Genomic DNA, 57,671 nt, shown 5'->3' with positions numbered 1-57,671 from the left:
ACGACGGCGACGAGGGCGACCGCCTTGGCGACCTGGGTCACCGGCTTCGGCTTCTCCAGCCAGCCCGGTCGAGTCTGGGCGCTCACTTGTAGACCCCCTGTTCGCCGAGGCGGTGGGCGACCTTGTTGGCGGCGTACACGAGCAGCGCGCCGATGACGCCCTTGAACAGGCCCGCGGCGGCGGCGAACCCGTAGTCGCCGCCGACGATGCCCTGGTAGTAGACGAAGGTGTCGATGATCTCGGCGGCCTCCGGGCCGACCGCGTCGCGCTGGAGCAGCATCTGCTCGAAGCCGACGGAGAGAATGTCGCCGAGCCGCATGATGAGCAGCAGCACGATCACTGGGCGGATGGCGGGCAGCGTGACGTGCCAGAACCGCCGCCAGGGGCCGGCCCCGTCGATCGCGGCGGCCTCGTACTGCTGCTCGTCGACCTGGGCGAGGGCGGCGAGGAAGATGATCGTGCCCCAGCCGGCGTCTTTCCAGATGACCTGGGCGACGGTGAGCGGCCGGAAGGCGTCCGGGTTGCCGATGATGTCGACGGTGCTCAACCCCATGCCGTCGAGGGAGGAGTTGAGCAGTCCGGTGTCGCCGAGCACCTGTTGGAACAGGGCGACGACGATCACCCAGGAGATGAAGTGCGGCAGGTACGCCACCGACTGCACGAAGCGGCGGACGCTGCTGAAGGTGAGGCTGTGCAGCAGCAGGGCGAGGCCGAGCGGCACCGGGAAGTAGAAGACGAGCTGGAGGACGGCGATCCAGAGGGTGTTGAGGACGGCCGCCCAGAACGCCCCGTCCTCGAACATGCGCTGGAAGTTGCCCGCGCCGACCCAGGGGCTGGCCCAGATGCCGTCGAACGGCACGTACTCCTTGAACGCGATGAGGTTGCCGGCCAGCGCGCCGTAGTGGAACAGGAGGAAGTAGGCGAGGCCGGGGAGCATGAGCAGGACCAGTGCACGCGATTGGAAGCGTTTTCGGCTTGGTCGCACATCGTCCGCTCGATGAATGGTCGCGCTGTCCTCCTCTGCACCTGCACGTTCCCGTAGTAACGCGCCCACGGGTCCCCCTCACATCTCGACGTCGGAGTGATGGGAAGTTAAAACGTTTTCAGTGGACGGTCAACAGCCCTGACACAAAAGGCCCGTTGACCCGATGACCGGATCCGGCCGCCCCGCCTCCATGGCTTCACACCGCCTCACCGATCCGTACAGGGCTTCTCCGCACTGTTCGCAGTCCGGAACTCGCCCCTTCATTTGACATGTCATTGACACGGCTTTGGGGGGCCTTGGTAGACAGTTGCGCCCGGCGATTCCTGTGCGACCCCTGTGCTCACGGGGAACAAGGAGCCCTTCATGGCAGCCTTAGACCACACCCGCGTCCGTATCCGCCTCCGCCGCGTCCGTCTGCGCCGTTTCCGCCTCCGCGCCGCCCTGGTCGGCACCGTGGCCACGGCCCTGATCATCGGCAGCGCCCCGGCCACGCCCGCCGGAACCGGCGAGGCGAGACCCGCCGCCGCAGCCGAACCCGACACCAGCGACCCCCGCGAGGGCTGGAGACCCGCCGGCGAACTCGCCGCGGACGAGGACGACCCGTACCTGCTCGATCGCCTCTTCGGCGACGACGAGGACGGCGAGGAGATCGACCGGGGCGACGACCGGAAGCCGCCCCGTATCGGCCTGGACCGCTCCCGGGGCTCGTCCTCCCTGACCCACCGTGGCGTCACGGGCGAGGCCGGCAGCGTCCGTATCGCCGCGCCCCGGACCACGCACGCCACCGGCGCCGACCTCTCCTGGAGCCCGTACCGGGGCAAGGACCTGCGGGAGTACGAGGTCCACCGCGCCTCGAAGAAGGACTTCACCCCGACCGACGAGACCCTCCTCGCCCCCGTCGACCGCGACACCCGCACCTTCGCCGACCGCACCGCGCCCCCGGCGCTCGACGGCGCAGGCAAGAGCGAGGGCAAGGGCAAGACCTACCACTACCGCGTAGTCGTCCGCACCCAGCAGGGCACGCTGCTGGCGGGCCCGGCGCGGGCGGTGGAGCTGCCCGCCGTCGGCCAGGTGGTCAAGGGCGACAAGCTGCTCGCCGCCCCCGAGGGCGAGACCTACTTCCTGCCGTACACGCCGGCGCGGATGATCCCCGGCGAGAAGGCCACCGTCGAGGCGACCCTCACCAACACCACGGACACGGTGTGGAAGAAGGGCGAGCGCGTCCTGTCGTACCGCTGGTACCTGGACGGCAAGGACGTCACCCACCTCCTCAACAAGGACGCCACCCCGCTGCCGAAGGACGTCGCGCCCGGCGAGACCGTCACCTTCGACGCCGAGCTCAAGGCCCCCGTCCTCGTCGACCCGCTCGACAAGCGGCTCACCTTCGGCCTGGAGTGGGACCTGCGGGAGAAGGCCACCGGCGACTGGCTGTCCGAGACCGACGGGGTGCCGCCCTCGAAGCACCAGGTGACCGCCGAGTACCCGACCTCCGACCAGCTCGGCCTGGAGGACTTCCACTCCTACGCCGGCAAGAACACCGGCGCGGGCTCGGCGCTGATGAGCAACCTTCACGCGGGCAACGCGGTGTGGTCCTACAACGCCTTCTCGAATCCGTCGCTCGGCTTCTCGACCTTCCTGCGGCTGGCCTACAACTCGCAGGACGCGTCCAGCACTCCGGCCGGTTTCGGCTGGTCGCTGCAGGCCTCCTCGCCGGTCCGGCTGGGCACGCCGCTGGACTTCCACCCGACCGCGCTGCTGCCCAAGCAGATCACGCTGACCGACGGCGACGGCACCAGCCATGTCTTCAGCAAGAACAAGAAGGGCGAGTGGGACTCCCCCGCCGGCGTCCACTTCCGGGTCAAACAGCTGGAGAAGGACTGTCTGCTCCACCCCCACCAGCGCGAGGCCTGGGAGTTCCTGCGCCCGGACCGGACCCGGTTCCTCTTCGACTGCCAGGGCTATCCGAGCGCCCAGGTGGACAAGAACGGCAACCGGATGGAGTTCACCTACGAGGAGCGGCTGCTCGGGCACCCGTCCAAGCTGCTGAAGTACGTCACCGACGCCGAGGGCCGGCGCACGCTCACCGTCGACTACTGGGAGAAGGGCGAGGCGTACTCGTACGTCGACAAGGACGGTGAGGTCAAGGAAGGCAAGCACCTCCTCAACCCGTTCATCATCGACAAGGTTCGGTCGGTCACCGACATCTCCGGGCGTCGGGTCGACTTCACCTTCACGGAGAAGGGGCTGCTGGCACGGCTGACGGACGGCGCGAACGCGGCCGAGGAGAAGCGCAAGGTCTTCACGTTCCAGTACGGCAAGGAGTTCGACCACCCCGGCGTGAAGCTGGTCCAGGTCACCGACCCGCGCGGCAACTTCTCGAAGGTGGACTACGTCGGCCCGCACGACGACAAGGACCAGCTGCACTACCTCGGGTACACCAAGGCGGTCACGGACCGGCTCGGCGGTGTGACCGCGTACCGCTACGAGGACCCCGACGGCCATGACGGCAAGGGGACCGAGACGGTCGTCACCGACGCCGAGGGCAACCCCAGCACCCAGCGGATGGACGGCTACGGCCGTCCCGTCAAGCTCACCGACGCCAAGAAGCGCACCACCAAGCTGGGTTGGGACGCCGACAACAACGTCACGCGCCTGGAGGAGAACAACGGCGCCGCCCGCACCTGGACGTACGACCCGAAGACGGGCTATCCGCTTCAGAGCCGGGACGCGGAGTCGGTGAAGAACGACCGGCCCACCGCCACGCTCACCTACGCGACCGGTGAGAACGGCTACATCGCCGACCTGGTGCGCCGGGTCTCCCCGGAGGGCCGTACCTGGCGGTTCGGCTACGACGCGCGCGGCAACATGACCTCGGTCACCGACCCGAAGGGCGTGGCGAGCGAACCCGCGGACGACTACACCTCCACCAACGCCTACGACGCCCGGGGACGGCTCGTCTCCGCGACCGACGCGAACGAGCACACCACGAAGTTCGAGGACTACGACCCGTCCGGCTATCCGCGGGTGATCGTCGACGCCCTCGGCAACCGCACGCGGACGACGTACGACGTGCGCGGCAACGTCACCGAGGTCGAGGAGGCCGACGGGGCGACGACCACGCAGACGTACGACGTGTTCGCACGTCCGCTGGAGAACCGCAGGCCGAAGGACCAGCAGGCGGGCGAGTTCATCGTCACGCCCGCGCCGAAGTACGACGTGAACGACAACACGCTCGTCTTCACCGCCCCCAACGGGGTGTCGAGCAGCAGCCAGTTCGACGCCGCCGACCAGCTGCTGAAGTCCAGCCAGCCCGGCGACGAGGAGGGCGCGCCCCCACGGGTGTCGACCTTCACCTACGACAAGGTCGGCAACCAGCTCACCTCCACGGAACCGAAGGGCAACCTGACCGAGGAGCCCGGGGACTTCACCTCGACGACGCGGTACGACGAGGTCTACCAGCCGATCGAGGCGGTCAACGCGGCGGGCAGGCGCGCCTCGGCCGTCTACAACGACGTCGGTGACCTGGTGAAGGTCGTCGACGCCCGCAAGAACGAGACCGACGACCCCGACGACTACACCACCAAGTTCCGCTACGACCTCGACCACCGGCTCCTGGAGACGACCGACGCCATCGGCAAGTCGACGACGAGCGCGTACGACTGGGACGGTCTGACCACCGCCACCACCGACGCGGACGGCAACCGCACCGAGCTGGTCCTCGACGCCCGCGGCGCCCTCGCCGAGGCGCGGGTCCCGCACGACGACGGCGTGGTGCGCAAGACCCGCTTCGAGTACGACGAGGTCGGCAACCAGACCCGGGTCGTCACCCCGCGCGGCATGGAGACCGAGGACCCGAAGGACTTCGCCTCCGAGACCGTCTACGACGAGCTGAACCGCGTCAAGGAGACCCTGAGCCCCTTCGACCCCGACGACGACCGCTACAACACCCCCGACCGCACGACGTACGAGTACGACGCGCTGAGCCGGGTGAAGAAGGTCAGCGCCCCGCCGTCCGAGGGACAGAGCGTCCGCAACGAGACGGAGTACACCTACTTCGACACCGGCCTGGTCAGGACGTCGGTCGACGCCTTCGACATCAGGAACTCCTACCGGTACAACGACCTCGGCCAGCAGATCCAGAACACCCTGAGCAGCGCGGGCGACGCGGTCTCCCGCACCCTCGACTCCTCCTTCTACCCGAGCGGCGCCCTCAAGTCCCGCTCGGACGACGGGGTCCCGGTGGGTCTCCAGGTCGCCCTGGTCGACAACAGCGACATCAACAACACGGCGCAGCAGGGCACGTGGGCCGCGGTCGACGCCGAGGGCTCGTACGGCTACAACGCGCAGACACACGCGCCCGGTGAGGGCGAGAACCGCTTCGTCTGGCAGCTGACGATCCCGCAGGCCGGCGACTACACGGTCTACGTCCGCCACCCGAAGGTCGACGGGGCGGCGAAGGACGCCGCGTACGAGATCAAGCACAAGGACGGCACCGAGACCAAGACCCTCGACCAGAGCGAACTCCCCGGTGAATGGCGCTCCCTGGGCAAGTACGCCTTCGCCGAGGACACCGGTCAGGCCATCACCCTCACCGACAAGGCGACCGGCACGGTGGTCGCGGACGCGGTGCGGCTGGTCCGCGACTACGAGGGTGACACCGACAACGAGAAGAAGGACTTCTCCTACCGCTACGACGCCAACGGCAACCAGATCGAGATCGTCGACAACAGCCCCGGCGTAGAGACCGACCGCTACACCCTGGCCTACGACGAGCTCAACCAGCTCACCGAGGTGGTGGAGCACGACGGCGACAGCGTCCGCGACAAGACGGCCCTGACCTATGACGCCAACGGCAACACGCTGACGACGACCCACGACCTGACCTGGAGCAAGCTGGAGTACGACGAGCTGGACCGGGTCGAGCGCATCACCAACGCGGCGTCGCCGACGGCGGACGACCGCCAGGTCACCTCGGTGGAGTACACGGCCAGGGGCGAGCTGGCGAAGCAGACGAAGCCGAACGGCAACGTCCTGACCGTCGACTACTACCTCGACGGCGCGACGAGGAAGACCACGGAACGGCAGTCCGACGACACCCTCGTCGCCGAACACGCCCTGAAGTACAACGCCAACGGCCACAAGGTCGAGGACGTCCTGAAGCTGATGGACGCGGACGACCACGGCTCCACGATCGACAACACGTACGCGTACACGTACGACCCGCAGGACCGCATCGCCAAGGTCGTGAAGACCGGCGACGACGAGAAGACGGAGGAGTACCGGCACGACGCGGCCGGAAACGTGGTCCGGCAGACGGTCGACGACACGACCACCACCCACCGCTACGACCGCAACCGCCTCCTGACCTCCACGGCGGACGGCGCGTCCTCGACGTACAACTACGACCCGCTGGGCCGCCTCGACACCGTCTCCTTCGGCGGCGAGACGATCCAGAAGTACCGCTACGACGGCTTCGACCGTCCGGAGTCGATCACGTCGGGCACCGGTGACGCGGCCCGGACGACCCGTATGACGTACGACGCGTTCGACCGCACGGTGAAGGAGTCGGTCGGCAGCGGCGACGACGCGAAGACCACGCTCTTCACCTACCTGGGCATCACCTCGAACTCCCTGAGGGAGGAGGTGACGGACGAGGGCGTCACGTCCTTCCAGTACGCGTCCTGGGGCCAGAAGCTGACGCAGATCAAGGACGAGGAGGACAAGGACCCGGAGACCACGCAGTACCTCTACCACCCGCACGGTGACGTGGAGGCGCTGACCGACAAGGACGGCGACACCAAGACCACGTACGGCTACACGGCGTACGGCAAGAACGACACGGCCCAGTTCACGGGCGCGGACAAGCCGGGGGCGGGGGGCGAGGCCGCGGAGCCGTACAACTCGTACCGCTTCAACTCGAAGCGCTACGACACGGCATCGGGCACGTACGACATGGGGTTCCGCACCTACGACCCGGGCCTGAACCGCTTCCTCACCCGTGACATGTACGGCGGGGCCCTGGCGGACATGGGCCTGACGATGGACCCGTACACCGGCAACCGCTACGCGTTCGCCGGCGGCAACCCGATCTCCTTCATCGAGATCGACGGCCATCTGTTCGGCCTCTCCTGGTCCGACATCGGTCACGCCGCCCTGGACGTGGTCGGCCTCATCCCGGTCGTCGGCGAGGCGGCGGACCTGGCCAACTGCGGCTGGTACGCGGCCGAGGGCGAATACGTCGACGCGGCCCTCTCCTGCGCCTCGGCGATCCCGTTCGCGGGGTACGGGGCGACGGCGGCGAAGGCGGCGCGGTACGGGGACAAGGCCCTGGACGCGATCGACACGGCGAGTGACACGGCCCGGGCGGCGGACAACGTGGCGGACGCGGGACGGGCGGCGGACACCCCGCCGACCGGCGGCACCCCGGATGCCCCCACCACCCCGAAGGACCCGGCCCCGGCCGACCCCGCCCCTGCACCGGCCAACCCGGCACCCGCTCCGGCACCGGCCCCGCCGAAGGCCCCGGAACCGCCGCCGGCCAGCGGCGCTGCCTGCCAGCTGGCGAACAGTTTCGTCCCGGGCACCCAGGTACTGATGGCCGACGGCACCACGAAGGCCATCGAGGACATCGAGACCGGTGACAGGGTCGCCGCCTCCGACGTGGAGACGGACGATGCTCAGAGCCGCACCGTCACCCGTACGATCGAGGGTGACGGCACCAAGCAGCTGGTCACGATCACCGTCGACACCGACGGTCGCGCGGGTGACGGCACCTCCACGATCACGGCCACCGACGGTCACCCGTTCTGGCGGCCCGACCTGGGTCTGTGGGTCGACGCCGGCGAGCTGCGGCCGGGCCAGTGGCTGAGCACGGGCAGCGGCAGCTGGATCCGCGTCACAGCCGTCGAGGAGCGGTCGGCACGGGCGACGGTGCACAACTTCACCGTCGACGGTCTGCACACCTACTTCGTGCTGGCGGGCGCGACACCGGTCCTCGTCCACAACGTCGGCCGGCAGGAGTGCATGGCCGAGGTCTCCTCCATGAACAAGGTGACCTCGGGCATCCTGGACATCCAGGTCGACGAGGTGCCCTTCGCCAGTGGTCCGAACTCCGGCGGGTTCATCGACGACATCGCCCGGGTGCCGGGCATGACCGCCGAGAACTTCCATCACGTCGAGATGCAGGCCGCCGCGTACATGCGGTTGAACGAGATCGGACAGGGAGTCCTCTACATCAATCATCCGCGCGGTGTCTGCGGATTCTGCAACGGGCGGGCCTACGGGGGTGGCGTCAACATCGAGGACGCGCTGCCGCCCGGTGCGCAGCTGTGGGTGGTGGCGGCGGGGCTGCCGACGAGGAGGTTCACCGGAAACGCCAGGTGAGTCGGGCCCCGCGTCAGAACGGGAGGTCGTCGGCGCTGACGTCGGCCGACGGCCTCCGGTCCGCACCGGCGGGGACATAGCTCTCCAGGCCCGAGCGGTATCGCCGGACATCCGCGCCGGCAGCCACGGCGACGGTCAGCATCCAGCTCGGCTCGCCGCCGTCGGGCACATATCCGGCGGGCGGTGGAGCGACCCTGGCCAGGGCGTCCTCTCCGCAGTACAACCGGGCCGAGGGGCTCTCGTTCGCGAACGGAGGGAACGGCAGGGCGGTGAAAGTGGTCAGCGCGTCCCGGAGGACCGGTTCCGGCACCACCGCGGAGAACTTGGAGTCCGCGCCGAGCATCGCCTCGCGCACGGTGGAGTGCAGCAGGAACCCCTCCAGCGGCTCTCCGGAGTCCCGCCAGAGATCCGAGCCCAGCTCCCTGACATGGACCGGGTGTCCTTCCTGGGCCGGATCGACCGCCCAGTGGTAGCCCCCCTGGTTCTCGACCCAGAAGACGATCATCCCGTCGTCGGATCTCTCCAACTCGGCCAACGGAACCGGGTATTCCTGGAAGACGACGTCCACACCGGTCGCCGCCGCCGCCTCGTGCCAGTCGATCAGCTCCAGCGGAATGCCCGGAACCGACGGACCGGCGGGAAGAGCCCCCCGCGCCCCCTCGCCACCGCGTCCGTACCAGCGGGCCAGGAACGATCTGACGCTGTCACGCCGGGGATCCGTCAGCTCTTCCATGCCGGAATCCTAGGACACCTCACCCGACGACCCGACCGTTCAGCACCACCCTCGACGGCGCCCCCAGCACCCGTACGTCCGCGCGGGGGTCCTCGCCGTAGACGACCAGGTCCGCCGGGGCGCCCTCGGTCAGGCCGGGGCGGCCCAGCCATTCGCGGGCGTGCCAGGTGGTCGCCGCGAGGGCCTCGACGGGCGGGATGCCGGCCTTGACCAGTTCCGCCACCTCCTCCGCCACCAGGCCGTGGGCCAGGGAGCCGCCCGCGTCCGTGCCGACGTAGACCGGGATCCCGGCGTCGTAGGCGTTGCGGACGGTGTCGTAGCGGCGTTCGTGGAGGCGGCGCATGTGCGCGGCCCAGTTCGGGAACTTGGCCTCGCCGCCGTCCGCCATGGACGGGAAGGTGGCGATGTTGACCAGGGTCGGGACGATCGCGACGCCTCGGGAGGCGAAGAGGGGGATCAGGTCGTCCGTCAGGCCCGTCGCGTGTTCGACGCAGTCGATGCCCGCCTCGACGAGGTCGCGGAGGGACGACTCGGCGAAGCAGTGGGCCGTCACGCGGGCGCCCAGGAGGTGCGCCTCCGTGATCGCCGCCTCGACCGCCTCACGCGGCCAGCACGGCGACAGGTCGCCCAGCCCCCGGTCGATCCAGTCCCCCACCAGCTTCACCCAGCCGTCCCCGCGCCGGGCCTCCTGGGCGACGTACGCGACGAGTTCCTCCGGCTCGATCTCGTGGGCGAAGTTGCGGATGTAGCGGCGGGTGCGGGCGATGTGGCGGCCCGCGCGGATGATGTTCGGCAGGTCGTCGCGGTCGTCGATCCAGCGGGTGTCGGAGGGGGAACCCGCGTCGCGGATCAGCAGGGTGCCCGCGTCGCGGTCGGTGAGGGCCTGCTTCTCCGCGACGTCCTTTGGGACCGGGCCGTGGGGGCCGAGGCCGACGTGGCAGTGCGCGTCGACCAGGCCGGGGAGGGCCCAGCCGTCGACGGTACGGATGTCGCCGGTGGCGGCTGGGCGGTCGTAGGAGATCCGGCCGTCGATGACCCAGAGTTCGTCCCGGACGTCCTCTGGGCCTACGAGGATCCGGCCTTTTACATGCAGCACCGGCAGATCGTTCATGCCACGCACGATAGTTCTTCAGGCGCGGGTTCGTTGTGGCTGATCGCGCAGTTCCCCGCGCCCCTTACGGGGCGCTGTCGTTCTCCTCCACATTCGCCATCGCCGGGTCCAGCAGGCGGGAGAGGAAGTGGCGGGTTCGCTCGTGGCTCGGGTTGCCGATGACCTGGGCCGGGGTGCCGTCCTCGACGATCACGCCGTCGTCCATGAAGACCACGCGGTCGGCGACCTCCTTCGCGAAGGTCATCTCGTGGGTCACCACCATCATCGTCATGCCGTCCTGGGCGAGCATGCGCATGACCGCCAGGACGTCGCCCACCAGCTCCGGGTCGAGCGCCGAGGTCGGCTCGTCGAAGAGCATCACCTCGGGGCCCATCGACAGCGCGCGGGCGATCGCCACGCGTTGCTGCTGGCCGCCGGAGAGGGAGGCGGGGTAGGCGTCCGCCTTCTCCGACAGGCCCACCCGGGACAGGTTCTCCGCCGCCACCTCCGCCGCCGTCGCCTTGTCCCGCTTCAGGACCCGGCGCTGCGGCAGCGTGAGGTTCTCGGTCACCGTGAGGTGCGGGAAGAGGTTGAACTGCTGGAAGACCATGCCGATGCGGCGGCGTACGGCGTCGATGTCGACGTCGGGGTCCGTCAGTTCCGTACCGCCGACGAAGACCTGGCCCTTCGTCGGCTCCTCCAGGAGGTTCACACAGCGCAGCAGGGTCGACTTGCCGGAGCCCGACGGGCCGATGACGCACACCACCTCGCCCCGCCCGATCTCCAGGTCGATGCCCTTCAGCACCTCGTTGGCGCCGAAGGACTTGTGCAGGCCTCGGACCTCGATCTCCGCCCTGGTACTCATTTCACGGCCTCCTGGGCCTTCGCCTCCATACGGCGTACGACGAAACCGAGCGGGATGGTCACCAGCAGGTAGCACAGGCCGGCGACCAGGATCGGTGTGGAGTTGGCGGTGGTGCTGGCCAGATCACGGCCGTACTTGGACAGTTCGCGTTCCTCCAGCGTGACACCGAGGAACAGGACCAGCGAGGAGTCCTTGAACAGCAGGACCAGTTCGTTGGTGAGCGGCGGCAGGATGATCCGGAACGCCTGCGGAATGATGATCGAGACCATCGCGCGGGCGGGCGAGAAGCCCAGCGAACGGGCCGCCTCCAGCTGGCCCTTGGGGACCGCCTGGATGCCGGCGCGGATCGTCTCCGCCATGTACGCGGCGGCCACCAGGCCGAGCGCGAGCGCCACCTTGCCGTAGGTGCCGCCGGGGATCTCGGTGCCGGGGAAGGCCAGCGGCACGGCGACGCCGATGAAGATGAAGATCAGCAGGGCGGGCAGGCCCCGGAAGATCTCGATGTAGACCCCGGCGAACCAGCGGTACGGGCCCACCGACGACAGCCGCATCAGCGCGATGACCATGCCGAGGACGAGCCCGAACACGAAGCCGGACAGCGTGTAGAGGACGGTGTTCTTCAGCGCCAGTGTGATGACGTCGGGGAACATCTGCTCCGCGATATCCCACTGGGCGAACTGGTTCTTCAGCCGGGCCCAGTCCGCCGACACCGCGAAGGCGACGACGGCGGCGACGAACAGCGCGTACTGCGCACCCCGGGAGAGGGTGCGCTTCTGGCTCCGGCTCAGGCCCTTCCTCTTCGGCTGGAGCGGTGTGTCCGTGCCGGTCCCGCTCATGAGGCCGACGGGGAGGCCGAGGCGGCGCTCTCGTCGTACGGGCCGATCCACTGCTCGTACAGCTTCTTGTACGTGCCGTCGGACTTGGCCTCCGACAGCGCCTTGTTGATGGCGGTGACGAGCTTGGTGTTGCCCTTCTTGACCGTGAAGCCGTACTCCTCGCCGGTGTTGACCTGCTCGGCGACCTCGAAGGCGTCGGCGTTCGCCTTGTCCTTCAGCCAGCCCTGGACGACCGGGTAGTCGATGATCACGGCGTCGACCTGCTTGGTGCGCAGACCGTTGAGGACGGCGTCGGAGGACTCGAAGGAGACGGAGTCGATGCCCTTGCTCTTGGCGTAGTCCTCGCCGGTGGTCTGTGCCTGGGTGCCGACCTTCTTGCCCTTGAGGTCGGCGAAGGAGGCGATACCGGCGCTCTTGTCGGCGAGGACGGCCTGCGTCGCCTCGAAGTACGGGTCGGAGAAGTCGACGTTCTTCTTGCGCTCGTCGGTGATCGTCATACCGGCGGCGGCGAGGTCGCACTCACCGGAGTTCAGGAAGGCGCCCGTCTTGAAGTTCTCGAAGGGGGTGTCGAGGATCTCCTGCTTCACCCCCAGGTCCTCGGCGACGAGGTCGATCAGGGCCACGTCGAAGCCCTGCACCTTGCCGTCGATCTCAGACTGGAACGGCGGGTACGGGAGGTGGGTGCAGGTCGTGAGCTGACCGGCCTTCACCAGCTCGACCCCGCCGGCCGCGGTCTTGGTGCCACCGCTGCCGCCGTCGCCGTCCGACGAACAGCCGGCCACGAGCAGCAGTCCGGCCGCGGCGGTGGTGGCGGCCAGGATGCGGGTCCGGCGTCCGGGGACCGAGTTCACGGGGAGACCTCCTGTGAGGGAACTGAGAGACGATCGATTATAAGGAAATGTTTGACTTGCTCAAATCATTCCCATGGCTACCGAGACGTTCGACCTCGGAAGTCACCGGTGAGGGGCGCACGGGTGCCGTCGGTACCCTCGACACCATCTACCCCGTCCGCGAAGAGAGCACCCCGTGACACACCCGTTTCTGGATCTGGCCCCGCTGAGCGCCTCGCACTTCGCCTCGATCGAGGACCGGGTCGCCCGGCTGCTCTCCACCGAGCAGGACGTCGTGATCACCCAGGGCGAGGCGCTGCTGCCGCTGGAGGGCGCGATCCGCGGGGCCGCCGGGCCCGGCACGACCGCGCTGAACGTGATCACCGGGCCGTACGGGCAGACCTTCGGGAACTGGCTGCGGGACTGCGGGGCGACGGTCGTCGACCTGGCGGTGCCCTTCCACACGGCGGTGACGGCCGGGCAGATCCTCGACGCCTTCGCCGAGCACCCGGCGATCGACTTCGTGTCGCTCGTGCACGCGGAGGCGGCCACCGGCAACACCAACCCCGTGGCGGAGATCGGCGAGGTGGTCCGCGCGCACGGCGCCCTGTTCTACCTGGACGCGGTGGCCTCCGTCGGGGCCGAGCCGGTGCTGCCGGACGCGTGGGGCGTCGACCTGTGCGTGATCGGGGCGCAGAAGGCGATGGGCGGGCCGGCCGGGGTGTCGGCGATCTCCGTGAGCGAGCGGGCGTGGGCGCGGATGGCGGCCAACCCGCGGGCGCCGCGCCGCTCGTACCTCTCCCTCCTGGACTGGAAGGAGCGCTGGATCGACGGCGGCCGCCGGGCCCTGCTGCACGCGCCCGCCCAGTTGGAGATGCTCGCTCTGGAGGCCTGTCTGGAGCGCATCGAGGCGGAGGGGCTCGACACGGTGATGTCCCGGCACGCGTCCGCCGCCGCGGCGACCCGGGCGGGGGCGCTCGCGCTGGGCGGGGGCCTTGAGCCGTACGTGCGCGAGGCGGCCGACGCCGCGCCGGTCGCCACGACCCTCCGGGCACCCGCCGGGGTCGACGCCTCGGAGCTGGTGGCCAAGGCGCTGGCCATGGATCCGGCGCTCCCACTGGCCGCCGGCGGCGGCTCCCTCGCCTCGGAGATGATCCGCGTGAACCACTACGGCCCCGACGCCACCCCGGGTGCCGTGCACTCCGCTCTCGCGGGGCTGGGCGCGGCCCTGGCGGAGTTCGGCGCGACCGTCGACCTGGAGGGGGCGCGGCGGGCGGCGGCAGCGGCCCTGGCGTAGAAAGTCCGTTTCGCCGGGGGAATTGCGGCGGCTTTTAGCGGCGATATTGCAGCGGCAGCAATGCAGTGGAATTCAGAGAATAGGATCCCGTATTCTTCTGCCCGCTCTTCCTCCGCCTAAACGCAAAGGTTTCGCGAACACCGGCGGGGCTGATTCGAGCAGATCTCGTGAGGGTTACGTACGTGTGACCGACTCCACAACGTGCCCGTTTTGCACGGTAATTTACGGGCGAAAGCTCCCATACCGACCACGTGCCCCCAGGCCCCTCACGCCCGCGTGATAACACGTGCGCGGCTCATACGTAACCCCGCGCGGCGATGCAATTCCAAATTCCCATGGGTAAATTCAAGCCCCATGACTGCCGCACAAGCAGAACCACTGACGGAAATCGCGGAAGGGATTCGGATCGACCGCCCGGACGTGTCGGACGGCGCGTCGATGTGGCGCATCGCCGGTGACTCCGGAGCCCTGGACCTGAACTCCTCGTACAGCTATCTGCTGTGGTGCCGGGACTTCGCGGACACCTCGGCGGTGGCGCGGGACGAGTCCGGGGAACCGGTCGGGTTCGTGACCGGGTACGTGCGGCCGGAGCGGCCGGACACCCTGCTGGTGTGGCAGGTGGCCGTCGACGAGGCGCACCGGGGGCTCGGGCTCGCGGGCGCCCTGCTGGACGGGCTCACCGCCCGGGTCGCGCGACGGCACCCCCTGACCACCGTCGAGACCACCATCACACCGGGCAACACCGCCTCCGAGCGCCTGTTCGCCGCGTACGCCGAACGGCACGGCGCGAGCGTCGAGCGCACGGTCCTGTTCGAGGCCGGGGACTTCCCGGACGGCCCGCACCAGCCCGAGGTGCTCCACCGCATCGGCCCGCTCTCCCCCTGAGCCCCGCCGTCACCCCCGCACTCCCCCCCTCCCCTCCCTCACCCCCACGCACCGAGGAGCGATTCGACGTGACCATCACCCAGCCCGACCTGAGCGTCTTCGAGACCCTGGAGTCCGAGGTGCGCAGCTACTGCCGCGGCTGGCCCACCGTCTTCGACCGCGCGCAGGGCAGCCGGATGTTCGACGAGGACGGCCACACGTACCTGGACTTCTTCGCCGGCGCCGGGTCACTCAACTACGGCCACAACAACCCCGTACTCAAACGCGCCCTCATCGACTATCTGGAACGGGACGGCGTCACCCACGGGCTCGACATGTCGACGACCGCCAAGCGGGCGTTCCTGGAGTCCTTCCAGAACCTGGTGCTGCGGCCGCGCGATCTGCCGTACAAGGTCATGTTCCCGGGGCCGACCGGCACCAACGCGGTGGAGTCGGCGCTGAAGCTGGCGCGGAAGGTGAAGGGCCGCGAGTCGGTCGTCTCCTTCACCAACGCCTTCCACGGCATGTCGCTCGGTTCGCTCGCCGTCACCGGCAACGCCTTCAAGCGGGCCGGCGCGGGGATCCCGCTGGTGCACGGCACCCCGATGCCGTTCGACAACTACTTCGACGGCACGGTCGAGGACTTCCTGTGGTTCGAGCGGCTCCTGGAGGACCAGGGCTCCGGGCTGAACAAGCCCGCCGCGGTGATCGTGGAGACCGTGCAGGGCGAGGGCGGCATCAACGTCGCCCGCCCCGAGTGGCTGCGCGCCCTCGCCGAGCTGTGCGAGCGGCAGGACATGCTGCTCATCGTCGACGACATCCAGATGGGCTGCGGTCGTACGGGCGCCTTCTTCTCGTTCGAGGAGGCCGGCATCACGCCCGACATCGTGACCGTCTCCAAGTCCATCAGCGGCTACGGGCTGCCGATGTCGCTCTGCCTGTTCAAGCCGGAGCTGGACATCTGGGAGCCGGGCGAGCACAACGGCACCTTCCGTGGCAACAACCCCGCGTTCGTGACGGCGACGGCCGCCCTGGAGGCGTACTGGGCCGACGGTTCCGTCATGGAGAAGCAGACCCGCAAGCGCGGTGAGCAGGTCGAGCAGGCGTTCATCTCCATCACGGAGGAGAACCTCGCCGACGTGAAGGAGTACCGGGGCCGCGGCCTGGTGTGGGGCATGGAGTTCCACGACAAGGAGCGCGCGGGCCGGGTTGCCAAGCGGGCGTTCGAACTCGGGCTGCTGATCGAGACGTCCGGCCCGGAGAGCGAGGTCGTCAAACTGCTGCCGGCCCTCACCATCACCCCCGACGAGCTGGACGAGGGCCTGCGCGTCCTCGCCCGCGCCGTCCGGGAAACCGTCTGACGCCGTACGGGAATTCATCTAACTAGGAGGCATCGCAACACCGTGATCGTCCGTTCGTTCAAGGACATCGAAGGAACCGACCGGCATGTGAAGGCGGCGTCCGGCACCTGGGAGAGCAAGCGGATCGTGCTCGCCCGGGAACGCGTCGGGTTCTCCCTGCACGAGACCGTCCTGTACGCGGGTACGGAGACGTCGATGTGGTACGCGAACCACGTCGAGGCCGTCGTGTGCGTCGAGGGCGAGGCCGAGCTCACCGACCAGGAGACCGGGCGGAGTTACACGATCACGCCCGGAACCATGTATCTCCTCGACGGCCACGAGCGGCACACACTGCGGGTGAAGGAGGACTTCCGCTGCCTGTGCGTCTTCAACCCGCCCGTGACCGGCCGGGAGGACCACGACGAGAACGGCGTCTACCCGCTGCTCACCGAGCCCGAGGAGGTGTGACATCACCATGACCACCGTCACTGTCACCGATCTGTACCCCAGCCGCGGCGCCACCGAGGTGTCGGTCCCGCGTCAGGACCCGGTCGTCTGGGGCTCCCCCGGCACGCCCGGCCCCGTCTCCCTCGCCGAACTCCAGGCGTACGAGCGCGACGGCTTCCTCCCCGTCGAGCAGCTGATCGAGCCGGACGAGGTCGCCGTGTACCGGCAGGAGCTGGAGCGGCTGGTCGCCGATCCGGCGATCCGTGCCGACGAGCGCTCGATCGTCGAGCCGAAGTCGCAGGAGATCCGGTCGGTCTTCGAGGTGCACCGGATCAGCGAGCTGTTCGCGCGGCTGGTGCGGGACGAGCGGGTCGTCGGGCGGGCCCGGCAGATCCTCGGCTCGGACGTCTACGTCCACCAGTCGCGGATCAACGTGAAGCCGGGCTTCGGCGCGTCCGGGTTCTACTGGCACTCCGACTTCGAGACCTGGCACGCCGAGGACGGGCTGCCGAACATGCGGACGGTGTCCGTCTCGATCGCCCTGACCGAGAACTACGACACCAACGGCGGTCTGATGATCATGCCGGGGTCGCACCGGACGTTCCTCGGCTGTGCGGGCGCCACCCCGAAGGACAACTACAAGAAGTCGCTGCAGATGCAGGACGCCGGCACCCCGTCCGACGAGGCGCTGACGGCCATGGCGTCCGAGTACGGCATCAAGCTGTTCACGGGCAAGGCCGGTTCGGCGACCTGGTTCGACTGCAACTGCATGCACGGGTCCGGCGACAACATCACGCCGTTCCCGCGCAGCAACGTCTTCATCGTCTTCAACAGCGTGGAGAACGCGGCCGTGGAGCCGTTCGCGGCGCCGATACGGCGGCCGGAGTTCATCGGCGCACGGGACTTCACCCCGGTGAAGTGATCCCGCCGTCCCCCTGACGGGGCCGGGCGGTCGCCACCCCTGAGCGGCCGCCCGGCCCCTTTCGCGCGCCTACAGCCAGGCCAGCGAGGCCGCCCGTTCCAGTACGTTCCGTGCCGCGTTCTCGTCGCCCGTGATGCCCCTCGGTACCTCCTCCGGGGCGTAACGGCCGCCGACCAGGAGGCAGAAGTCGACGGGATCCAGGCTGAGTTCCGCGTGCACGGGGTCACTGTCGTCGCCGAGGATCCAGCTGGTGCCGGTGGGCCCGGTGACCTCGAAGAGGACGGGGGGCGCGTCGTGGAGGGCCAGGCCGAGGATGCGGACGGCCAGCCTGACCAGGGACCACAGGTGTTCGTCGGGGGGCGGCGGCACGGGCAGGCCGAGGGCCCGGCCGATGTCGTCCGTGTGGATCCAGGCCTCGAAGGCGCGGATCACGAAGTGGTCGGCGACCGGCAGTCTGAGGCCCATCACCGTGACGGGGCGGGCGGCGAGTTCGGGGTCGGCGGCCTCGGGGGTGGCGAGCAGCGCGGCGGCCTGCGCGGCCCAGGTGGCGACCGTCTGCGCCGGCGGGCGCCCGTGCTCGTGGGCGATGACGTCGGCGGTGCGCCGGGCCCAGGCTTCTCCGGCCGGGATCCCCTCCGGGAGGGGCGAGACGGGCAGCGGTGTGTCGACGCCCAGGCGTACGGCGAGGTGTTCGTCGGCGGCGACGAGGTGGGCGACGGTGGCGTGCGCGTCCCAGTCGTGCACGACCGGGGTGCCCCAGCGGCCCTCCACCTCGGGTACCAGCGCCTGCAGTCCGGCCACGGCCGCGGCGTAGGGCGCCGCGTGATGGGCGATCTCGGCGGCGCGGGGGCGGCGGGACCGGAGGGCGAGCGAGAGGACACCGTCGGCACCCCCGTCCACGGCACCGCCCGGGTGCCCGTCCAGCACACTGCCCGGGTGCCCGTCCACCGATCCGTCCAGCAGGCGGACCGTGTCGCGCAGGCCTTCCGCCTCGGCCGCGCACGACGGGCAGATGGCCAGGTGCGGGGTGACTCTCCGCCGGTCGCCGGGTGGGAGCGCGCCGACGGCCCAGGCTGCCAGCAGCTCCCGTACGCCGTCGTGGTCGTTGGTCATCGCGCGTCGCCCTTTCGCCCTGCCGCGTCCACGATACGCAGGTGCCCCGCGCTCCGGACGGTCCCGTGCGCCCCCATTACGCGCCCCTCGCCGCTGCCGGGTCCGGTGGGTCCGCGAGGGACTCCGCCAGTTTGCGCAGCGCCGAGCGGAGGCGGGTCTTCGCGGTGCCCTCGGGTATGCCGAGTTCGACGGCGGCCTGGCGGTAGGTGCGGCCCGCGAAGTAGGCGAGGTGGACCACCTCCCGCTGGGGGCGCGGGAGTTCGGCGAGGGCGGTGTGCAGCAGGAGAGAGCGCTCGCGGTCGACGAGCGCCTCGGCGGGGTCGGGGCCCGCGTCGGGGATGGCGTGCAGCGCCGAGTCGTCCGCGCGGACGTCCTTGCGGTGCCGGGCCTCGCCGCGCACCCAGTCCACGGCCCGCCGGTGGGCCACCATGGACAGCCAGGTGCGCAGCGAGCCCCGGCGCGCGTCGAAGCCGTACGGCCTGCTCCACAGCTGGGCGAAGACCTCCTGCGCCACGTCCTCGGCGGCCGCCGGGCTGCGGGTGACCCGGACGGCCACCCGCCGGACGAGCCCTCCGTACGCCGCGTACGCCTCACGCAGCGCGGACTCGTCCCCGTACACCAGCCGCCGATGCAACTCCACATCGATGGGCGGCTGTTCGAGCGTCGGCTCCACCGGCACCACCACCTCGTGATGCCTTCCTAGCGTCCTGGCGCGGTCCGCGCCAGTGGGTCGGGAAAGTCAGCCGGACAGGACGTCCAGAAGCCGGTCGACGTCCGCCGGTGTGTTGTACAGGTGGAAGGCGGCCCGCAGATGACCCGCGCGATCGGAGACCTCGACCCCCGCGCGGCTCAATTCCGCCTGCCGCCGCCCGAGTCCGGGCACCGACACGATCGCCGACCCGGGCGCCGGCACCGGCTCGTGGCCGAGCGCGGCGAGACCCGCGCGGAACCGGTCGGCCAGGGCGAGGTCGTGGTCCCGTACGCGCGCCACACCCAACTCCTCGATCAGCGCGAGGGAGTGGCGGGCGCCGGCGTACGAGAACAGGCTGGGGCTCTCGTCGAACCGGCGTGCGGAGCGGGCGAGTTCCTCGACCGGGCCGTAGCAGCTGTCCCACGGCTCCTCCCCCGCGACCCAGCCGGCGAAGACGGGGGTGAGCCCGCCGAGGTCCTCGGGGACGACGAGGAAGGTGACTCCGCGCGGGCACAGCAGCCATTTGAAGGCGACGGCGACGACGTAGTCGTACGCGTCCGCCTCGATCGGCAGCCAGCCGGCGGACTGCGACGCGTCGACGAACGTACGCGCTCCCCGCTCCCGGGCCGCCTCGCGGACCGCGTCCAGGTCGGCGACCCGGCCGTCGGCGGACTGCGCGGCGCTCACCGCGACGAGTGCCGTGCCGGGTCGCACCGACTCGGCGACGCGCTCCAACGGCACCTGGCGCACCTTGAGGTCGCCGCGCACGTGGAAGGGGTTCACGAGGGAGGCGAACTCGCCCTCGGCGGTCAGCACCTCGGCTCCCTCGGGGAGCGCGGCGGCGATCAGCCCGCTGTAGACGGCGACCGAGGCCCCGGCCGCCACACGGCGGTCGGGCACCCCGGTGATCCGGCCGAACGCGGCGCGCGCGGCCTCCACGTCGGCGAACATGTCCTGCGGCCGCCCGGCCGCCACGGATTCCACGGCGGCCTTCATCGCGTCGACCGCTCGGGCGGGCAGCAGGCCGGTGCTGGCGGTGTTCAGATAGGTGTTCTTCGGGACGAACTCGGCACGAACGAGGCTCTCGAAGGTTTCCATAGGTCCACTGTGTCAGCAGACACGGGCTGCAGCGCGCCCCTTGAGGGGCGCGGGGAACTGCGCGAGCAACCACATCGGACCCGCAGCCCGCGAACCACCGCACCCCCTACTGGGGCACGGCACAGCCGTCCGGGCCGCAGGCCTCCGCGCCGTCCGCCGCCACGACCTTCAACGGCGCCGGCCGCTCCCCCCAGGCCTGCGCGAGCGCCTTCTCGAACACCTCCGCGGGCTGCGCCCCGGACACCCCGTACTTCCGGTCCAGTACGAAGAACGGCACCCCGTTCGCGCCGAGCGCAGCGGCCTCCCGCTCGTCCGCGCGGACGGCGTCCGCGTACGCGTCCGGGTCGGCCAGCACCTTGCGCGCGGCCTCCGCGTCGAGCCCCGCCTCGACGGCCAGCTCGATCAGGTAGCCGTCCGCGTCGGCGTACACGGACCGCTCCTCGGCGAAGTTCGCCCGGTAGAAGGCCTGGAGCAGTTCGCTCTGCCGTCCCTGGTCCTTGGCGAAGTGGATCAGGCGGTGCATGTCGAAGGTGCTGCCGTGGTCACGGCCCTCCGCCCGGTAGGCGAGGCCCTCGGCCGCCGCCTGCTCCCGGAGGTTGTGCTCACCGGCCTGGGCCTGCGCCTCGCTCATGCCGTACTTCTTGGTCAGCATGGTGAGCACGGGCTGGATGTCGTCCTTGGCGCGGCCCGGGTCGAGCTCGAAGGAGCGGTGCACCACCTCGACACCGTCGCGGTGCGGGAAGGCAGCGAGCGCCTTCTCGAAGCGGGCCTTGCCCACGTAACACCAGGGGCAGGCGATGTCGCTCCAGATCTCGACGCGCATGGTGTCAGCTCTCTCCAGGTCGTACGGGTACGGAGACGCCCTCCGCTTCTACGGTGGATGAACGTTCAAGCAGCGCGTCCCATTCCCGGTCAGCTGCCGTTCCTCAGATCCTTCGGCCAGTTCGGGCGGAACTCGATCTCGTCGTAGGTGACCACGCAGCCCTCACCCATCGGGGACTGCGTCATGAAGCCGACCAGGGCGGCACCGCTCTCCCGCTCGCCGGCGAGGGTGAAGAGGCGGACGAAGGTCCACCGCTTGCCATCGCGGGAGGCGTGGAAGGCGAAGGCGCGGCCGGTGCGGCTGACCCGCAGCCAGACCGAACTTCCCTCGACGGTGAAGGAGTTGGCGTCGTCCGAGTGCCCCCGGGTGACCACCGTGCACACGGTCGGCACGTCGGGTGAGTTCTCCAGGCAGAGCTTCGCCCAGGCCCGCTCCCCCACGTGCACGTACAGCACGCCCGCGTCGAACCCGGCGGCGAAGCCGACGGTGACGCGGGCTATCAGCTGGAAGTCCCCCTCAGGTGCCCCCAGCAGCCGGGGCGCGTCCGACTTCGGGTCCAGCCCCTCGTCCGTGGGCGGCACGAACCGGTCCTGCCGGGCACCGGCCCACCCGGTGAGCACCCCGTCCTCGTAGGACCAGTGCCCGTCGGGGCCATATGTGCGAAGGGGGAAGGGGAGTTCGGGAATCTCGACGTCCATTGGGGGATTCTTACAGCTCCGGGCCCACCCCCGCGCCCCTCCAGGGGCGCGGGGAACTGCGCGAGCGACCACGACGCACGCGCAGCCCGAAACCGAACCGAACCCCGACGGCGCTCCCCGGAGGGCTATCGCTCCAGAACGCCGTTGAACCGACGGGGCAGCCCCAGCGGGTTCTCGTCCCGCAGCTCCGGCGGAAGCAGCGCGGAGGGCGCCCCCTGGTACGCCACCGGCCGCAGCCACCGCTCGATCGCCGTCCCGCCCACCGAGGTGGACGTCGACGTCGTGGCCGGGTAGGGCCCACCGTGGTGCTGGGCGGCCGCCACGGCCACCCCCGTCGGCCAGCCGTTGACGAGCACGCGCCCGGCCAGCGGCGTCAGCTCGGCCAGCAGCTCCGGCCCGCGCCCGCCCTCGGCCGCCTCCTCGCCCGACACGTGCACCGTGGCGGTGAGGTTGCCCGGCAGCCGGGACAGCACCGACTTGGCCTCGTCCTCGTCCTCGTAGCGGGCCACGACGGTGAGCGGCCCGAAGCACTCCTCCAGCAGCAGGTCGTGCTCGCCCTCGACGGCCAGCTTGCCGGCGGGGACGGTCAGGAACCCGGGGCTGACGGTGTGCTCGCCGCCCGCGCCGGCGGTGACCGGCGACTCCACGTCCGGCAGCTCGGCGCGCTCGGCGACACCGGCGAGGAAGTTGTCCCGCATCCGGTGGTCCAGCAGGACCCCGGAGTCGACGTCGCTGACGGCGTCGGTGAGCGACTTGAGCAGCCGGTCACCGGCGTCACCGGCGGGCGCCAGCACCAGGCCCGGCTTCACGCAGAACTGGCCGACACCGAGCGTCATCGACCCGGCGAGGCCGGTGCCGATCGCCTCGGCGCGCTCGGCGGCGGCGGCCTCGGTGATGAGGACGGGGTTCAGGGAGCCCAGCTCGCCGTGGAACGGGATCGGCACGGGGCGCGCGGCCGCCGCGTCGAAGAGGGCACGGCCGCCGCGTACCGAACCGGTGAAGCCGGCGGCGGTGACGAGCGGGTGCTTGACCAGCTCGACGCCCGCCTCGAAGCCGTGCACGAGGCCGAGGACGCCCTCGGGGATGCCGTGCTCGGCGGCCGCCCGGCGCAGCACGATCGCGACCAGCTCGGACAGGGCCGGGTGGTCGGGGTGGGCCTTGACGACGACCGGGCAGCCGGCGGCCAGCGCGCTCGCCGTGTCGCCGCCGGCGACGGAGAAGGCGAAGGGGAAGTTGGAGGCCGAGTAGACGGCCACCACGCCGAGCGGGACCTTGTAGCGGCGCAGGTCCGGGATGGGCGGGGTGGCGGTGTCGTCGGGGTGGTTGATCACCACGTCGAGGAAGGCGCCCTCGTCGACGATGTCGGCGAAGGCCCGCAGCTGGTAGCAGGTGCGGGCGAGTTCGCCGGTGAGGCGGACCGGGCCGAGCGCGGTCTCGGCGTCGGCGACCTCGACGAGTTGGTCCTTGGCCGCCTGAAGCTGGTCGGCGGCGGTGCGCAGGAAGGCCGCGCGAACGGTGCGGTCGGCCAGGGAGGCGCGGGCGGCGTGCGCCGCGCGGACGGCGGCGTCCACCTCCTGGGCTGTGGCCTCCACCGCAACCTGCTCGCGCTGCTTCCCGGTACGGGGGTCGACACTCCAGACTGGTGCTGCTGCCACCGCGGGTTCCTCCACGTATTTCTGGATCGATTCCCAGGGTCTTATCTGGGTCATTCACCAGCGTCGTTCGATATGCTGAACGCCGTCTCTGATGATGAATATTCTGTCGGAGACTATATCTTCAGCTTCTCGCCGAACGAAGGGGTCACGGGCGATGTCGGCAGTGGAGACGGGCGGCGGGGCACAGGTCAAATCGGCGGTAAGGACCGTTGAGCTGCTCGAATACTTCGCCGGGCGCCCCGGTATGCATTCGCTGGCGGCGGTCCAGGAAGCCGTCGGATATCCCAAGTCCAGTCTCTACATGTTGCTGCGCACCCTGGTGGAGCTGGGCTGGGTGGAGACCGACGCGACGGGCACCCGCTACGGCATCGGCGTCCGCGCGCTGCTCGTCGGCACGTCCTACATCGACGGTGACGAGGTGGTGGCGCTGGCCCGGCCCACGCTGGACCGGCTGTCGGACGACACCACCGAGACGATCCACCTGGCCCGCCTCGACGGCACCAACGTCGTCTACCTGGCCACCCGCCAGTCGCAGCACTACCTGCGCCCTTTCACCCGCGTCGGCCGCCGGCTGCCCGCCCACTCCACCTCGCTCGGCAAGGCGCTGCTGGCCACCCACACCGACGAGCAGGTCCGCAAGATGCTCCCGGAGACCCTGCCGGCGCTGACGGAGCACACCATCACCGACCGGGAACAGCTCATCGAGGAACTGCGCCAGATCCGTGAGCAGGGGTTCTCGGTGGACCGCGAGGAGAACACGCTCGGGCTGCGCTGCTTCGGGGTGGCGATCCCCTACCGCACCCCGGCCCGCGACGCGATCAGCTGCTCCGTCCCGGTGGCCCGGCTGACCCCGGCCCACGAGCAGTTGGTCAAGGACGCCCTCTTCGACGCCCGCGACCGGCTGACGCTGGCGACCCGCAGACTCTGAGCCCGTCCCGTGGCAACCCCGGTCACATGAAGACCTCATGAGAAAGCGGGGCGAAGGGAACGACTGATCGCATCCCGCTCGTCCTTCCGGGTGCGATGAACAAGACGATCAGGCGCTCCGCCGTCTTCTCCCTGCTGCTCGTGCTCGCCCTGTTGGCCAGGGCGACATGGGTGCAGTTCTACGAGGGCACGGCGCTCGCGGACGACCAGGACAACCGGCGCAACGCGATCAGGACGTACGCCGACCCGCTCGGGAACATCATCGTGGCCGGGGATTCGATCACCGGCTCGGCCCGTGCCAAGAGCGGTGACCTCGCGTACAAGCGCACGTACACGGACGGCGAGCTGTACGCGGCGGTCACCGGATACGCCTCGCAGGCCTACGCGCCCACACAGCTGGAGGGCATCTACCAGGACCTGCTCGACGGCACCGACCTGCGGCTGAAGACCGTGATGGACACGGTCACCGGGCAGCGGGCCGATCCGGGCAATGTGATCACCACGATCGATCCGGCCGTGCAGAAGGCCGCGTTCGACGCGCTGGGCGACAAGAAGGGCGCGGCCGTCGCGATCGACCCGACGACGGGGAAGATCCTCGCGGTGGTGTCGACGCCGTCGTACGACCCGTCCTCACTCACCGGCGCGGGCACCGCCGGTACGGCCTGGGAGAAGCTCAACGCGGACGCGGACAAGCCGTTGACCAACCGGGCGCTGCGCCAGCCGCTGCCGCCGGGGTCGACGTTCAAGCTGGTCGTGGCGGCGGCCGCGCTGGAGGACGGGCTGTACGGGTCGGTGGACGACAGGACGGTCAGCCCGGACCCGTACACACTGCCGGAGACCGAAACGGAGCTGTCCAACGAGAACCCGAGCGCGCCCTGCGAGAACGCCACGATCCGTACGGCGCTGCAGTACTCGTGCAACAACGTCTTCGCGAAGATGGCCGTCGACCTCGGGCAGGACAAGGTGCGGGAGACGGCCGAGAAGTTCGGCTTCAACGACGCGGCGCAGGACGTGCCGGTGCGGGCGTTCGAGAGTGTCTATCCGTCGGACATGAACAAGTCCTCTACGGCTCTGACAGGCATCGGCCAGTACGACGTCACCGCGACGCCGCTCCAGATGGCGATGGTGTCGGCGGCGATAGCCAACGGCGGCAAGCTGGTCTCGCCGCACATGGTGTCGCAGATCACCAACGGCGGTGGCGATGTCCTGGAGGACTACGACTCCGAGGCGGACTCGAAGGAGATCATGAGCTCCGACACCGCCGAGCAGCTCCAGTCGGCGATGCGGACGGTCGTCGAGGACGGCACGGGCACCAACGCGCGGATCAGCGGGGCGACGGTGGGCGGCAAGACCGGTACGGCCCAGCACGGCGAGAACAACAGCAAGACGCCGTACGCCTGGTTCACGTCGTACGCGAAGGCCGACGGCAAGGAGGTCGCCGTGGCGGTCGTCGTCGAGCAGTCGAACGCCGCGCGGTCGGAGGTCAGCGGCAACGGGCTGGCGGCGCCGGTCGCCAAGGCGGTCATGGAGGCCGCGCTGAAGAACTGAAGAACCCTGGACCACCTGAATGAGAAGGGCCGCCCTCACTCCCCCCGGAGGGCGGCCCTTCGTCTTCGACTACTTCACGCCGAACAGCTGCTGGATCGGGTTGATCGCGAAGTACACCAGGAACAGCGCCGAGGTGGCCCACAGCAACCAGTGGATCTCCTTCGCCTTGCCGAGGACCGTCTTGATCAGGACGAAGGCGAGGAAGCCGGCGCCGATGCCGTTGGTGATGGAGTAGGTGAACGGCATCACGGCGATGGTGAGGAACGCCGGGATGGCGATGTCGTACCGGTCCCAGTCGATGTTCTTGACCTGGGTCATCATCAGGAAGCCGACCGCGACGAGCGCGGGCGCGGCGGCCTGCATGGGGACGATGGTCAGCAGCGGGGTGAGGAAGAGCGCCACCGCGAAGAGGCCGCCGGTGATCAGGTTGGAGAAGCCGGTGCGGGCGCCCTCGCCGACGCCGGCCGCGGACTCGATGTAGGAGGTCGCGGAGGACGAGGAGGCCGCGCCGCCCGCGACGGCCGCCGCGCCGTCGATGAGGAGCACCCGGCCGAGGTTCGGGACCTTGCCCTCCTCGTCGAGCAGGCCCGCCTCGGCGGTGATGCCGACGACCGTGCCCATGGTGTCGAAGAAGTCCGAGAGCAGCAGGGTGAAGATCAGCAGGACGACCGTGATGACGGTGGTCTCGCCGAACGAGCCGAAGAGGCTGAAGTCGCCGATCAGTCCGAACTCGGGGGCGGCGACGATGTCGTCGGGGACCTTCGGGGTGGTCAGGCCCCAGCTCTTGATGTCGGCCACCGAGTTGATCACGATCGCAACGACCGTCATCGTCAGGATGCTGATCAGGATCGCGCCCTTCACCTTGCGGGCGAGCAGGCCGATGGTCAGCAGGACACCGAGACAGAAGACCAGGATGGGCCAGCCGGACAGTGAACCGGCAGCGCCGAGCTGCACCGGGACGGTGGTGTTCGCGATGTCCGGTATGCGGCTGACGAACCCGGCGTCGACGAAGCCGATGAAGGCGATGAACAGGCCGATGCCGACGCTGATCGCCTGCTTCAGCGGCTGCGGTATGGCGTGCATGACGGCCTCGCGCAGGCCGGTGACCACCAGGACGCAGATCAGCAGGCCCTCGAGGACGACCAGGCCCATCGCGTCGGACCAGCTCATCAGCGGGGCTATCTGGAAGGCGACGACCGCGTTGAGGCCGAGGCCGGCGGCGAGGGCGAGAGGAAGGTTTCCTCCGACGCCCATGATGATCGTCATCACGGCGGCCACGAGGGCGGTGGCGGTGACGAGTTCGGCGCCGTCGAGGGTGTGGCCGTACTTGTCCTTCGCGCTGCCGAGGATGATGGGATTCAGGACAAGGATGTACGCCATCGTGAAGAACGTGGCGAAGCCGCCGCGTATCTCACGGGCGAAGGTGGATCCCCGAGCGGTGATCTTGAAGAAGCGATCGACGCTGTTCGCCCCGGGTGGCTCGGCTGCGGGCCGGTCGGCCACCTTCTGTGCGTCGGACATGAACGGTGCTCCTAGTGACGTGCGTGGACTACGCGCGGATGCTGGCTGGATTGTTCCCCTGTTGAACCCGATTCAGGTTTTCACCGTGTTACGGAATCGGAGTTCTCCCTGCAAGGCGGCGTTCGAAGCCGCGTACGAACCCCCTTCACGATCACTGCTACTCTTCCGGATCTCGTCGGGGGGCGACCCCGGACGACCACATGTCATTCACATGACACGCACAGTGAGCCGGCTCGGCTGCTGTGGCCGCAGCGAGAAGAGAGGTCCCCGTGGGCACTGTCGTCGACGACGCAGCCTCCGTGGAGTTCCACGCCTTCTTCGAACGGCACTATGCCGAACTGTCGCGTCTGGCACACCTGTTGACGGGCGAGGCGGACGCCGCCGACGACCTGGCCGCGGACGCGCTGCTCGCGATGTGGCACCGCTGGGACCGCGTCCGCGCGGCGGACCATCCGGTGGCGTACGCCCGTGGCGTCGTCGCCAATCTGGCCCGCACCCGGATCCGCAGCGCGGTCCGCGAGCGCCGCAGGATCACGCTGTTCTGGTCGCAGCGCGAGGAGAAGACCGAGAATCCCGATGTGCCCGGCGTGGTCGACGTCCAGTCGGCGCTGCGCCGGCTGCCGTTCCGCAAGCGGGCCTGTGTGGTCCTGCGCCATGCCTTCGACCTCTCGGAGAAGGACACGGCGCTCGCCCTCGGCGTTTCGGTCGGTACGGTGAAGAGCCAGACGTCCAAGGGGATGGCCGAGTTGCAGAAGCTGCTCGGCACCGAGGACACGCCGAGGCGGATGCACGCGGGCATCACAGGCGGGGGCGTCACGGACGCGCGCGTGAGCCGCGCGGGCGTGACCGGCACCGGAGGAAGGGACCGATGAGGGACGTGCACGAGGAGCTGCGCGCCCGGCTGCGCGAGTCGGCCGAGGCGCACGAGCCCGACCGCGCCCGCATCCTGGCCCGGATCGAGCGCGGAATGGCCGCCCCCGAGGAGCGCCGGAGCCGCAAGGCGACCCGGCCGCCGCTGTGGGGCTGGGTGCGCGTGGTCACCGCCACCGCCGGGGTCGCGGGCGTGCTCGCGGTCGGCGGCTACGCGGTGGCCTCCGCCGTGAAGGGCGAGGAGACGCCGCCGGCCGATCGGACGGTCGTGGTCTCGCCGACCCCGCTCGACTCCCCTGCCGCGACGAGCCGGGCCCCGAGCCCGCCGGACCGGCCGAGCCCGAGCACCGGTGAGGAGCGGGCGGAGAAGCCCAGCTCGACGCCGTCGAAGGGGCCGTCGCCCAAGGACACGGCGGTACCGAAGCTGCCCGCCTCGAAGGACGAGGAGGAGGGCCCGCTCTGGTCGGACGGCTCCGTCGACCCGCACAGCAACGACTTCTGGGCGCAGAGCAATCTCACCCTGAGGACGAGCGAGCAGCTCACCGAACTGACCGTCCAGCTGACGATCGCCCAGACCGGCGGGGTCTCCTCGGCCGGTGCCTGGCGGTCGCTGCCGGAGCAGGACTTCGACCTCACGGTCGAGGCCGACGACGGGTTCCTGGTCTACACCTGGGTGCTCAAGGACGGACGTACGGTCCCGAAGGGCGAGTTCGTCTTCGCCGGGCAGTACAACCACGAGCGCGGCGGCCGTGACGCGGGCGACGACCGCTACACGATGACCGCGAAGGCTGGCGGCGAGGACCTCACGGTGGGCGGCGACTTCGAGGGCCACGACGACGACAACGGCTCCTCGGACGAGGGCGATTCCTAGCGGGAGATCCGCGAAGAAGATCCCGCGAGAAAGATCCGCGGGCACGGCAACCCTTTCTCCGCCGGTGGCGACCATGAGACGCAGGAGTCACCACCGGCGCGGAAGGAACCACCCGCACGTTCTCGTCATCTGGCATCACGTACAAGTGAGCCAGGATCCGACATACCCGGAGTACCACCCTTGAGCACCCACAAGAGACGTCTCACCCGTCGACGCGTCCTCGGGGCCGGCGCGCTCGGTGTCGCCGCCACCGGCGCCGCCGTCGCGGGCGGCACCGGCCTGCTCTCCACCGCGTCCGCGGCCGGCTTCGGCCACTCGGACGACGGAAAGAACTTCGTCGTGGACACCGGGGCGAACCTGGTCTTCAAGGTCTCCAAGACCACCGGCGACCTCACCTCGCTGCGCTACAAGGGCAAGGAGTACGAGGGCTACGGCGGCCGGCACTCGCACGTGGAGTCGGGTCTCGGCGCCTCGACCGTCACGATCCGCCGGTCCGGGTCGACGATCCTGATCAAGGCCGTGCACGGCGCGATCACCCAGTGGTACGCGGCCCGCAGCGGCCAGAACAACATCTACCTGTGGACGGACAAGGCGAACGCCTCCTTCACGGCGACCCGCTTCCTCGTCCGCCTCAAGCCCGGGATGTTCCCCAACGAGGGCCCCGACTCCTGGATCGAGGCCTCCGACAAGGTCATCGAGGCCGGTGACGTCTGGCGGCGCGCGGACGGCACGACCCACTCCAAGCACTACTCGGGCAAGCGGGTGATCGACTACGACCACATCGGTTTCACCACGGGCTCGGTCGGCCTCTGGATGGTCCGCTCCAACCATGAGAAGGCCTCCGGCGGCCCCTTCTACCGCTCGCTGCTGCGCCACTCCAACGACCTCGGCGCGGGCCTCTACGAGATCCTGCACTACAACCAGGCCCAGACCGAGGCGGAACGTTTCGGCCTCCAGGGGCCGTACGTCCTGGCCTTCACCGACGGCGGGGCGCCCTCGTCCTCGCTCGCCCACGACCGGCTGGACACCTCCTGGGTGGACGGCCTCGGCATCACCGGCTGGGTCGGCAGGTCCGGGCGCGGCAGGGTGGCCGGCGTGGGGCTCAAGGGCATGGACCCGAAGTACGCCTACACGGTCGGCTTCGCCAACGCCGACGCCCAGTACTGGACGAAGGCCGCCGCCGGCACCGGTGCCTTCTCCTGCAAGGGGATGCTGCCGGGGACGTACACGCTGACCGTCTACAAGGGCGAACTGGCCGTGCACACCCGGGAGGTGAAGGTGACGGCAGGCGGCTCGACCGCGCTGAACTCCCTCACCCTCGGCGGCGATCCGTCCGCCGCGAAGACCGTCTGGCGGCTCGGCGACTGGGACGGGACGCCCCGCGGGTTCAAGAACGCGAAGCTGATGACGTACGCGCACCCGTCCGACGGCCGCGCGGCGAAGTGGACGGGCGACATCACCCTGGACGGCGGCAGTCCGGCGGCCTCCTTCCCGGCGTACGTCTGGCAGGACGTCAACGACGGCGTCCGGATCCTCTTCAAGCTGACGCCCGCGCAGGCCGCCGCCGCGCACACGCTGCGGATAGGTGTCACCGACGCGTTCGCGGGCGGGCGTCCCCGGGTATCCATCAATGACTGGGCCTCGCCGGTCCCGGCGGCCCCGAAACAGCCGTCCACCCGTTCGCTCACCACGGGTTCGTACCGGGGGAACAACCACACCTTCCTCTACAGCGTCCCTGCGAGTGCGTGGAAGTCGAACACCAGTGAGTACAACGTACTGACCATCGACATCGTCAGTGGTTCGAGCGGCACGGGCTTCCTCAGTCCGGGCACCTCGTTCGACTGTCTGGACCTGCTGGCCTGAGCCCCCCTCGGCCGGCAGCAGGTGCCGACCGGAGCCCCCCTCGGGGTCGGCACGAGAAACGCCCCCCGCCGGTGACGACCGGCGGGGGGCGCCTTCTCACCGCCCTGCGCGTTCTGCCGTGCGCGGCGCGTCAGTTCATCGTCGCGCCGATGGCCTTGGAGCCCGTGGTGAGGAACGTCGTGATCGGCAGGGACCCGTCCGTCCGGCGAGCGGTGTAGGCGGTGGCCGCGTCCGTGGAGCGGAAGGCGGGCGTGGCGGTGCCGCTGTCCCAGTTGTTGGCGGCCGAGACCGTGGCGGAACCCCGCTTCGCCTTCCCCGCCCCGTTGCCCACGGCGAGGTTCCGCGCCAGCCGGGCCTTGCCGGTGGCGAAGTAGAACCCGTTCTCCTTGTTGGCGTACGCCGTGTTCCGGTTCAGCAGGACGGCGCCGGTGTTGGAGTTCTCGGTGAACCCGTGCAGCGTGTTGTCCCAGGCCGCGTTGTTGTTGACGGAGTGCGCGACCGAGGCCCCGCCGCCGCCCAGCTTGAACCCGTTGCCGTTGCCCTCGAACGCGGAGTCGTTCCAGCGGTTCCTGCCGTTACCGAAGGCCCAGGAGTGGTCGACGGTGACCGGCGAGGAGAACTGCCAGAGGTCGAGGCCGTCGTCCGCGTTGTTGTAGAGGCGTGCGCCGGTGATCCTGTTGCCGGTGCCGGAGCCGAACTTCACGGCGATGCCGTCGGCGTTCTGGCCGTGGTTCGCGGCGTCGTAGTTGCCGTGGCTGTCCAGGTTCCGCACGAGGTTGTCCGTCGTGCCGTCGCCGCGCAGGGTGAAGCCGGAGTCGCCGTTGTTCGCGGTGACGAGGTTCTCGAAGATCCCGCCGACCGAGGAGGTGGCGACGAGGCCCTGGGCCGGGGAGTTCTGGAAGGTGAGGTGGGAGACGGTCCAGTGGTCGCCCTGGATGCCGGCGAGCCAGGAGCCGGCGGGCAGCGCGGACCCGTCGATCCTGACCTTCTCACCTCGGTACGCCGTGAGCGTGATCCGGGCGGTGGGGGTGCCGTTCGCCGTGGACTTCAGCGTCCGTGCGGGCCGGTAGGTGCCGCCGCGCACCTGGATGGTCGTACCGGCGACGGCGTTCGCGACGGCCTTCTCCAGCGACGCGGCGCTGGAGACGGTGACGGTGGTGGCGGCCGCCTGGGCGCCGCCGTGCGCGAGACCGAGGTGGACGCCGCCCGCCCCCGCGGCGACGGACACGGCGGCGGCGATCGACAGGGTCCGGGTTCTCCGGTGGCGTCCGATGGTCTGACGCACGGGTGTTCCTTTCGCAGGGGACGCGTCTTCGGGAGACGAGGAACGAAGCGGGCCGGAGGGGCCGCCCCGGCCCGCTTCTGATCACTGGTCGCCGCCCGCCGGGAAAGGGTTGCCGCGCCCTCGCGAAAGAGCTCGAAAGTTTCGCTCGGAGTCTTCACACGCACACCGATTGACGCCCTGAACCCCACTGATGAGACTCCGAGGGCGACTCGCCAAACAGAATCCGACAGACTCTCACAGGATGTGTCATGCGCCCCACCGCCCGTACGCTCCTGCTCCCCCTCCTGGCGCTCGTCCTCGGCCTCCTGGCCGCCCCACCGGGCGCGGCCCAGCCGGCACCCGACTCCGCGCAACGGCCCGTGCGGGCCGCCGAGAAGAAGCCGGAGTACGCCGGTTATCTCTTCGCCTACTTCACCGGTGAGGGCACCGCCGACGGCGAACAGATCCGCTACGCCCTCAGCCGTGGCAACGACGCCCTGCACTGGCGGGAGTTGAACGCCGGGAAGCCGGTCCTGACCTCGACGATCGGCGAGAAGGGACTGCGCGACCCGTTCGTGATCCGCTCCCCCGAGGGCGACAGGTTCTACATGATCGCCACCGATCTGCGGATGTATCGCAACAGCAGCGGCAGTTGGGACCAGGTCCAGCGGCACGGCAGCAAGTCGATCATGGTCTGGGAGTCCACGGACCTGGTGCACTGGACCGACCAGCGGCTGGTGAGGGTCTCGCCCGACAACGCGGGCAACACCTGGGCGCCGGAGGCCTACTGGGACGCCGACCTCGGTGAGTTCGTCGTCTTCTGGGCGTCGAAGCTGTACGCCGACGACGACCCGGACCACACCGGCTCGACCTACAACAAGATGCTGTACGCGACGACGAAGGACTTCCGCACCTTCAGCGAGCCGAAGGTCTGGAACGACCCGGGCTACTCGGTCATCGACTCGACCGTGGTGGAGCACGACGGCACGTACTACCGCTACACCAAGGACGAGCGGGACCCCACCTCCTCCAGCCCCTGCGCCAAGTTCATCACCGGTGAGAAGTCGGCGTCGCTGACCTCGACGACGTACGACTTCGTGGCGGACTGCATCGGCGACGGCGCCATGGACCGCGGTGAGGGGCCGACGGTGTTCAAGTCGAACACCGAGGAGAAGTGGTACCTGTTCATCGACGAGTACGGCGGCCGCGGCTACCTCCCCTTCGAGATGACCGACCTCGACTCCGGCCGGTGGACCCCGTCGGCGAACTACCAGTTGCCCGCGAGCCCCCGGCACGGCACGGTCATCCCGGTGACACAGCGGGAGTACCACCGGCTGCTGGCCGCGTACCCGGTGACCCCGGCCTCGGTCGTGGACGTGACGGCGAAGGGCCAGAAGGGGTACGCGGTCGTCACCGAGGCGTCGTCCAAGGTCGTCCTGCCGATGGAGCCCGGCGTGGACCTCACCCGGCTCGCGCCGAGGCTCTGGCTCGGCGAGGGTGCGTCGGTGAGCCCGAGGTCGGGCACCCGCCGCGACTTCCGCAAGCCGCAGAGGTACACCGTCACCGCCGCCGACGGCACGAAGCGCGTCTGGACGGTCGAGGCGGTGCCGACCGATTAGGGTGTTTCGCAAGTCCCGCGCAGCACCCACGGCGCCCGGCACGCCCCCTAGGCCGGTGCGGCGCCCGCAGTCCGTTCGTCGGTCACCGACAGCAGCAGGTCGGCCTTGAAGCCGGTCCCGCCGACCTCGAAGGTCCAGGTGCCGTCGCCGGTGGGCGTCATCGGCCACACCTCCGAGACCTGCTTGTCCTCCGCGGCGGCGTGCGCTTCCCCGGTGCTCACCCCTGGCGCCAGGAAGCGCTCGCCGGTGTGGAGGTACAGCGACCACTCCTCGTCGTCGCCGCCGGGCACCGCCTGGACGTAGTACTGCTTGCGGAAGACGAGGTTGTCGGAGAAGCCGATGCCGAGGCTGTCCCGCTCGTACACATGGACGTCGAGCCGGAGCACCACGCTCCGGTCCGCCGCTCCCTCGGGTTTGGCCGCGGCGTCGAGCCAGCCCTCCCAGATCAGCCGGTTCCCGTCCGCCCAGCCGGTGGTGGCGTCACCCGACTCCGAGAGCGGCTTGCCCAACTCCTCGGCGAGATCCGGCAGGTCGTCGGTGAAGTCGTCCTTGCGGAAGGGGCCGTAGTAGTTCTCGGCCTCGCTGCTCTGGTGGCACAGCTCGAAGTCGACGAACCGGGGTTTGACGGACACCCCGAAGTAGAACTCGCTGCGGCCGAAGAGGTCCCGGCCCCGTGTCACCTCGGCACTGCCCAGCCGCAGTTGTACGTGGTGCGTGCCGTGGAAGAAGCGCATGGCGATCTCGTACGCCTCGCGCGAGGTCACCAGGGAGTCGCCGCCGCCGTGACATTTGTGGACGAAGGTCCGGGGCGCGCCCGGGATCTGGGCGGAGGACTGTTTGACCAGGCCGTCGCTGCGGTTGTAGGTGAGGGTGCCCTCGTCGATCAGGCCGGCGATGCGATTGCCCAGGGTGGCGAACTTGTTGCTGTAGGCGCGGTGGTCCGTGCCGACCACCGTGAGGATCCTCCTGACGGGGAACGGGATGGCCCGGATGTCCGTGCGGTCCGGGTCGAAGGCCGCGATCTCGTCGGCGACCGCGTCGGGCAGGCATTTCACCAGCGCGTCGGGCATGTACTGGAAGGCGATCCCCCGGTGCGGTGTGCCCAGGGTGACGATGCGGTGGATGAGGTCGGCGCTGCTGTCCCCGAGCCGGCTCAGGGCGGCCCGGGTGACGAGGCCGCCCATGCTGTGCGCGACGATGTCCACACCGGTGAACTCCTCGTCCGGCCGCATGCCGTGCCGGATGATCTCGATGAGCCGGACCAGCCCTTCCCCGAAGCGGTCGATCTTCCGGGGAAGGAGGTCGTAGTAGCGGTAGATCCAGAGGGTGCCCCGGGCACCCTGGCCCAGGACCTCGCGCGCCATGGGGACGTCCACCACCATCGTGCCGGTGAGCAGGTGCTCGGGCCAGCCGTCCTGCTCCCCCGGTCTGGGCTTCTGCTCCTTCTCGTAGTAGCCGACCACGTTGGTGGCGTCCCGGTACGGGTGGAGCGTCGACTTGAGGGCGCGCAGGACGAATCCCTCGTAGATGTAGTTCTCGCCGTAGCGCTCGGCGTAGACGCTGCCGTTGTTGAATCCCTGATAGGCGTCACGCCGCTCGTCCGACACACCGGGGCCGCCGAATCCGCGAATCAGGATCAGCGGGCGAGGACTGTCGACCACTTGGACCACTCCACTCAGATGCGCAGGTGCTGTTCGTCGCGCAACACTGTGTGGGGTCGCCTCGCCTCCGGGTCGACAGAATCGTTTTGCCCGGCGTGCCGGACGAGCTTCGCGCCGGTCAGTTCATCGTGGAGCCGATCGTCGTACTGCCCGTGGTCAGGAAGGTCGTCGCGGGCAGGGTGCCGCTCGACGAGCGGGCGTTGTACGTCGAGGAGGCGTCGGTGGAGCGGAACGAGGGGGTCGCGACGCCGGAGTCCCAGTTGTTGCCGGACGACACGACGGACGAGCCCTTGTTGACCGAGCCGCCGCCGTTGCTCACCGCCAGGTTCTTGCCGAGGCGGGCCGCGCCGGTGGCGAAGTAGTAGCCCCATTTGGCGTTGGCGTAGGCGGTGGTCCGGTTGATGACGATGGCGCCCTTGTTGCTGTTCTCGGTGAAGCCGTTGCCCGCGTTGTCCCAGGCGGCCGAGTTGTTGATGACGTGGGCCACGGTCTCGCCGTCGCCACCGAGCTTGTAGCCGTTGCCGTCGCCCGCGAACGCGGAGTCGCCCCAGCGGTTCTTGCCGTTGCCCATCGCCCAGGTGTGCTCGACGGTGACGGGCGAGGAGAAGGACCAGAAGTCCAGGCCGTCGTCCGAGTTGTTGTAGAGGCGGGCCCCGGTGATGAGGTTGCCCGAGCCGGAGCCGAACTTCACGGCGATCCCGTCGGCGTTCTCCCCGTGGTTGGCCGGGTCGTAGTGGCCGTAGGAGTCGATGTTGCGGACGGTGTTGTTGGTGGTGCTGTCGCCGGTGAGTGTGAAGCCGGAGTCGCCGCCGTTGATGGTCTTGATGTTGTCCCAGACCGTGGAGGCGCAGGACTGGCAGACGACCGCGCTGTCCGGGGAGTTCTGGAAGGTGATCCCGGAGACGGTCCAGTAGTCGGCGGTCAGCTTGAAGATCCAGTCGCCGTCGGGGAGGTTCGAGCCGTCGATCTTCACGGTCTCCGAGCCGTAGGGCTGGAGGTATATCCGGCTGGAGGAGCTGCCGTTCGCCGTGGACTGGAGGGTCGCCGTCGGGTAGTAGGTGCCGCCGCGCACCTGGATGACGGTTCCCGCGGTGGCGTTCTTGATGGCGTTGGACAGATCCGTGGAGTTGCTGACGACCACCGTGGCCGCGTGCGCCTGGGTGGGGAGAACGGCCAGACCTGCGCCGAACACCAGGGCCGTGCTCAGGACGAGAGCGGTGCGACGAGACATGGGGAGCGGTTCCTTCCCGTGCGGGTTGGGGGGACGGTTCACAGGACGGCGTCGAGCCAGTCGACGGTCTCGTCCTGCATCGGCGCGGTGAACACATGGCCCAGCTCGGGCCAGGTCCTCAGCCGCAACCGCTCCCCGGCGTGGCGTGAGCGCCAGACGGCGCGCAGCTTCTCGTGCGCGACCCGGACGCCCTCGCTGGTGAAGAGGGGGTCCTGGCCGCCGTGGAGGAAGAACATCGGCTTGGGGGCGCCGATGCTCGCCACGTCGGGGAAGTCGAGGTGCCGGGCGAGCCCGGGGTGGAGCATGTAATAGGAGGACTGGCCGCGCAGGATGTTGTTGCCGGGGACCATGACCTCCTTGAGCCCGGTCATCCAGCAGGCGCTGACGGCGGCCGCGATGTCGTCGCTGAGCGCGGCCGTCTGCCAGGCGCGGAACGCGCCCATCGAGAACCCGAGGGCCGCGACCCGGCGCCGGTCCACCCGGTCCAGGCCGGCCAGGAAGCCGGCCGCGCGCATGTCCTCCCGGGCCATGAGCCCGGCGAGCGACGAGCCCAGGTTGTAGAGGTTGCTGGCGAGGGCCTGCTGCTCCTCGTAGGTCGTCGGGCCCCGGTCGCCCCAGCCGAGCGCGTCCACGGCGAGGACGACATAGCCGCGCCGGGCCAGTTCGTCGCCGACGAACCGGCCGCTGAAGTACCGGTCGGCCCAGGCCCGCGCGGAGGCCAGCCGGCTCTCGTCGAACCAGGGCCGGACGAGTTTCTCCTTGCCGATGTCGAACTTGGCGCCGTGGTCGTGCAGGAGGAGGACGGCCGGGAACGGTCCGGTGCCGTGCGGGGTGAGCAGGGCGCCCCGGACGCGGCCGTACCGGGTGAGGGAGAAGGTGACCGACTCGCGGGAGTAGCCGTCGCCTTCGTCGCGGTCCTGGCCGAACTCGGGGTCGTACGGGGTGTCGTCCCGTCCGACGAACAGGTGCTCCTCGACCTTGGCCCGGGCCGCCCGGCGCCAGGTGCGGAAGTCGCGGAGGGGCGAGGTGCCCCAGGCGAGCGGGAAGCGGAGCTCGTCCTTGAGCAGGGGGTGGAAGTCGGGGAGGGTACCGGCCAGGGCGGCCCCGGCGAGGGCCGAGGGCTCCGCCCCGGCCGCCGGTGACCCCCCTCCCGTGAGGAGTGCCGCCGCCCCCGCGCCCACGACGAAGGCCCGGCGCCCCACGGCTCGACGGGTCCCGGGCGGGTCGGGGTGGCCCGCCGGTTCACCGGCCGGCATACGGCCTCCAGTCCCCGAGATAGGTCCGCCGTGTGTGCTCCCCCGCCTCGGCCGCCGTCAGCTGCGGCCGGTTCTCCGGCACGGAGACGACCGCGCCCGGGCCCGAGTTGCCGTACTCCCGGAAGCGCATGGTCTGCCAGGGGTAGGCGTCGCGCATGTTGGTGTAGGGCGCGACGGCGTCGATCCCGGGGCCGATCCAGGTGTCCCGCACGACCAGCGAGGGCCAGGCGGTCGTCTCGTACGAGGGCACCCAAGGCCGGGCGATCTTGTACGCGGCGTCCTCGGCGCCGGAGGTGATCCGGCCGCGCAGGGCGAGGAAGCCGTAGGGGTTGGCGCGGGCGGTGGCGGGGGCGAAGACCATGCCCTTGGGGGTGAAGGACACGTCCCGCTGGAGGGTGCGGAAGTGGCAGGAGTCGAAGACGGCGCGGGCCCGCCCGAACACGAAGTCGACGTCACCCTCGATGTGGCAGTGCCGGTAGTACTGCCGGTCGAAGGCGTCGAGCGCGGTGGTGTCCGCGAACAGCGTGTCCTGGTGGGCGAGGAACCGGACGTTCTCGAAGTGCGAGCGGTCCCCGGTGATGTACGCGGCGACCGCCTGGGTTCCGGTGTAGTCCGGGTGGTCCGCGCGCAGCCAGTCGTTGGCGAGGGTCAGATCGCGTACGGTCAGGCCGGGTGCCGCCGAGGTGAAGGTGGCGGACCCCGCGGTGCCGTAGGTGCCGCCCTCGGGCCTCGGGGTGCCGTTGGCGCGGTCGAAGACGACGACGGCGGCGCGGGGGTCGTGGGACGCGCCGCGCAGGGTCAACTCCCCTTTGCCAGCTGGGATGTTGACGACCTCGCGGTACGTGCCCGGGTGGACGACGATCGTCCACCCGGGGCCGGTGACGGCGTCCACCGCTGCCTGGACCGATCCACCGGGCCGGACGTGCAGGACCCGGCGGCCGTGGGCGAGGGCGGGGGCCGCGCCGGCGGCCACCAGGCCGCCGGCGATCCCGCCGAGCAGGGTGCGTCGGCGCATCTCAGCACCTCTCCCACGGAGTCCAGTCGCCGAGGTACGCCTCACGGGTGGCGGAGGCGGCTTCGGCGGCCGTGAGCTGGGGCCGGTTCTCCGGGACGGAGACGACGGCGCCCGGTCCGGTGTTCCGGTACTCGGCGAACCGCTGGTCCTGCCAGGGGAAGCCCGCCGACATGTTGGTGTACGGCGCGACCGCGTCGATCCCGGCACCGAGGCGGGTCTCGCGCACGGTGAGCATGGGCCGGGCGGTGGTGTCGGAGCTGGGCACCCAGGGGCGGGCCAGCTTGTAGTGGCCGTCCGGGGCCCCGCTGGTGATCCGGCTCCGGGTCACCAGGTAGCCGTGCGGGTTGGCGCCGGCCGTGGAGGGCGCGAAGACGAACCCGTAGGGGGCGGAGGAGAGATCCGTCCTGGTCAGGGTGTGGAAGTGGCAGCGTTCGAAGACGGCCGTGGCCCGTCCGAAGACGAAGTCCACGTCCCCCTCGGCGTAGCAGTCGCGGAAGTACTGCCGGGCGAAGGTGCCGAGCGCCATCGAGTCGGCGTACAGGGTGTCCTGGTGCCCGAGGAACCGGCAGCGCAGGAACGCCGACCGGTCGCCCTGCACCTTGATGGCGACGGCCTGGGTGCCCGTGATGTCGGGGTGGTCGGCGCGCAGCCAGTCGTTGGCGAAGGTGATGTCGCGCGCGGTGAACCCGGCGGCCTGCACCAGGGTCGTGGCGGAGCCGGTGGTGCCGTACGTGCCGCCGCCGGGCTTCGGGGTGCCGGCCGCGTTGTCGTACACGACCACGACGTCCCGGGCGTTCCCAGAGGCCCCGATCCAGGTCATCTCCGTGCGGGCGACGCTGACGGCGACGGTCTCCCGGTACACGCCCGGCGCGACGACCAGCGTGTACCCACTCCCGCTCGCGGCGGTGACGGCGGCCTGGACGGTGGTGAAGTCACCGGCGCCGCCGGCGTCCACGTACAGGGTCCGCTCGTCGAGGCGAGCGGCCGGTGACCCGTACCGCCCGAAGACGCGGCGGCCACGAACGGCACGCTCGGCGGGTGCCGCCTGGGCCGGGGTCGCGACGGCGAGCGCGAGCGCGGCCCCGACCCCGGCGGCCACGAACGACCGTCTGCCCGGCCCCGGGTGACGCTCGGCCATCAGCAGACCTTTCCGGCGCCCGCGCGGTTCGCGACGATGCCCGGCACCGCGCGCGGCGAGTCGACCTTGGTCCGCAGGGTGGGCGTCCACCCGGCGCCGGACCGGAGGAACTCCGAGGGGATCTCGGCGTTGTGGACGGCGATGAGGTCCGTCAGCCTGCCGTTGACATGGTTGTTCTCGGCGGTCAGCGGGGAGTCGTTCCACCGCTTCAGGGCCTTGCCGACGCTCGCGCCCGCCGGCAGCGTGATCGCGTTGTCGCTGGCGTGCAGCTGCGAGGACAGGCCGACACCGAAGATGTAGTAGTCGTCCTTCTGCTCCTCGGTGACGACGTAGTGGTTGTTGTAGACGTCGACCTGGCCGAACCGCACGCGCGGGGAGCGCTGGAGGATCCCGTCGAAGCGGTTGTGGTGCATGGTGACCTTGAGCTTGCCCGCGTCGAGGGCGGCGGTGCCGTCGCTGTTGCCGATCAGCATGTTCTTGTCGTGGTCCTGGAAGCGGTTCCAGGAGACGGTCACGTAGTTGGAGCCGCGCACGATGTCGGTCAGGCCGTCGTGCTGCTGGAAGACCTTGCCGAAGTAGACCGGCCGCTCGCTGTCGGGGTACCGCCCGTCGGTGAACGTGTTGTGGTCGAGCCAGACGTGGTCGGTGCCGAAGACGACCACGGCGTCGTACTCGGAGTTCCAGTTGCCGGTGTTGTTGTCGTCGGTCGGGTCCCACTTGGGGAAGCAGTCGAGCGGGGCCTCGATGGTGAGGTTGCGCATGATGACGTTCGAGACGCCCTTGATCTGGAGGCTGCCGCCGAGGATGCCGGAGTTCTTGCCGACGCCGACGATGGTGGTGTTGCTGGGGATGTTGGCCTTGATCGCCGAGTCCTGGTTGGCCATGGACGCGACCCGCGCGTCCTCCTGCGGGCCCTTGGCGACCTGGTCGTTGCCGTAGGTGGCCGGGTCGTAGTCCTTCAGGTACTGCTGGAGGTCGTAGCCCCCGGTGACGAAGGCCTCGCACCCCTCGGAGACGGCGTCGATCATCCCCTTCACCTTGATGATCTTCGGCGCGTTTCCGCCGGCGGCCAGCGCGGCCTTGAACTCGGCCCAGGTGGTGACCGTGTAGATGTGCTCGGCGTCGGCCGCCGACCCACCCGTGGTGCCACCTTCCGCCGAGGCCCACCCGTCACCGGCGCCGAGGACCTGCCGGCCGAGGTCACGGCCCTGGGCCTGGGCGACACCGGTGCCGGCGACCCCGAGCACGAGTGCGGTGCAGCCGACAACAGATGTCATGACATGGGCATGCCAGATACGAGGACGCATGGATACGTTTCCTTTCAAAGCAAGGGGAGGAAGGGGCGCCCCTTCAGGGGCGCGGGGAACTGCGCGACCGGCCACAACGGACCCGCAGCCGAGAACCGGCCTACGAGCGGAGCACTACGCTTCCGGCCAGGTGATCCAGGAGTCGGGCACCTCTTCGTCGAGACGGCGCACGTCACGACGCGCGAGCACCCGCCTGCGCAGCAACTCACCCGCGACCAGCCGGGCCACGGCAATCGCCCCCGGCGGGTTGAAGTGCGTGTTGTCCTGCTCGGTCGCGGTCCAGTTGAAGTACTTCTTGGTCTCCTCGACCCCGAGCTTCTGCCACAACGCGATGGACAGCGCCTGGATGTCGAGGACGGCGACACCCTCCTCCGCGGCGAGAGCGAGCGCCGCTGCCGGATAGTCGCCGTGGGTCGGCACGGCGTTGCCGCTCGCGTCGAACTTTCTCCGCTCGACGGAGGTGGCGAGGACGGGCCGGGCGCCCCGCGCCCGCGCGCCGTCAATGTACTGGCGCAGGTAGTCCTGGTAGGTCGTCCAGGGCTCGGTGTAGCGCGTGGGGTCGGCGATCTTGGAGTCGTTGTGCCCGAACTGGATGACGAGGAAGTCCCCGGGCCGGATCGCCCCGAGGATGACGTCGAGCCGCCCCTCGTCGATGAAGCTCTTCGAACTCCGCCCGTTCACGGCGTGGTTGGAGACGGCCAGCCCTTTGCCGAGGAAGAACGGCAGCGCCATCCCCCACCCCGTCTCGGGCGCGGCGTCGGCGTACTTCTGGGCGGCGGTGGAGTCGCCGGCGATGAAGAGGGTGCGCTGCCGCCGGGGCCCACCGGAGGCCACGGCGGCGGACGCGGGACCGGTGGCGGCGACGGCGAGCGGAAGGGCGGCAAGAGCCGCGGTGCTGACCTGTCTACGAGTGAGCGACACGTGCGGGTGCCTTTCCAGTAGGGCCCCGCGCCCCGTTTGTCGGGGGCGCGGGGCTGTGACATATGCGGCTCCGCCGCGTGGGCGCGACCAGCCACAACCAACCCGCAGCCGGCCACGAAACGAACCGGACCGAGCTCTTAGCCCTTCTTCTGCTCATTCCACTCGGCCTGCGCCTTGTTCAGCTGCTCGGCCAGCGAGTCCAGGAACTCCTTCGCCGTGCTCTGCCCGTCCATCACCTTCTGGAACGCCGGCTCGTTGTCGGCCTTGGAGATCGTGTTCCAGTCCGGCAGGTAGTACGGCAGCTGCACGATCGTCGTCGACCCGTCGCTCAGCGCGGCGGCGGCCAGCTTCGTCGGCTCGGCCTCGGAGATCCACGCGTCCTTCGCGGCGTCGTTGTTCGACGGCACCTGCCCGGCCGACTTGTTGAACTTGGAGTTCTCCTCGTGCGAGGTCGCGAACTCGATGAACTTCCAGGCGGCCTCCTTGTTCTTCGAGCTCTTGAACATGCCGAGCCCGTCGACCGGGTTGGACACCTGGACGCGCTTGCCACCGGGCCCGGTCGGCTGCGGGATGCCCCGGAACTTGTCGCCGAACGCCTTCACATGGTCCTGGTAGGAGCCCAGGTTGTGGTTGAGCATCCCGATCGTGCCGGAGTCGAACTGCGCGACCATCTTGGTGAAGTCGTTGTTGAGGTCGGCCGCGGGCGTGACCTTCTTGTAGAGGCCGACGTACTTCTCCAGGGCCTCGACGTTCTTCGGGTCGTTCACGGTGGTCTTCTCACCGCTCGCGTCCCAGAACTCGGTGATCCCGGACTGCCCGTACATCGCGTCCAGCGCCTGCGCGATGGAGCCGGCGCCGCCGCGGATGGTGTAGCCGAACTTGTTCTTGTCCTTGTCGGTGAGCTTCTCGGCGGCCTCGTAGAACTTGTCCCAGTCCGTCGGATCGGCCAGGCCGGCCGCCTTGAACAGGTCGGTGCGGTAGTAGAGGACACCGTTGTTGGCGGAGGTCGGGATCGAGTAGAGGGCATCGCCGCCGCCGGCGGACTTCAGTGACTCGACCATCGCCTCGTTGAGCTTGCCGCTGAGGGAGGACTTGGAGAGCCGGTTGTCGAGGGGCTCCAGCGCGCCCTGCGCGGCGAACCCGGCGGCCATGGCCGCGCCGACACCGCCGACGTCCGGCAGGCCACCGCCCTGGATGGCGGTGTCGACCTTGGACTGGTACTCGGTGGCGGCGATCCCGACGTACTCGACCTTGATGTCCGGGTTGGCCTTCTCGAAGTCGGCGATGATCTCCTTCCAGATCTCGGTGCGGACACCGCCGTTGTTGTCCCAGAAGAGAACCTTGCCCTTGCCGCTGCCCTCGGAGCCCTTGTCCCCGCCCGCGCCGCTGCCGTCGTCACCGCAGGCGGTGGCGGTCAGGGCGAGGATGGATCCGAGGGCGACGGCCACGGCGGCACGCCTGCTTCTGCGAATGCTGATCTTCATTGAACGGCTCTCTTCTTCTGGATACGAGGGTTATGAAGTTGTGGGGGGTCTGTGCTGTCTCCGGGGCGGACTCAGTGGCCGGCGCGACCGCGATGCGGCGCCCAACCGTCCGTCCCCGCGAGGTACTTGGCGACCGTGTGGGTCGAGGCGTCCGCGTCGTCGAGCTGCGGCCGGTCGGCGGTGACCGCGGACCCCGGCCCGTACGTCCGGTACTCCGTGAACCGCGCGTCCTTCCAGGAGAAGCCGCTCATGTCCGTCCACGGCGACGACTTGATCGCGGCGGGCAGTTCGGTCTCCCGGAAGAGCACCTGGGCGATCGCGTTCGGCTCGCCGCCCGGGTGCCAGGGCCGGCCGAGGTGGTACGTCCCGGCGGGCGCGTCGCTGACGACCTTCGACCGGGTGATGAGGAACCCGTAGGGGTTCTCCTTCCAGGTCGAGGCGGCCGTGATGTAGCCGTTGTTGCTGTCCGAGCCCCGGCTGAGCGCCTTGATCAGGGAACGCTCGATGACGGTGGTGGCCCGGCCGTAGATGAAGTCGACATCGCCCTCGATGTACGAGTCGCGGATGTAGACCCGGCTGATGACGTCGAGCTTGGGGCTGTCGGTCATCAGCGTGTCCTGGTTGCCCAGGAAGGCCGTGTCCTCGAAGACGATCCGGTCACCGGTGGTCTTCATCGCGAGCGCCTGCTCGCCGTTCACCTCGTGCGCGGCCTCGTCGAAGTCGTTGCTGAAGGTGAGGTTGCGGGCGGTCACGTCACTGGCGAGGATCCGCACGGTGGCGCTGCCGTTGGAGCCGCCGTTCGCGGCGGGCGTGTCGAAGACGATGACGGTGTCCGAGCGATCTTGTCCAGTCCCCTGCAGCACCAGGTTCGGCTTGTTCGCCGGGATCAGGACCTTGGCGCGGTAGGTGCCGGGCGCGATGCGGATCGTGACGGCGCCGTCGTTGCCGGCGGGCACGGCGTCCACGGCGGCCTGCACGGTCGGGTGGTCGCCGGGGACGTTCAGCACGGTGTTCACGCCGATGCTCTTCTGCGGGCCGGAGAACCGGGTGACCAGCGCGGGGACGGCGGCGGCCGGGTCGAGCCGGTAGGAGTAGAAGTCCCTGGGCTCGAAGGCCGTGCCCCAGGTCTCCTGCCGTCCGGTGACGTTCTTCAGGATCGACCCGCGCTGCACCAACTCGGCGGTGGCGTCGGCCTGGTAGGGGTGCTGGACACCGTCGTAGTAGCTGTTCTCGATGACCATCCTGGTCCGGCCGCGCGCCCAGTTCCCGTACGTCCACACGGGGTCGCCGTCGGCCACCTGCGCCGAGAGGTAGTTGTTGAAGAGGTGGGCGTAGGCGCAGTTGTCGGCGGAGGGGTTGCGCTGTTTGGTGCCGGTGAACCAGTTGTGGTCGATGGTGATCTCGGTCCGGACGTTGGTCGTCCAGCCGATGCCGAGGGCCTTGTTGTGGTTCTTGAACTGGTTGTGGGAGACGGTGATGTACCGGCTGTCCTTGCGGATGTCGAGGAGCCCGTCGCCCATGTGCTCGAAGCGGTTGTGGTCGATCCACACGTGGTCGACGGTGTCCATCTGGATCGCGTCGAAGTCGGTGGTCTTGCCGTCCCAGTCGCCCTCGACGTAGGAGTCCCGGATCGTCAGATTGCGGATGATGACGTTGCTGGTCCCGGGGTTGAGGTGCAGTTCGCCGTGGACGATCTCGCCGGTGTCGCCGATGCCGATGAGCGTCTTGTTCGAGGTCACGACGATGTCCGAGCCGAAGGGTTCGACGTCGATGGCCCCCTTGACCCGGATGACGTACGGCTCCTCGGCGGACGCGTACCGCACCAGTGAGGCCTGGTCGGTGACGGTCACGACCTTGCCGCCCGCGCCGCCGGTGGTGCCACCGTCGAGGGAGGCGAACCCGTGGGGGCGATCGCTCCAGCGGGGTGCGGCGGACGAGCCCGCGACGGCACCGGCGGTTGCCCGCGCCGTCGGACCGGCCTCTTCGGGCCCCGCGGCCTCCGCCGGGGTGAACGCGCCGACGACGAACGAGGCGATCAGGGCGGTGACGGCGGCGAGGGCTCTCCTCTTGTGCGGCAAGCGCTTGCTACGGAGGTGCGTCATTGCGGCTCCCAACAGGCGTACGAGGACTGGGGTCAGGCGGTGCCGTCCGGTGCGGCGGTGATCCGGAACTGCGTGAACGTGGCCGCCCCGGCGTGGCCCCCGCCGGTGGGCGCGACCGCGAAGAGGCCGAGCAGGGCGCCGACCCAGCGCCAGGGGGTGGCGGCGAAGACCTGTCCCGAGGGCTGCCACCCCTCCCCCACGTCGTAGGAGAACCGGCAGCGCGCCCCGGCGGAGGTCTCGATCCGCAGCCGGGCCCGTCCGCCGGGCGCCGGGCGGGCGTGATCGGCGTCCCGTTCCCGCTCGGCGACGGTCTCGGCGAACCGGTGGACCAGGTGCACGCTCCCGTCGGCACCCCGCTGGAGCCCGATCCAGCGGAACGCGTCCCCGAGCACGGTGAGCCCGCCACGCGCCCCCGGTTCCTCGCTGTCGAGCCTCAGCTCCACCTCGACGACGGCGGGGATCCCCGGCAGCCGCTGTGTGAGCACATTCGCCAGTTTCCGCAGGTCGTGCGCGTGCACGGAGCGCACGCACGTGAGCCGCAGCCCGTCGCCGGAGTGCTGGGTGGCCCAGCCGTCCTGCGGGTTCGCGGTCCACTGCCACTGGCGTCCGAAGCGGCCGCCGGGGAAGTCGTCGTCGGTGGCGGGCGCGGCCGGCGGCTGCGCCGGCAGCTCCGGCTTGCGGTGGACGGCGACGGGTGCGCCGTCGTCGCCGAGCACGGGCCAGCCGTCGGCGCCCCAGCGCATCGGCTGGAGGTGGACGACCCTGCCGTACGCGCCCCGCTGCTGGAAGTGCAGGAACCAGTCCTCGCCGGCCGCCGTGCGCACCCAGCCGCCCTGGTGCGGCCCGTTGACGTCGGTGTCCTTCTGCTCCAGGACGATCCGCTCCTCGTACGGGCCGAAGAAGTCGCGGGAGCGTAAGGCGCCCTGCCAGCCGGTCTCGACTCCGCCGGCGGGGGCGAAGATCCAGTACCAGCCGTCGTGACGGTAGAGCTTGGGCCCCTCCAGGGTGAACCAGCCGGGGAGCCGGTCCGCGTCGACGATCACCTTGCCCTCGTCGAGCAGCCCCGTCCCGTCGGGCCGCATCCGGTGGCCGGTGAGCCGGTTCTTGACGCCGGAGCGGGACTTGGCCCAGGCGTGCACCAGGTACGCCTCGCCGGTCTCCTCGTCCCACAGCGGGCACGGGTCGATAAGTCCCTTGCCCTCCTTGACCAGGTGCGGCCGGGTCCAAGGGCCCCTGATCCCGGGGGCGTTGGCCTGGAAGATGCCCTGGTCGGGGTCGCCCCAGAAGATCCAGAACCGGTCGTCGAAGTGGCGCAGCGAGGGAGCCCACACCCCGCAGTCGTGGCGCGGTGCCTTGAACTCGGCGGCGGGTTCGAGGAGGTGCAGCGCGTGGCCGACGAGCGTCCAGTTGACCAGGTCCCGGGAGTGCAGCAGGGGAAGGCCCGGGGCCCGGCCGAAGCTGGAGGCCGTCATGTAGAAGTCGTCGGCCACGCGCAGGACATCGGGGTCGGACCAGTCGGCGTCGAGGACCGGGTTGCGGTAGGTGCCGTCGCCCCGGTCGGCGGAGAAGGCGGGTGCGCTCACCGAGGTGGTCACGGGCTCACCGCCTTGCGGACGAGGGCCGCCGCCCCGTCCCGGTCGAGGGTGCCGTCGGCGACGACGGTGACGATCCGGCGTACGGCCGTCCCGCCCGGCTCGATGGGGAGGCGGTAGGTGTGGGCGAGGGAGGAGCCGACGCCCGGGTACTCGTCGGCGCGGACGAACCAGGGGTCACGGCGGGTGGTGTCCGTGGCCCCGGCGAAGACGAGCGTCCAGGTGGCGCCGGCCAGAGCGAGCCAGTCGGCGCGGCTGCCGTGGACCTCGGCCTCGCCCTCCGCCTCGGCGGTGAAGACACGGGGTGCCTCGGCCTCCTTGCGGGCCCGCCAGAAGAAGCCGCCGTACGCGGCGCCGGGGCGGCCGTTGGTGGCGGGGCTGCCGATCGACACCGGGGCGTCGGTGATGTTGGTGAGGGAGAAGGTGAAGTCCAACGCCCAGGCGGAGTCGGTCAGTTCGGTGGCCGCGACGGTACGGCGCTCGCGCAGCCATTCCCGGCCGGCGGCCACCCAGCGCAGTTCCTCGACGAAGCCGTCGGGGTCGCGCAGCTGGAAGGCCGTGTGGCGCTGTGAGCCGTGGTTGTCGAGCTCGGTCGGGCCCTGGTCGCGGACGTAGGTGCGTCCGCCCCAGAAGTTGTGCCCCTCGACGTCGGGAACGGCGACACCGACGCCGAGGTGGTGAAGGTGGTCGGCGGGACTCAGCTCGGTGACCGCCGTACCGGACAGGGTGGTGACGGGATGCAGACAGGGGCGCGGGGAGAGCCGTTCCGGCAGCTCGGGCCGGGTGAGGTAGCGGCCCACCGGGCGGCCCGCGACGCGCAGGATCAGGGAGTCGTCGGTGATCGTCATGTGCTCACCTCTTTCGCCGGTGCTTCGGGGAGCGCCCAGGGGGCGCCGAGTTCGGAGTAGAGGGCGAGGTCGTCGGCGGCGGCCGCGACGAGACCGTCGATGCCGTCGACGACCCGGCGGTCCTCGTCGGGCAGCCGGTGCCAGGCGTCGGCCGGGAGTGCGACGGGGTCCGGGGCGGTGCGGATCGCCTCCACGACCTTCATGAACGCGCCGGTCACCTCCGGCGGGACCAGCAGGTCGGTGCCGTCGACGAGATGGTCGACGAGGTTCTCCAGCAGGTCCGTGCGGCCGTACTCGATCTCCTCCGGACCGTGTCCGGCGCGCTGGACGAGCACGCGGTCCTGCTTGTACCAGAAGGTGATCCGTCCGCTGGTGCCGTGCACGACGTTGTACGGGTCGTCCGGGTCCTCGGCGCACAGCGTGGCGGCGACGGTGATCCGGCCGCCGTCGGTGGTGGTGATCCGTACGCAGGAGGTGTCGTCGGACTCGATGTCGTTGGCGCGCAGCAGTTCGGTCTCGATGCCGGCGACGTCCTCGGCACGGCCCGCGTCGGCGAGGGCCAGCCCGGTGGCGACGGCGTGCGCGAGGGGGTTGGTGAGCGCACCGTCGATCACGTCCACGCCGTTCATGCGCCGCTTCCCGGCCCAGGGCGCGCGCCGGTAGTACGCCTCGGCGCGGGCCCAGGCGCCGGCGCCGCCGATGCCGACGACGTCGCCGATCAGGCCCTCCGCGACCATCCTGCGGATCGCGGGCAGGGCGTGCGAGCCCAGCGACTGGAAGCCGACCTGACAGACCGTCCCGGCCGCCGCCACCCCGTCGGCCATCCGGCGGAACTCGGCGTACGACGGGGCCGGCGGCTTCTCCAGCAGGACGTGGACGCCCCGCTCGGCGGCCGTCAGCGCCAGGTCGGTGTGGGTGGGGATGGGTGTGCAGATCACGGCGATCGCCGCGCCCGTGGAGTCGAGGAGCGCACCGAAGTCGGCGGACTGCTCGGGCGTGCCGAGGCCGTCGGGGATCTCGTCCGTGCCCAGCGGGGTCAGTTCGCAGATCCCGGCGAGCCGGACGATCCCCTTGTCCGCGAGCCGCCGGATGTTCTCCAGGTGCCAGCGGCCGTGGCCGCGGGCGCCGGCGAGGACGAGCGGAAGCGGGTTCTCGTACGTCGTGGTGGTCATCGGATCCTCCCTGCGCCCGCGCCGCGTGCCACCTCTCGGTCGGCCTTCCCGGCGCTGTCGATCTTTTGGTGCAGGGTAGGCGTCCAGCCCACGTCGGCCGTGAGATCACGCTCGCTGCCGGAGTTGTAGGCGTTGTGGATGGCCAGGAGATCCACCGGATAGCCGTTGAAGAGGGTGCCGGTCTGGTGCAGGGCGGTGCCGTTCCAGCTCTTGACCAGGTCCGCGACCTCGATGTGGCCGGGTGTGGTGAACGCGTTGTTCTCGGCGTACACGGCGGACTCGGTGGAGACGCCCAGGGAGTACCGGTAGTCGTGGGCGTCGGCCGGGACGACGTACCGGTTGTTGTAGAGGTGCACCTGTCCGAAGCGGACGCGCGGCGCGCGCTGCACGACGTTCTCGAACTGGTTGTGGTGCAGCGTCACCCGCAGCTTGCCCCGGTCGCCGGTGGCCGTGTCGCCGTTGCCGATGAGGATGCCCTTGTCGTGGTCGGCGAAGCGGCTCCAGGAGACGGTGACCAGGTCGGAGGCGTTGGTGATGTCGAGCAGGCCGTCGTGCCGGAGGTAGTTGCGGCCGAAGTACGTCGGCTCGTCCTCGTCCTGGTGCCCCTTGTCGGAGATCGTGACGTGGTCGATCCAGACATGGCTGGAGCCGCGCACCCAGATGTTGTCGTACGCCGTCTTCCAGTCCCCGAGGCCGCCGGTGTTGGGCTGCCAGAGAGGGAAGCAGTCGTAGGCGTCGCGGAGTTCGAGGTCGCGGACGATGACGTTGTCCGCGCCCCTGAGCTGGAGGCTCGCGCCCTTCAGGACGGCGCCCTTGAGGCCGACGATGGTGGTGTTGGAGCCGACGGCCAGCTCGACCCGCTCGGCCTGCCTGGCCGCCGACGCCTGGCGGGCCTCCTCCTGGGGGCCGCTGGGCTTGGCGGAACCCCAGGTGCGCGGGTCGTAGGCGGCCAGGTACTTCCGCAGGTCGTAGCCGTCGGTCGCGTAGTCGGCGCAGTCGAGCCGCTCGCCGCCGTCGGACGTGTTGGCGTCGATGGTCCCGGCGATCCGGATGATCTTCGGGGTGGCGCTGCCGCCGTCGAGCGCCCGGACCAGTTCGCTCCGGGTGCGGACGGTGAGGACATGGGCGTCGTCTGCGGTGGAACCCCCCGTGGTACCACCGTCGGCGGCCGCCCAGCCGTCGTCCGTCGCGAGCGTGTCCCGGCTGATGTCCCGGTCGGCGCCGCGGGACTCCGCCCCGGCCGGGGTGGTGAGCGTGGCGCCCAACACCCCCGCGAGGGCGAGGAGTTGCAGGCTCCTCCTGCGTCCGCTCATCCCTTCACCGCCCCCGCGCTGAAGCCCGTGATCAGCCACTTCTGGATGAAGGCGAAGACGATGACCACCGGGACGGCGGCGATGATGCCGCCGGCGGCCAGCGCGCCCAGGTCGACGCTGTCGGCGCTGAGCAGGGTGTTGAGGCCGACCGGGATGGTCTGCTTGGCCTGGTTGTTGAGGAACATCAGGGCGAAGAGGAAGTGGTTCCAGGAGTGCACGAAGGCGAAGGAGCCGACGGCGATCAGGCCAGGCCGCAGCAGCGGCAGCACGACCACCCGGAACGCGGTGAAGCGGTTGCAGCCGTCCACCCAGGCCGCTTCCTCCAGCGAGTACGGCACGTTCTTGATGAAGTTGCTGATCAGGATGATCGACAGCGGCAGTTGGAAGACCGTCTCGGCGAGGATGACGCTGCCGAGCGAGTTGATCATCCGCAGCTCGGCGAAGATCTGGAACAGCGGCACGAGGAGCAGTGCGCCCGGCACGAACTGGGAGCACAGCAGCGCCAGCATGAACCCGCGCTTGATCTTGAAGTCGAAGCGGGCGAGGGCGTAGCCGCCGGCCAGGGCGACGAGCGTGGTCATCAGCAGGGTGACGACACCGACGAGCACGCTGTTCTGGAAGTAGATGCCGAACGAACGCTCGTTCCACACCTTCTCGAAGTGCTCGAACGTCATCGGCCAGGGCACGAGCGAGGTCGAGCCGGGCTTGCGCAGCGCGAACAGCAGGATCCAGTAGAAGGGGACGAGGGTGAAGACCAGGTAGATCGACAGCGGGAGGTAGATCTGCCAGCGGGGGACCTCGTCCCACGCGCGGTGGACCTTGCCCGGTCGCTGCGGGGGCTCCTCGGCCGTGGGCGCGGGCCGCGTCGGGGCGACCTTCTCGGCGTCCTTGGTGATCACTTGGACTCGCCTCCGAACTTGCTCAGCCGCAGATAGACCATCGAGCAGAAGAGCAGGATCACGAACGCGACCGTGGTCAGGGCGGACGCGTAGCCGAAGTTGTGGGCGTCGACGGAGGTGTTGGCGATGTACAGCGGGAGCGTCGTGGTCACTCCGGCGGGTCCGCCGCCCGTCAACGTGTAGAGCAGGTCGACGTTGTTGAACTCCCACACCGCGCGCAGCAGCGTGGAGAGGATGATCGCGTCCTTCAGGTGCGGCAGCGTGATGTGCACGAACTGCCGGATGCGGCTGGCGCCGTCGACCTCGGCGGCCTCGTACAGGTCCTTCGAGATGGACTGCAGGTCGGCGAGGATGAGGATCGCGAAGAAGGGGACACCGCGCCACAGGTCGGCGACGATCGCCGCCGAGAAGACGGTGGAGGTGTCGGAGAGCCAGCTGGTGCCGTACTCGCCGATGCCCATGTCCGCGAGGTAACGGGTGATGCCCGTCTGGGAGTTGTAGAGCAGCACCCAGATCGCGGAGGTCAGCACGCCCGAGACGGCCCAGGGCGAGAAGACCAGCGCGCGGCCGATGGCGCGGCCGACGAAGGTCTGGTTGACGATGAGCGCGAGGGCCAGACCGAAGAGCAGCTGCAGCGAGACCTCGACGATCACCCACTTGGCGCTGAAGACGAGGGTGTCCCAGAAGAGGGGGTCCTCGGTGAAGGCGTGGACGAAGTTGTCGAAGCCGGCGAAGCCGTTACGCCAGGGCTTCGTGGGGTTGTAGTGCTGCAGGCTGTAGTAGAAGACGCTGATGACCGGGTAGGCGATGAAGCCCAGCATGAGCAGGGCGGCCGGGGCGATCAGCAGGTACGGCAGCCTGCGCGGGGTCGCGGAGGCACGGCGCGCACTGCTCCGCGCACGGCTCCGCCGGGGCGGCGCGGGCGGCTTCGCCACGGCTGCGGCTTGGGCCATGACTGGGGCTCCGTTTCTGGGTCTGTCGTGGTGCGTTGCGGTGCGTCGTGGTGCGTCGTGGTGCGTCGTGGTGCAGGAAGCGCTTTCTCGGTGTGCGTGGTGGGGCGGTGCGCGGTTCGGGGTGCGGCTTGCTGTGGGGTGGCGTCTGCGGGTGCGTGGGTGGCTGGTCGCGCAGTTCCCCGCGCCCCTGAAAAACCAGGGGCTCGGGCCGGTCGGGTCGTTACCCCGCGTAGGGGTCCGGGACCTTGCCCGGTCTGGCCAGGAACTCGAAGTCGCAGCCGGTGTCGGCCTGGGTGATCTGGTCGTTGTAGAGGGCGCCGTAGCCGCGTTCGTAGCGGGTGGGCGGTGGCGTCCACGCGGCGCGGCGGCGCTCCAACTCCTCGTCGTCCACGTTGAGTTGGAGTCTGCGTGCCTCGACGTCGAGGGTGATCGAGTCGCCGGTGCGGACGAGGGCGAGAGGGCCGCCGATGTACGACTCCGGCGCGATGTGCAGCACGCAGGCGCCGTAGCTCGTCCCGCTCATCCGGGCGTCGGAGATCCGCACCATGTCCCGGACGCCCTGCTTCAGCAGGTGGTCGGGGATGGGCAGCATCCCGTACTCGGGCATGCCCGGCCCGCCCTTGGGGCCGGAGTTGCGCAGCACCAGCACGCTGTCGGCGGTGATGCCGAGCGACGGGTCGTTGATGGTCCGCTGCATGGTTCTGTAGTCGTCGAAGACGACCGCGGGGCCGGTGTGCTTCAGCAGGTGCGGCTCGGCGGAGATGTGCTTGATGACCGCGCCGTCCGGACAGAGGTTGCCACGCAGGACGGCGACCCCGCCCTCGGTGGCGACCGGGTTGTCCCGGGTCCGGATCACGTCGTCGTTGTGGACGAGCGCGCCGTCGAGCTGTTCGCGCATCGTGTCGTACGAGACGGTCGGCCGGTCCAGGTGCAACAGATCGGTGATCCGGGACAGGAACCCGGGCAGGCCCCCCGCGAAGTGGAAGTCCTCCATCAGGTACGTCTGGCCGCCGGGCCGGACGTTGGCGAGCACCGGGACCGTACGGGCGACGCGGTCGAAGTCGTCGAGGGTGAGCTTGACGCCCGCGCGGCCGGCCATCGCGATGAGGTGGATGACCGCGTTGGTGGAGCCGCCGAGTCCGAGGACGGTGGTGACGGCGTCCTCGAAGGCGTCGGCGGTGAGGATGTCGCTCAACTTCCGGTCCCTGCGGACCAGTTCGACGATGCGGAGACCGGCGGCGGCCGCCATGCGGTCATGGCCCGAGTCGACGGCCGGGATGCTGGACGCGCCCGGGACGGTGACCCCGAGGGCCTCGGCGGCGGCGGTCAGCGTGGACGCCGTCCCCATGGTCATGCAGTGGCCCGGCGAGCGCGCGAGACCGGACTCCAGCTCGGTCATCTCGCAGTCGCCGATGAGCCCGGCGCGCTTGTCGTCCCAGTACTTCCACATGTCGGTGCCGGAGCCGAGGACCTCGTTGCGCCAGTGCCCCGGCAGCATGGGTCCGGCGGGCACGAACACGGCCGGCAGGTCGACGGAGGCGGCGCCCATGAGCAGCGCGGGCGTCGACTTGTCGCAGCCGCCCATCAGCACGGCCCCGTCGACGGGGTACGAGCGCAGCAGCTCCTCGGTCTCCATCGCGAGCATGTTGCGGTAGAGCATGGGGGTCGGCTTCTGGAAGGTCTCGGAGAGCGTCGAGACCGGGAACTCCAGCGGGAAGCCTCCGGCCTGCCACACCCCTCGCTTGACCGCCTGCGCGCGATCCCGGAGGTGCACATGACAGGGGTTGATGTCCGACCAGGTGTTGAGGATCGCGATGACCGGCTTGCCGAGGTGCTCCTCGGGGAGGTAGCCGAGCTGGCGGGTGCGGGCCCGGTGACTGAAGGAACGCAGGCCGTCGGTGCCGTACCACTGGTGGCTGCGGAGCTCTTCGGGCTTCTTCACACGGAGTTCTTCGGGCTGCGTCGTACGCAGCTCTTCGGGCTTCGTCATGTCGGTCGGCTCGTTCATATCGACCATCCGGCGGCGATGGCGGCGACCTCGGCGCGTTCGTCCTCGGGCAGGTGCCTGCTGGGCGCCCGGACGTCGCGGCGGCAGAGGCCGAGGGAGGAGAGGGCCTCCTTGACCACGGTGACGTTGTTGGCGGAGCCGTTGGCGGCGCGCAGCTCCTCGAAGCGGCGGATCTGCTCCCACACCTTCATGGCGGCCGGGAAGTCCCCCGATCGAAGCGCTTCGATCATGTTCAGCGAGACGGCCGGGGCGACGTTCACCAGGCCCGAGGTGAAGCCGGTGGCGCCGGCCGAGAAGTAGGAGGGGGCGTACGGCTCGGCGAGCCCGGCCACCCAGACGAAGCGCTCCAGGCCGGCGTCGCGGGCGAACGCGGCGAAGCGCGCGGCGTCCGGCACGGCGTACTTGACGCCGATCACGTTCGGGCAGTCGTCGGCGAGTTCGGCGAGACGTTCGCCGGTGAGCTGGGCGTTGCGGATGTAGGGCACGACGCCGAGTTCGGGCACGGCCCGCGCGATCGCCCGGTGGTAGTCGACCCAGCCGTTCTGCGAGACGTACGGGTGCACCGGCTGATGGACCATCACCATCTGCGCGCCGACCTCGCGGGCGTGCTCGGCGGAGGCGATCGCGGTCGGTACGTCATGTCCGACGCCGACCAGGAGCACGGCCCGGTCGCCGACCTCGTCCATGGTCAGCTCGGTGACGAGGCGGCGCTCCTCGGGGGTGAGGGCGTAGAACTCACCGGTGTTGCCGTTCGGGGTGAGGGTGGTGATCCCACCGTCGAGCAGCCGACGCAGCAGGGCCCGGTGGGCGCCCTGGTCGACGGAGCCGTCCTCGGCGAACGGAGTCACCGGGATCGCGACCACGTCGGCCAGAGCCGTCCGTTGGGTCTCGAACGTCACGCTGCTCATGGATGACCTTCCTCTGCGAGGAGCTCTTGGAGGCTGCGGAGGGCCGGCGGTGCCGGCGCGTCGTGCGGCTCCGCCGTGCCTCGTGGACTCGGGGGCTTACGGGGCCTGTCGGCCCGGCGGTTCCTCACGGGCCCCGGGGAAGGCCCGCTCGACGAACGAGGCGATGTGCGCGTGGAGTGCGGTGGCCGCGCCGTCGGCGTCGCCGTCCAGGGCGAGCCGCAGGATCTCCCGGTGCTCGGTGGCCTCCCGCTCCCAGGAGGGGTCGGCGGCCCAGGCAACGGCCGAGACCAGGGCGGCCTGGTCGCGCACCTCGTCCAGCATCCGGCCGAGCAACGGATTGCCGCACGGCACGTACAGCGCGCGGTGGAACTCCCGGTTGGCCAGCGACCGTTCGGCGGTGTCCGTGGCCTCGTCGGCCCTGGTCAGCGCGTCGCTCGCCGCGTCCCACGGGACACCGCGCCGCACCGAGCGCCGCAGCGCCTCCGGCTCCAGGAGCAGCCGCACGTCGTAGACCTCGCGCGCCATGTCCGCGTCCACCATGCGCACCGTGACGCCCTTGTACTGGCTCATCACGACGAGCCCGGTCCCGGCCAGCGTCTTCAGGGCCTCGCGCACGGGCGTCTTGGACACCCCGAACTGCGCGGCCAGCTCGGTCTCGACCAGGGCCTGACCGGGCGTCAACTGCCCGGTCAGGATGCGGTGCTTGATCCCCTCCAGCACGAACTGCGTGCGGGACGGGATCGGCGTGGGCACAGAGGTCATGCGCGCCTCTCGCTCTCGGATCTCACATATCGCGTCTCATATATGACGTACGAAGTACGACGCGTTGAAGGTAGGAGGGGGCCCATGTTTCGTCAATGCTTCTGACAGAAGAAGTAGTGCGCGGGGTCACATGATGCGGGTGTCGCACGATTTGGGTGCCACGCGACGGGTGTCACCCGATGTGGTGTCACACGATGTGGGTGTCCCCCACCCGCGCGCTCTCGGTCGGGCCGCCGAAGACCACCGCCGCCCGCCCGGTCGCTCCCTCCGGGGTGAGCAAGGGCCCCACGTGCGTGATCAGCAGCCGGCCGGCGCCCTTGGCGTACGCCCCGGCCTCCTCCGGCGTGAGGTGCACCCGGGGTTCGCCTTCGCGATGCGTGTCGACGTCCGCCTCGCACAGGAACAGGTCGGCGCTGCCCGCGAGCGAACTCAGCGCGTCGCACGGCCCGCTGTCCCCCGAGTACGCGAACACCCGCCCCTGGCACTCGGCGCGCAGCCCGTACGCCTCCACGTCGTGGACGACGGCGCGGGCGGTGAGGGTGAGGTTCCAGTGCCGGACGGAGTGGCCGTCGTACAGGGGACGGAAGTCGAACACCCCGTTCAGGAAGGTGCTGTCCGACTTCCCGAGGAACCCCGTGATCCGGGCGGCGCAGTCGCCGGGCGCGTAGACCGGAAGCGGGGCCGGCAGGGTGAGACCGCCGTAGGCGAACCCGTACAGCGCGGACACCAGGTCCGCGCAGTGGTCGGCGTGCAGATGGGAGATCCAGATCGCCGTGAGCCGGGTGGGGTCCGTGTGCCGCTGCAACTCGGCGAACGTACCGAAGCCCGCGTCCACCCACACCTCGGCGCCCCCACCCCGCAGCAGATATCCGGAGGCGGGGCGGCCCGGTCCGGGGTGCGGGGAGGCGGTGCCGAGGACGGTGAGACTTAAGGGCATGCTCGGGAGCG

General features: G+C 70.0%; 45 protein-coding genes and 1 pseudogene (1 of these 46 running past the window's edge). 12 read left to right on the top strand and 34 right to left on the bottom strand.

Features of this window, described 5'->3' with window-relative positions:
- Together PUR53_RS42950 and PUR53_RS42945 are read right to left on the bottom strand one after the other, a co-directional pair.
- On the bottom strand, positions 1–86 hold the 5' portion of the coding sequence (locus PUR53_RS42950; protein WP_329899248.1) for a carbohydrate ABC transporter permease. The gene continues 802 nt to the left of window position 1, outside the view; the window shows 86 of its 888 coding nt (coding positions 1–86); the start codon lies at positions 84–86; the stop codon falls past the left edge of the window.
- Complete coding sequence (locus PUR53_RS42945; RefSeq protein WP_329899247.1) at positions 83–937, bottom strand: ABC transporter permease; 855 nt, start codon at positions 935–937, stop codon at positions 83–85. The genes PUR53_RS42950 and PUR53_RS42945 overlap by 4 nt, the downstream gene beginning before the upstream one ends.
- Before the next feature lie 411 nt (positions 938–1,348).
- Between PUR53_RS42945 and PUR53_RS42940 the strand changes: the two genes are divergently transcribed.
- Positions 1,349–8,368 (top strand): golvesin C-terminal-like domain-containing protein, encoded by a 7,020-nt coding sequence (locus PUR53_RS42940; RefSeq protein WP_329912139.1) that lies wholly within the window; start codon positions 1,349–1,351, stop codon positions 8,366–8,368.
- Positions 8,369–8,381: 13 nt separating this feature from the next.
- On the opposite strand, the gene PUR53_RS42935 is transcribed toward PUR53_RS42940, so the two are convergent.
- The 5 genes from PUR53_RS42935 to PUR53_RS42915 form a co-directional block, all read right to left on the bottom strand.
- Entirely contained in the window at positions 8,382–9,101 is a 720-nt protein-coding gene (locus PUR53_RS42935) for a hypothetical protein (protein WP_329912138.1), read from the bottom strand.
- 19 nt (positions 9,102–9,120) lie between these two features.
- Positions 9,121–10,212 carry an amidohydrolase family protein gene (locus PUR53_RS42930; protein WP_329899244.1) on the bottom strand — a complete coding sequence of 364 codons (1,092 nt, stop codon included), beginning with the start codon at positions 10,210–10,212 and terminating at the stop codon, positions 9,121–9,123.
- Between the two features lie 64 nt (positions 10,213–10,276).
- Complete coding sequence (locus PUR53_RS42925) at positions 10,277–11,056, bottom strand: amino acid ABC transporter ATP-binding protein (RefSeq protein ID WP_329899243.1); 780 nt, start codon at positions 11,054–11,056, stop codon at positions 10,277–10,279.
- Entirely contained in the window at positions 11,053–11,892 is an 840-nt protein-coding gene (locus PUR53_RS42920) for an amino acid ABC transporter permease (protein ID WP_329899242.1), read from the bottom strand. Before PUR53_RS42920 ends, PUR53_RS42925 begins: the two co-directional genes overlap by 4 nt.
- Complete coding sequence (locus tag PUR53_RS42915; RefSeq protein ID WP_329899241.1) at positions 11,889–12,743, bottom strand: transporter substrate-binding domain-containing protein; 855 nt, start codon at positions 12,741–12,743, stop codon at positions 11,889–11,891. The genes PUR53_RS42920 and PUR53_RS42915 overlap by 4 nt, the downstream gene beginning before the upstream one ends.
- Positions 12,744–12,918: 175 nt before the next feature.
- Between PUR53_RS42915 and PUR53_RS42910 the strand changes: the two genes are divergently transcribed.
- The 5 genes from PUR53_RS42910 (at position 12,919) to thpD (ending at position 17,592) form a co-directional block, all read left to right on the top strand.
- Positions 12,919–14,019, top strand: a complete 1,101-nt coding sequence (locus PUR53_RS42910; RefSeq protein ID WP_329899240.1) for a pyridoxal-phosphate-dependent aminotransferase family protein — start codon at positions 12,919–12,921, stop codon at positions 14,017–14,019.
- A gap of 354 nt (positions 14,020–14,373) precedes the next feature.
- Positions 14,374–14,904, top strand: coding sequence for a diaminobutyrate acetyltransferase (gene ectA, locus PUR53_RS42905; RefSeq protein WP_329912137.1), 531 nt, complete (start codon positions 14,374–14,376; stop codon positions 14,902–14,904).
- A gap of 68 nt (positions 14,905–14,972) precedes the next feature.
- A complete protein-coding gene (ectB, locus tag PUR53_RS42900; RefSeq protein ID WP_329899239.1) occupies positions 14,973–16,244 on the top strand; it encodes a diaminobutyrate--2-oxoglutarate transaminase in 1,272 nt (423 codons plus the stop codon).
- Between the two features lie 42 nt (positions 16,245–16,286).
- Positions 16,287–16,691, top strand: a complete 405-nt coding sequence (locus PUR53_RS42895) for an ectoine synthase (protein WP_257563397.1) — start codon at positions 16,287–16,289, stop codon at positions 16,689–16,691.
- Position 16,692: 1 nt separating this feature from the next.
- On the top strand, positions 16,693–17,592 hold the full coding sequence (gene thpD, locus PUR53_RS42890) for an ectoine hydroxylase (protein ID WP_329899331.1): 900 nt from the start codon (positions 16,693–16,695) through the stop codon (positions 17,590–17,592).
- A gap of 69 nt (positions 17,593–17,661) precedes the next feature.
- On the opposite strand, the gene PUR53_RS42885 is transcribed toward thpD, so the two are convergent.
- The 6 genes from PUR53_RS42885 to PUR53_RS42860 all read right to left on the bottom strand — a co-directional run bounded on the left by PUR53_RS42885 (position 17,662) and on the right by PUR53_RS42860 (position 23,670).
- Positions 17,662–18,705, bottom strand: coding sequence for a maleylpyruvate isomerase family mycothiol-dependent enzyme (locus PUR53_RS42885; protein ID WP_329899238.1), 1,044 nt, complete (start codon positions 18,703–18,705; stop codon positions 17,662–17,664).
- Positions 18,706–18,781: 76 nt separating this feature from the next.
- Positions 18,782–19,390, bottom strand: coding sequence for an RNA polymerase sigma factor (locus PUR53_RS42880; protein ID WP_329899237.1), 609 nt, complete (start codon positions 19,388–19,390; stop codon positions 18,782–18,784).
- A 54-nt stretch (positions 19,391–19,444) separates the two neighbouring features.
- On the bottom strand, positions 19,445–20,494 hold the full coding sequence (locus PUR53_RS42875) for an aminotransferase class V-fold PLP-dependent enzyme (protein ID WP_329899236.1): 1,050 nt from the start codon (positions 20,492–20,494) through the stop codon (positions 19,445–19,447).
- A 106-nt stretch (positions 20,495–20,600) separates the two neighbouring features.
- Positions 20,601–21,317, bottom strand: coding sequence for a DsbA family oxidoreductase (locus PUR53_RS42870; protein WP_329899235.1), 717 nt, complete (start codon positions 21,315–21,317; stop codon positions 20,601–20,603).
- 89 nt (positions 21,318–21,406) lie between these two features.
- Entirely contained in the window at positions 21,407–22,015 is a 609-nt protein-coding gene (locus tag PUR53_RS42865) for a DUF1349 domain-containing protein (protein WP_033529153.1), read from the bottom strand.
- Between the two features lie 125 nt (positions 22,016–22,140).
- A complete protein-coding gene (locus PUR53_RS42860) occupies positions 22,141–23,670 on the bottom strand; it encodes an aldehyde dehydrogenase (NADP(+)) (protein WP_329912136.1) in 1,530 nt (509 codons plus the stop codon).
- Positions 23,671–23,824: 154 nt separating this feature from the next.
- Here PUR53_RS42860 and PUR53_RS42855 point away from each other — a divergent pair, with 154 nt between their 5' ends.
- Both PUR53_RS42855 and PUR53_RS42850 read left to right on the top strand, forming a co-directional pair.
- Positions 23,825–24,598: an IclR family transcriptional regulator gene (locus PUR53_RS42855; protein ID WP_037691381.1), complete on the top strand. Its 774-nt coding sequence runs from the start codon at positions 23,825–23,827 to the stop codon at positions 24,596–24,598.
- A 95-nt stretch (positions 24,599–24,693) separates the two neighbouring features.
- The gene (locus tag PUR53_RS42850; protein ID WP_329912135.1) at positions 24,694–26,145 is read left to right on the top strand and encodes a peptidoglycan D,D-transpeptidase FtsI family protein; all 1,452 of its coding nucleotides are present in this window, start codon (positions 24,694–24,696) and stop codon (positions 26,143–26,145) included.
- Between the two features lie 69 nt (positions 26,146–26,214).
- On the opposite strand, the gene PUR53_RS42845 is transcribed toward PUR53_RS42850, so the two are convergent.
- The gene (locus PUR53_RS42845) at positions 26,215–27,666 is read right to left on the bottom strand and encodes an NCS2 family permease (protein WP_329899232.1); all 1,452 of its coding nucleotides are present in this window, start codon (positions 27,664–27,666) and stop codon (positions 26,215–26,217) included.
- A 269-nt stretch (positions 27,667–27,935) separates the two neighbouring features.
- On the opposite strand from PUR53_RS42845, the gene PUR53_RS42840 reads away from it, so the two are divergent.
- From PUR53_RS42840 to PUR53_RS42830, 3 genes are all read left to right on the top strand, one after another.
- Positions 27,936–28,538 carry a SigE family RNA polymerase sigma factor gene (locus PUR53_RS42840; protein ID WP_329899231.1) on the top strand — a complete coding sequence of 201 codons (603 nt, stop codon included), beginning with the start codon at positions 27,936–27,938 and terminating at the stop codon, positions 28,536–28,538.
- The gene (locus tag PUR53_RS42835; protein ID WP_329899230.1) at positions 28,535–29,407 is read left to right on the top strand and encodes a hypothetical protein; all 873 of its coding nucleotides are present in this window, start codon (positions 28,535–28,537) and stop codon (positions 29,405–29,407) included. Before PUR53_RS42840 ends, PUR53_RS42835 begins: the two co-directional genes overlap by 4 nt.
- A 180-nt stretch (positions 29,408–29,587) precedes the next feature.
- The gene (locus PUR53_RS42830; protein WP_329912134.1) at positions 29,588–31,270 is read left to right on the top strand and encodes a rhamnogalacturonan lyase B N-terminal domain-containing protein; all 1,683 of its coding nucleotides are present in this window, start codon (positions 29,588–29,590) and stop codon (positions 31,268–31,270) included.
- 130 nt (positions 31,271–31,400) lie between these two features.
- Here the strand turns inward: PUR53_RS42830 and PUR53_RS42825 are convergent, their stop codons facing one another.
- Entirely contained in the window at positions 31,401–32,555 is a 1,155-nt protein-coding gene (locus PUR53_RS42825) for a right-handed parallel beta-helix repeat-containing protein (protein ID WP_329899228.1), read from the bottom strand.
- A 248-nt stretch (positions 32,556–32,803) separates the two neighbouring features.
- On the opposite strand from PUR53_RS42825, the pseudogene PUR53_RS42820 reads away from it, so the two are divergent.
- A pseudogene (locus PUR53_RS42820) lies at positions 32,804–34,147 on the top strand (glycoside hydrolase family 43 protein); the annotation flags it as partial.
- Positions 34,148–34,200: 53 nt separating this feature from the next.
- Here PUR53_RS42820 and PUR53_RS42815 read toward each other — a convergent pair.
- The 19 genes from PUR53_RS42815 to PUR53_RS42725 all read right to left on the bottom strand — a co-directional run bounded on the left by PUR53_RS42815 (position 34,201) and on the right by PUR53_RS42725 (position 57,660).
- On the bottom strand, positions 34,201–35,814 hold the full coding sequence (locus PUR53_RS42815; protein WP_329912133.1) for an esterase/lipase family protein: 1,614 nt from the start codon (positions 35,812–35,814) through the stop codon (positions 34,201–34,203).
- 118 nt (positions 35,815–35,932) lie between these two features.
- Complete coding sequence (locus PUR53_RS42810; protein WP_329899226.1) at positions 35,933–37,045, bottom strand: right-handed parallel beta-helix repeat-containing protein; 1,113 nt, start codon at positions 37,043–37,045, stop codon at positions 35,933–35,935.
- A gap of 38 nt (positions 37,046–37,083) precedes the next feature.
- Positions 37,084–38,301, bottom strand: a complete 1,218-nt coding sequence (locus PUR53_RS42805) for a dienelactone hydrolase family protein (protein WP_329912132.1) — start codon at positions 38,299–38,301, stop codon at positions 37,084–37,086.
- Positions 38,288–39,316: a pectinesterase family protein gene (locus PUR53_RS42800; RefSeq protein ID WP_329912131.1), complete on the bottom strand. Its 1,029-nt coding sequence runs from the start codon at positions 39,314–39,316 to the stop codon at positions 38,288–38,290. The genes PUR53_RS42805 and PUR53_RS42800 overlap by 14 nt, the downstream gene beginning before the upstream one ends.
- Position 39,317: 1 nt before the next feature.
- Positions 39,318–40,454: a pectinesterase family protein gene (locus PUR53_RS42795; protein WP_329912130.1), complete on the bottom strand. Its 1,137-nt coding sequence runs from the start codon at positions 40,452–40,454 to the stop codon at positions 39,318–39,320.
- Positions 40,454–41,761: a pectate lyase family protein gene (locus PUR53_RS42790; RefSeq protein WP_329912129.1), complete on the bottom strand. Its 1,308-nt coding sequence runs from the start codon at positions 41,759–41,761 to the stop codon at positions 40,454–40,456. Before PUR53_RS42790 ends, PUR53_RS42795 begins: the two co-directional genes overlap by 1 nt.
- Before the next feature lie 114 nt (positions 41,762–41,875).
- Positions 41,876–42,682 carry a rhamnogalacturonan acetylesterase gene (locus PUR53_RS42785; protein WP_329912128.1) on the bottom strand — a complete coding sequence of 269 codons (807 nt, stop codon included), beginning with the start codon at positions 42,680–42,682 and terminating at the stop codon, positions 41,876–41,878.
- A gap of 137 nt (positions 42,683–42,819) precedes the next feature.
- Positions 42,820–44,166: an ABC transporter substrate-binding protein gene (locus tag PUR53_RS42780; protein WP_329899220.1), complete on the bottom strand. Its 1,347-nt coding sequence runs from the start codon at positions 44,164–44,166 to the stop codon at positions 42,820–42,822.
- Between the two features lie 71 nt (positions 44,167–44,237).
- Complete coding sequence (locus tag PUR53_RS42775; RefSeq protein ID WP_329912127.1) at positions 44,238–46,268, bottom strand: pectinesterase family protein; 2,031 nt, start codon at positions 46,266–46,268, stop codon at positions 44,238–44,240.
- Positions 46,269–46,300: 32 nt separating this feature from the next.
- Positions 46,301–47,863, bottom strand: coding sequence for a glycoside hydrolase family 43 protein (locus PUR53_RS42770; protein WP_329899218.1), 1,563 nt, complete (start codon positions 47,861–47,863; stop codon positions 46,301–46,303).
- A complete protein-coding gene (locus tag PUR53_RS42765; RefSeq protein WP_329899217.1) occupies positions 47,860–48,708 on the bottom strand; it encodes a PmoA family protein in 849 nt (282 codons plus the stop codon). Before PUR53_RS42765 ends, PUR53_RS42770 begins: the two co-directional genes overlap by 4 nt.
- On the bottom strand, positions 48,705–49,880 hold the full coding sequence (locus PUR53_RS42760; RefSeq protein WP_329912126.1) for a Gfo/Idh/MocA family protein: 1,176 nt from the start codon (positions 49,878–49,880) through the stop codon (positions 48,705–48,707). The genes PUR53_RS42765 and PUR53_RS42760 overlap by 4 nt, the downstream gene beginning before the upstream one ends.
- Positions 49,877–51,193, bottom strand: a complete 1,317-nt coding sequence (locus PUR53_RS42755; protein WP_329912125.1) for a pectate lyase family protein — start codon at positions 51,191–51,193, stop codon at positions 49,877–49,879. Before PUR53_RS42755 ends, PUR53_RS42760 begins: the two co-directional genes overlap by 4 nt.
- Complete coding sequence (locus tag PUR53_RS42750; protein WP_329899214.1) at positions 51,190–52,092, bottom strand: carbohydrate ABC transporter permease; 903 nt, start codon at positions 52,090–52,092, stop codon at positions 51,190–51,192. Before PUR53_RS42750 ends, PUR53_RS42755 begins: the two co-directional genes overlap by 4 nt.
- The gene (locus PUR53_RS42745; RefSeq protein WP_239753246.1) at positions 52,089–53,045 is read right to left on the bottom strand and encodes a carbohydrate ABC transporter permease; all 957 of its coding nucleotides are present in this window, start codon (positions 53,043–53,045) and stop codon (positions 52,089–52,091) included. The genes PUR53_RS42750 and PUR53_RS42745 overlap by 4 nt, the downstream gene beginning before the upstream one ends.
- Before the next feature lie 220 nt (positions 53,046–53,265).
- Positions 53,266–55,035: an L-arabinonate dehydratase gene (gene araD / locus PUR53_RS42740; protein WP_329899213.1), complete on the bottom strand. Its 1,770-nt coding sequence runs from the start codon at positions 55,033–55,035 to the stop codon at positions 53,266–53,268.
- Between the two features lie 14 nt (positions 55,036–55,049).
- Entirely contained in the window at positions 55,050–55,961 is a 912-nt protein-coding gene (locus tag PUR53_RS42735) for a dihydrodipicolinate synthase family protein (RefSeq protein WP_329899212.1), read from the bottom strand.
- 96 nt (positions 55,962–56,057) lie between these two features.
- Positions 56,058–56,723: a GntR family transcriptional regulator gene (locus PUR53_RS42730; RefSeq protein WP_329899211.1), complete on the bottom strand. Its 666-nt coding sequence runs from the start codon at positions 56,721–56,723 to the stop codon at positions 56,058–56,060.
- A gap of 187 nt (positions 56,724–56,910) precedes the next feature.
- Positions 56,911–57,660 (bottom strand): MBL fold metallo-hydrolase, encoded by a 750-nt coding sequence (locus PUR53_RS42725; RefSeq protein WP_329899210.1) that lies wholly within the window; start codon positions 57,658–57,660, stop codon positions 56,911–56,913.
- Between the last annotated feature and the right edge of the window lie 11 nt (positions 57,661–57,671).

Source organism: Streptomyces sp. SP18BB07, assembly GCF_036322545.1.
In the GTDB taxonomy this organism is placed as follows: Bacteria; Actinomycetota; Actinomycetes; order Streptomycetales; family Streptomycetaceae; genus Streptomyces; species Streptomyces deccanensis.
This window is presented reverse-complemented; position numbering and strand designations above follow the sequence as displayed.

Excerpts from the sequence above, each read along its gene's own strand:
- PUR53_RS42945 (WP_329899247.1), bottom strand. The coding sequence starts at position 937 with ATGCTCCCCGGCCTCGCCTACTTCCTCCTGTTCCACTACGGCGCGCTG.
- PUR53_RS42940 (WP_329912139.1), top strand. The coding sequence starts at position 1,349 with ATGGCAGCCTTAGACCACACCCGCGTCCGTATCCGCCTCCGCCGCGTC.
- PUR53_RS42935 (WP_329912138.1), bottom strand. The coding sequence starts at position 9,101 with ATGGAAGAGCTGACGGATCCCCGGCGTGACAGCGTCAGATCGTTCCTG.
- PUR53_RS42930 (WP_329899244.1), bottom strand. The coding sequence starts at position 10,212 with ATGAACGATCTGCCGGTGCTGCATGTAAAAGGCCGGATCCTCGTAGGC.
- PUR53_RS42925 (WP_329899243.1), bottom strand. The coding sequence starts at position 11,056 with ATGAGTACCAGGGCGGAGATCGAGGTCCGAGGCCTGCACAAGTCCTTC.
- PUR53_RS42920 (WP_329899242.1), bottom strand. The coding sequence starts at position 11,892 with ATGAGCGGGACCGGCACGGACACACCGCTCCAGCCGAAGAGGAAGGGC.
- ectA (WP_329912137.1), top strand. The coding sequence starts at position 14,374 with ATGACTGCCGCACAAGCAGAACCACTGACGGAAATCGCGGAAGGGATT.
- PUR53_RS42885 (WP_329899238.1), bottom strand. The coding sequence starts at position 18,705 with ATGACCAACGACCACGACGGCGTACGGGAGCTGCTGGCAGCCTGGGCC.
- PUR53_RS42875 (WP_329899236.1), bottom strand. The coding sequence starts at position 20,494 with ATGGAAACCTTCGAGAGCCTCGTTCGTGCCGAGTTCGTCCCGAAGAAC.
- PUR53_RS42870 (WP_329899235.1), bottom strand. The coding sequence starts at position 21,317 with ATGCGCGTCGAGATCTGGAGCGACATCGCCTGCCCCTGGTGTTACGTG.
- PUR53_RS42865 (WP_033529153.1), bottom strand. The coding sequence starts at position 22,015 with ATGGACGTCGAGATTCCCGAACTCCCCTTCCCCCTTCGCACATATGGC.
- PUR53_RS42855 (WP_037691381.1), top strand. The coding sequence starts at position 23,825 with ATGTCGGCAGTGGAGACGGGCGGCGGGGCACAGGTCAAATCGGCGGTA.
- PUR53_RS42850 (WP_329912135.1), top strand. The coding sequence starts at position 24,694 with ATGAACAAGACGATCAGGCGCTCCGCCGTCTTCTCCCTGCTGCTCGTG.
- PUR53_RS42845 (WP_329899232.1), bottom strand. The coding sequence starts at position 27,666 with ATGTCCGACGCACAGAAGGTGGCCGACCGGCCCGCAGCCGAGCCACCC.
- PUR53_RS42835 (WP_329899230.1), top strand. The coding sequence starts at position 28,535 with ATGAGGGACGTGCACGAGGAGCTGCGCGCCCGGCTGCGCGAGTCGGCC.
- PUR53_RS42810 (WP_329899226.1), bottom strand. The coding sequence starts at position 37,045 with ATGTCTCGTCGCACCGCTCTCGTCCTGAGCACGGCCCTGGTGTTCGGC.
- PUR53_RS42805 (WP_329912132.1), bottom strand. The coding sequence starts at position 38,301 with ATGCCGGCCGGTGAACCGGCGGGCCACCCCGACCCGCCCGGGACCCGT.
- PUR53_RS42800 (WP_329912131.1), bottom strand. The coding sequence starts at position 39,316 with ATGCGCCGACGCACCCTGCTCGGCGGGATCGCCGGCGGCCTGGTGGCC.
- PUR53_RS42795 (WP_329912130.1), bottom strand. The coding sequence starts at position 40,454 with ATGGCCGAGCGTCACCCGGGGCCGGGCAGACGGTCGTTCGTGGCCGCC.
- PUR53_RS42790 (WP_329912129.1), bottom strand. The coding sequence starts at position 41,761 with ATGCGTCCTCGTATCTGGCATGCCCATGTCATGACATCTGTTGTCGGC.
- PUR53_RS42780 (WP_329899220.1), bottom strand. The coding sequence starts at position 44,166 with ATGAAGATCAGCATTCGCAGAAGCAGGCGTGCCGCCGTGGCCGTCGCC.
- PUR53_RS42775 (WP_329912127.1), bottom strand. The coding sequence starts at position 46,268 with ATGACGCACCTCCGTAGCAAGCGCTTGCCGCACAAGAGGAGAGCCCTC.
- PUR53_RS42765 (WP_329899217.1), bottom strand. The coding sequence starts at position 48,708 with ATGACGATCACCGACGACTCCCTGATCCTGCGCGTCGCGGGCCGCCCG.
- PUR53_RS42760 (WP_329912126.1), bottom strand. The coding sequence starts at position 49,880 with ATGACCACCACGACGTACGAGAACCCGCTTCCGCTCGTCCTCGCCGGC.
- PUR53_RS42755 (WP_329912125.1), bottom strand. The coding sequence starts at position 51,193 with ATGAGCGGACGCAGGAGGAGCCTGCAACTCCTCGCCCTCGCGGGGGTG.
- PUR53_RS42745 (WP_239753246.1), bottom strand. The coding sequence starts at position 53,045 with ATGGCCCAAGCCGCAGCCGTGGCGAAGCCGCCCGCGCCGCCCCGGCGG.
- araD (WP_329899213.1), bottom strand. The coding sequence starts at position 55,035 with ATGACGAAGCCCGAAGAGCTGCGTACGACGCAGCCCGAAGAACTCCGT.
- PUR53_RS42735 (WP_329899212.1), bottom strand. The coding sequence starts at position 55,961 with ATGAGCAGCGTGACGTTCGAGACCCAACGGACGGCTCTGGCCGACGTG.
- PUR53_RS42730 (WP_329899211.1), bottom strand. The coding sequence starts at position 56,723 with ATGACCTCTGTGCCCACGCCGATCCCGTCCCGCACGCAGTTCGTGCTG.
- PUR53_RS42725 (WP_329899210.1), bottom strand. The coding sequence starts at position 57,660 with ATGCCCTTAAGTCTCACCGTCCTCGGCACCGCCTCCCCGCACCCCGGA.